General features: G+C 65.9%; 45 protein-coding genes and 2 pseudogenes (1 of these 47 only partly in view). 22 read left to right on the forward strand and 25 right to left on the reverse strand.

Annotated features, from left to right (window positions below):
* Positions 1-561: 561 nt before the first annotated feature.
* Together NRG74_RS24725 and NRG74_RS24730 are read left to right on the forward strand one after the other, a co-directional pair.
* A pseudogene (locus NRG74_RS24725) lies at positions 562-1,284 on the forward strand (MCP four helix bundle domain-containing protein); the annotation flags it as partial.
* A gap of 306 nt (positions 1,285-1,590) precedes the next feature.
* Positions 1,591-2,187: pseudogene (locus NRG74_RS24730) on the forward strand (methyl-accepting chemotaxis protein); the annotation flags it as partial.
* A gap of 42 nt (positions 2,188-2,229) precedes the next feature.
* Here NRG74_RS24730 and NRG74_RS18305 read toward each other — a convergent pair.
* From NRG74_RS18305 to gloA, 3 genes are all read right to left on the reverse strand, one after another.
* Positions 2,230-2,352, reverse strand: coding sequence for a hypothetical protein (locus NRG74_RS18305; RefSeq protein ID WP_256562921.1), 123 nt, complete (start codon positions 2,350-2,352; stop codon positions 2,230-2,232).
* 158 nt (positions 2,353-2,510) lie between these two features.
* Complete coding sequence (locus NRG74_RS18310; RefSeq protein ID WP_017639314.1) at positions 2,511-4,109, reverse strand: methyl-accepting chemotaxis protein; 1,599 nt, start codon at positions 4,107-4,109, stop codon at positions 2,511-2,513.
* A gap of 225 nt (positions 4,110-4,334) precedes the next feature.
* The gene (gene gloA, locus NRG74_RS18315; protein ID WP_017639315.1) at positions 4,335-4,859 is read right to left on the reverse strand and encodes a lactoylglutathione lyase; all 525 of its coding nucleotides are present in this window, start codon (positions 4,857-4,859) and stop codon (positions 4,335-4,337) included.
* Positions 4,860-5,106: 247 nt separating this feature from the next.
* Here gloA and NRG74_RS18320 point away from each other — a divergent pair, with 247 nt between their 5' ends.
* Complete coding sequence (locus tag NRG74_RS18320; RefSeq protein WP_026083651.1) at positions 5,107-5,298, forward strand: CsbD family protein; 192 nt, start codon at positions 5,107-5,109, stop codon at positions 5,296-5,298.
* A gap of 49 nt (positions 5,299-5,347) precedes the next feature.
* On the opposite strand, the gene NRG74_RS18325 is transcribed toward NRG74_RS18320, so the two are convergent.
* Positions 5,348-6,079, reverse strand: a complete 732-nt coding sequence (locus tag NRG74_RS18325; protein WP_257704998.1) for a glutathione S-transferase family protein — start codon at positions 6,077-6,079, stop codon at positions 5,348-5,350.
* A 187-nt stretch (positions 6,080-6,266) separates the two neighbouring features.
* Between NRG74_RS18325 and NRG74_RS18330 the strand changes: the two genes are divergently transcribed.
* From NRG74_RS18330 to NRG74_RS18345, 4 genes are all read left to right on the forward strand, one after another.
* Positions 6,267-7,343, forward strand: coding sequence for a glycosyltransferase (locus NRG74_RS18330; protein WP_257704999.1), 1,077 nt, complete (start codon positions 6,267-6,269; stop codon positions 7,341-7,343).
* A 7-nt stretch (positions 7,344-7,350) separates the two neighbouring features.
* The gene (locus NRG74_RS18335; protein ID WP_257705000.1) at positions 7,351-8,388 is read left to right on the forward strand and encodes a hypothetical protein; all 1,038 of its coding nucleotides are present in this window, start codon (positions 7,351-7,353) and stop codon (positions 8,386-8,388) included.
* Positions 8,385-9,227, forward strand: coding sequence for a galactosyltransferase-related protein (locus NRG74_RS18340; protein ID WP_257705001.1), 843 nt, complete (start codon positions 8,385-8,387; stop codon positions 9,225-9,227). The genes NRG74_RS18335 and NRG74_RS18340 overlap by 4 nt, the downstream gene beginning before the upstream one ends.
* A gap of 126 nt (positions 9,228-9,353) precedes the next feature.
* Positions 9,354-10,343: a YihY/virulence factor BrkB family protein gene (locus NRG74_RS18345; protein WP_068384591.1), complete on the forward strand. Its 990-nt coding sequence runs from the start codon at positions 9,354-9,356 to the stop codon at positions 10,341-10,343.
* A 359-nt stretch (positions 10,344-10,702) separates the two neighbouring features.
* Here the strand turns inward: NRG74_RS18345 and gpmA are convergent, their stop codons facing one another.
* The 6 genes from gpmA to NRG74_RS18375 all read right to left on the reverse strand — a co-directional run bounded on the left by gpmA (position 10,703) and on the right by NRG74_RS18375 (position 16,861).
* Positions 10,703-11,449, reverse strand: a complete 747-nt coding sequence (gene gpmA / locus NRG74_RS18350; RefSeq protein WP_257705002.1) for a 2,3-diphosphoglycerate-dependent phosphoglycerate mutase — start codon at positions 11,447-11,449, stop codon at positions 10,703-10,705.
* 128 nt (positions 11,450-11,577) lie between these two features.
* Complete coding sequence (locus NRG74_RS18355) at positions 11,578-11,805, reverse strand: hypothetical protein (RefSeq protein WP_017639323.1); 228 nt, start codon at positions 11,803-11,805, stop codon at positions 11,578-11,580.
* A 505-nt stretch (positions 11,806-12,310) separates the two neighbouring features.
* The gene (locus NRG74_RS18360; RefSeq protein ID WP_257705003.1) at positions 12,311-12,931 is read right to left on the reverse strand and encodes a DUF2268 domain-containing protein; all 621 of its coding nucleotides are present in this window, start codon (positions 12,929-12,931) and stop codon (positions 12,311-12,313) included.
* Between the two features lie 56 nt (positions 12,932-12,987).
* Entirely contained in the window at positions 12,988-14,331 is a 1,344-nt protein-coding gene (locus NRG74_RS18365; protein ID WP_257705004.1) for a c-type cytochrome, read from the reverse strand.
* Positions 14,332-14,342: 11 nt separating this feature from the next.
* The gene (locus NRG74_RS18370; RefSeq protein ID WP_257705005.1) at positions 14,343-16,130 is read right to left on the reverse strand and encodes a GMC family oxidoreductase; all 1,788 of its coding nucleotides are present in this window, start codon (positions 16,128-16,130) and stop codon (positions 14,343-14,345) included.
* Positions 16,130-16,861, reverse strand: a complete 732-nt coding sequence (locus NRG74_RS18375) for a gluconate 2-dehydrogenase subunit 3 family protein (protein WP_257705006.1) — start codon at positions 16,859-16,861, stop codon at positions 16,130-16,132. The genes NRG74_RS18370 and NRG74_RS18375 overlap by 1 nt, the downstream gene beginning before the upstream one ends.
* Before the next feature lie 574 nt (positions 16,862-17,435).
* On the opposite strand from NRG74_RS18375, the gene gabP reads away from it, so the two are divergent.
* Positions 17,436-18,824 (forward strand): GABA permease, encoded by a 1,389-nt coding sequence (gene gabP / locus NRG74_RS18380; RefSeq protein ID WP_017639328.1) that lies wholly within the window; start codon positions 17,436-17,438, stop codon positions 18,822-18,824.
* Positions 18,825-19,179: 355 nt separating this feature from the next.
* Positions 19,180-19,389 carry a DUF1127 domain-containing protein gene (locus tag NRG74_RS18385; protein WP_017639329.1) on the forward strand — a complete coding sequence of 70 codons (210 nt, stop codon included), beginning with the start codon at positions 19,180-19,182 and terminating at the stop codon, positions 19,387-19,389.
* Between the two features lie 124 nt (positions 19,390-19,513).
* Here NRG74_RS18385 and NRG74_RS18390 read toward each other — a convergent pair whose 3' ends face one another.
* Positions 19,514-19,741 carry a hypothetical protein gene (locus tag NRG74_RS18390; protein WP_143075250.1) on the reverse strand — a complete coding sequence of 76 codons (228 nt, stop codon included), beginning with the start codon at positions 19,739-19,741 and terminating at the stop codon, positions 19,514-19,516.
* A gap of 308 nt (positions 19,742-20,049) precedes the next feature.
* Here NRG74_RS18390 and NRG74_RS18395 point away from each other — a divergent pair, with 308 nt between their 5' ends.
* From NRG74_RS18395 to garD, 10 genes are all read left to right on the forward strand, one after another.
* A complete protein-coding gene (locus NRG74_RS18395; RefSeq protein WP_257705007.1) occupies positions 20,050-21,153 on the forward strand; it encodes an efflux RND transporter periplasmic adaptor subunit in 1,104 nt (367 codons plus the stop codon).
* On the forward strand, positions 21,150-22,220 hold the full coding sequence (locus tag NRG74_RS18400; RefSeq protein WP_257705008.1) for an efflux RND transporter periplasmic adaptor subunit: 1,071 nt from the start codon (positions 21,150-21,152) through the stop codon (positions 22,218-22,220). The genes NRG74_RS18395 and NRG74_RS18400 overlap by 4 nt, the downstream gene beginning before the upstream one ends.
* Complete coding sequence (locus NRG74_RS18405) at positions 22,217-25,267, forward strand: efflux RND transporter permease subunit (RefSeq protein WP_064307759.1); 3,051 nt, start codon at positions 22,217-22,219, stop codon at positions 25,265-25,267. The genes NRG74_RS18400 and NRG74_RS18405 overlap by 4 nt, the downstream gene beginning before the upstream one ends.
* Before the next feature lie 232 nt (positions 25,268-25,499).
* Positions 25,500-26,441 (forward strand): LysR family transcriptional regulator, encoded by a 942-nt coding sequence (locus NRG74_RS18410; protein ID WP_026083654.1) that lies wholly within the window; start codon positions 25,500-25,502, stop codon positions 26,439-26,441.
* Positions 26,442-26,560: 119 nt separating this feature from the next.
* On the forward strand, positions 26,561-26,731 hold the full coding sequence (locus NRG74_RS18415; RefSeq protein WP_017639335.1) for a hypothetical protein: 171 nt from the start codon (positions 26,561-26,563) through the stop codon (positions 26,729-26,731).
* Positions 26,732-26,851: 120 nt separating this feature from the next.
* The gene (locus NRG74_RS18420) at positions 26,852-28,663 is read left to right on the forward strand and encodes an aminopeptidase P family protein (protein ID WP_257705009.1); all 1,812 of its coding nucleotides are present in this window, start codon (positions 26,852-26,854) and stop codon (positions 28,661-28,663) included.
* On the forward strand, positions 28,660-29,700 hold the full coding sequence (locus NRG74_RS18425; protein WP_257705010.1) for a threonine aldolase family protein: 1,041 nt from the start codon (positions 28,660-28,662) through the stop codon (positions 29,698-29,700). The genes NRG74_RS18420 and NRG74_RS18425 overlap by 4 nt, the downstream gene beginning before the upstream one ends.
* 256 nt (positions 29,701-29,956) lie before the next feature.
* A complete protein-coding gene (locus NRG74_RS18430; protein ID WP_017639338.1) occupies positions 29,957-30,994 on the forward strand; it encodes a LacI family DNA-binding transcriptional regulator in 1,038 nt (345 codons plus the stop codon).
* 166 nt (positions 30,995-31,160) lie between these two features.
* The gene (locus NRG74_RS18435; RefSeq protein ID WP_017639339.1) at positions 31,161-32,519 is read left to right on the forward strand and encodes an MFS transporter; all 1,359 of its coding nucleotides are present in this window, start codon (positions 31,161-31,163) and stop codon (positions 32,517-32,519) included.
* Positions 32,520-32,540: 21 nt separating this feature from the next.
* On the forward strand, positions 32,541-34,097 hold the full coding sequence (gene garD / locus NRG74_RS18440; protein WP_257705011.1) for a galactarate dehydratase: 1,557 nt from the start codon (positions 32,541-32,543) through the stop codon (positions 34,095-34,097).
* A gap of 64 nt (positions 34,098-34,161) precedes the next feature.
* Here the strand turns inward: garD and NRG74_RS18445 are convergent, their stop codons facing one another.
* The 4 genes from NRG74_RS18445 to rph form a co-directional block, all read right to left on the reverse strand.
* The gene (locus NRG74_RS18445; protein WP_257705012.1) at positions 34,162-36,066 is read right to left on the reverse strand and encodes an acyltransferase family protein; all 1,905 of its coding nucleotides are present in this window, start codon (positions 36,064-36,066) and stop codon (positions 34,162-34,164) included.
* A 46-nt stretch (positions 36,067-36,112) separates the two neighbouring features.
* Positions 36,113-37,411 (reverse strand): membrane protein, encoded by a 1,299-nt coding sequence (locus NRG74_RS18450; protein WP_017639342.1) that lies wholly within the window; start codon positions 37,409-37,411, stop codon positions 36,113-36,115.
* Positions 37,412-37,718: 307 nt separating this feature from the next.
* A complete protein-coding gene (locus tag NRG74_RS18455) occupies positions 37,719-38,081 on the reverse strand; it encodes a DUF4870 domain-containing protein (protein WP_017639343.1) in 363 nt (120 codons plus the stop codon).
* A 16-nt stretch (positions 38,082-38,097) separates the two neighbouring features.
* Positions 38,098-38,820 carry a ribonuclease PH gene (gene rph, locus NRG74_RS18460; protein WP_017639344.1) on the reverse strand — a complete coding sequence of 241 codons (723 nt, stop codon included), beginning with the start codon at positions 38,818-38,820 and terminating at the stop codon, positions 38,098-38,100.
* Positions 38,821-38,992: 172 nt separating this feature from the next.
* On the opposite strand from rph, the gene NRG74_RS18465 reads away from it, so the two are divergent.
* The 3 genes from NRG74_RS18465 to NRG74_RS18475 all read left to right on the forward strand — a co-directional run bounded on the left by NRG74_RS18465 (position 38,993) and on the right by NRG74_RS18475 (position 42,189).
* Positions 38,993-39,853, forward strand: a complete 861-nt coding sequence (locus NRG74_RS18465; protein WP_257705013.1) for a YicC/YloC family endoribonuclease — start codon at positions 38,993-38,995, stop codon at positions 39,851-39,853.
* A gap of 10 nt (positions 39,854-39,863) precedes the next feature.
* Entirely contained in the window at positions 39,864-40,484 is a 621-nt protein-coding gene (gene gmk / locus NRG74_RS18470; protein WP_017639346.1) for a guanylate kinase, read from the forward strand.
* Positions 40,485-40,545: 61 nt separating this feature from the next.
* Positions 40,546-42,189: an ATP-binding protein gene (locus NRG74_RS18475; protein ID WP_257705014.1), complete on the forward strand. Its 1,644-nt coding sequence runs from the start codon at positions 40,546-40,548 to the stop codon at positions 42,187-42,189.
* A gap of 195 nt (positions 42,190-42,384) precedes the next feature.
* Here the strand turns inward: NRG74_RS18475 and NRG74_RS18480 are convergent, their stop codons facing one another.
* The 10 genes from NRG74_RS18480 to NRG74_RS18525 all read right to left on the reverse strand — a co-directional run.
* Positions 42,385-43,878: an aldehyde dehydrogenase gene (locus NRG74_RS18480; RefSeq protein WP_257705015.1), complete on the reverse strand. Its 1,494-nt coding sequence runs from the start codon at positions 43,876-43,878 to the stop codon at positions 42,385-42,387.
* Between the two features lie 103 nt (positions 43,879-43,981).
* The gene (locus NRG74_RS18485) at positions 43,982-44,593 is read right to left on the reverse strand and encodes a hypothetical protein (protein WP_017639350.1); all 612 of its coding nucleotides are present in this window, start codon (positions 44,591-44,593) and stop codon (positions 43,982-43,984) included.
* 81 nt (positions 44,594-44,674) lie between these two features.
* On the reverse strand, positions 44,675-46,045 hold the full coding sequence (pelG, locus tag NRG74_RS18490) for an exopolysaccharide Pel transporter PelG (RefSeq protein ID WP_017639351.1): 1,371 nt from the start codon (positions 46,043-46,045) through the stop codon (positions 44,675-44,677).
* A 1-nt stretch (position 46,046) separates the two neighbouring features.
* Positions 46,047-47,570: a GT4 family glycosyltransferase PelF gene (pelF, locus tag NRG74_RS18495; RefSeq protein ID WP_257705016.1), complete on the reverse strand. Its 1,524-nt coding sequence runs from the start codon at positions 47,568-47,570 to the stop codon at positions 46,047-46,049.
* Positions 47,567-48,556 (reverse strand): tetratricopeptide repeat protein, encoded by a 990-nt coding sequence (locus NRG74_RS18500; RefSeq protein WP_017639353.1) that lies wholly within the window; start codon positions 48,554-48,556, stop codon positions 47,567-47,569. The genes pelF and NRG74_RS18500 overlap by 4 nt, the downstream gene beginning before the upstream one ends.
* The gene (locus NRG74_RS18505; protein ID WP_257705017.1) at positions 48,534-49,907 is read right to left on the reverse strand and encodes a PelD GGDEF domain-containing protein; all 1,374 of its coding nucleotides are present in this window, start codon (positions 49,905-49,907) and stop codon (positions 48,534-48,536) included. Before NRG74_RS18505 ends, NRG74_RS18500 begins: the two co-directional genes overlap by 23 nt.
* Positions 49,907-50,422, reverse strand: coding sequence for a penicillin-binding protein activator LpoB (locus NRG74_RS18510; protein WP_257705018.1), 516 nt, complete (start codon positions 50,420-50,422; stop codon positions 49,907-49,909). Before NRG74_RS18510 ends, NRG74_RS18505 begins: the two co-directional genes overlap by 1 nt.
* A 22-nt stretch (positions 50,423-50,444) precedes the next feature.
* Positions 50,445-54,041, reverse strand: a complete 3,597-nt coding sequence (locus NRG74_RS18515; protein ID WP_257705019.1) for a tetratricopeptide repeat protein — start codon at positions 54,039-54,041, stop codon at positions 50,445-50,447.
* Positions 54,022-56,745, reverse strand: coding sequence for a bifunctional glycoside hydrolase 114/ polysaccharide deacetylase family protein (locus tag NRG74_RS18520; RefSeq protein ID WP_257706616.1), 2,724 nt, complete (start codon positions 56,743-56,745; stop codon positions 54,022-54,024). Before NRG74_RS18520 ends, NRG74_RS18515 begins: the two co-directional genes overlap by 20 nt.
* A 364-nt stretch (positions 56,746-57,109) precedes the next feature.
* Positions 57,110-57,671, reverse strand: the 3' portion of a protein-coding gene (locus NRG74_RS18525; RefSeq protein WP_017639358.1) for a polysaccharide biosynthesis/export family protein. 551 nt of this gene lie beyond the right edge of the window; the window shows 562 of its 1,113 coding nt (coding positions 552-1,113); its start codon lies off the right edge, out of view; it ends in the stop codon at positions 57,110-57,112.

Genomic DNA, 57,671 nt, shown 5'->3' on the forward strand with positions numbered 1-57,671 from the left:
GCTTCATTTTCCGGCAATCCATCGCGTAGTCGGGCGGTGTCCTGGCACCCGGTGTCGCATCTTGGTGAACACAACCTTAATCCACGCTGAAACAATAGCTCGTGACCGACAACGCAGAAGATATTTCAAACTAATACTGAGATCATCCCGCCATTATCGCGACATGATCAGTGCATTTAGCCCTTTTATCGACACGAACCCTGCATTTCGCCACCGGATCACGCTTTTCCCCGTGAAGAAAATGTAAATCGCGATAGCCGAACAGATTTCCTTGATGATCAGTGGCTTGCGAGAGATGTGCAAAAATGTGAACACAATGCCGCTGGTGGAGATTGCTCGCCTTTCGCCCGCTTTGCATCCAGCCTGTGATCTGCGGCACAGTGCCGCAGCCTAGACCTTTCGCCAGCCTTTCAATAGCTCCAATGCCCTATGAGACAAGGGTTTGGTGGCTTTGCTCGACGCATGCTCCTGCAAGCCGTCCGGATCCAGGTCGATAATTGGCCTCAGGATCTGCCGCCAGCGGTCGATAGGGGAACTTTCCAGGCTCAACGGAAACTCTCCATGTCCTTTCGCAACCTCTCCATCGCGCGGCGCGCCACGCTTGGTTTCGCCTTTATCGGTCTGCTCCTGCTGCTGCTCGGCGGCACCGCCCTGGTCAAGATGAACGATATCCGCGCCTCGGGCCTGGCCATCGAAGAACGCGCCATGCCGCGCGTGGCCGCCCTCGACGAGCTGACCGCCCTGACCCTGCGCCTGCGGGTGCTCTCCTATCGTCTGCTGCTCAATCGCGAGCCGGAGATCATCGCCAAGACCCAGGCCTTGTTCCAGCAGCGCAACGGCCAGATGCGCGCCGCCCAGCAGCGCTACGAGGCCTTGATCCAGTCCGCCGAAGAACGCACCGCCTACGGTCGCTACGGCCAGTTGATCGCCCAGTACGACGGTCTGCAGCAGCGCATGCTGGCGTTTTCCGCCGCCGATCAGCTGGAGCCCCTGCGCCGGCTGCTCAATGAAGACCTGCTGGCCAACTCCGATGCGGTCAACGGGGTGCTCAGGCAACTCACCGATCTGGTCGACCAGCAGACCGCCGCCGCCAACGCCCAGTCCGCCACCGACTACAGTCGCGCCATCCAGTGGCTGGTGGTGCTGCTGGCTGCCACCGCGGGGTTGACCGTGGTCTTCGCCTGGCTGCTGATCCGCAGCATCACCCAGCCCATCGCCCGGGCCGTGCGGGCGGCCGAGGTGATCGCCACCGGCGACCTCAGCGAAGAGATCCACAGCGAAGGCCGCGACGAGGCCGCGCGCCTGTTGCAGGCCATGAAGACCATGCAGGGCCAGCTGCGCCAGACCCTGCAGGGCATCCTTGGCTCGGCCACCCAGCTCGCCTCGGCAGCGGAAGAACTCAATGCGGTGACCGATGAATCCAGTCGCGGTCTGCAACGCCAGAACGCCGAGATCGAACAGGCCGCCACCGCGGTGAACCAGATGTCATCGGCGGTGGACGAGGTGGCGCGCAACGCCGTCAACACCTCCCAGGCGTCCCAGGAGTCGGCCGGTGTGGCCCGTGATGGCCGCGATCTGGTGCAGGAAACCGTGGGCGCCATCGCCACCATGAGCGAGGATGTCCAACACGGCGCCACCCTGGTGGGCGATCTGGCGGTCCAGGTCAACGACATCGGCAAGGTGCTGGATGTGATCCGCAGCGTGGCCGAACAGACCAACCTGCTGGCGCTCAACGCCGCCATCGAGGCGGCGCGCGCCGGCGAGGCCGGTCGTGGCTTCGCGGTGGTGGCCGACGAGGTGCGGGCGCTGGCCCATCGCACCCAGGAATCGACCCGCGAGATCGAGACCTCCATCGGCACCATCCAGCAGGGTACCGATCAAGCGGTGGCGGCGATGCGCAGCAGCACCGAGCGCGCCCAGTCCACTCTGGAAGTGGCGCGCGGTGCCGGCCATGCCCTGGAGCGCATCCATGGCGCCATCGGCGGCATCAACGAACGTAACCTGGTCATCGCCAGCGCGGCGGAAGAGCAGGCCCAGGTCGCCCGCGAGGTGGATCGCAACCTGGTGAACATTCGCGAGTTGTCGGTCCAGACCGCCGCGGGTGCCGAGCAGTCCAGCGCCGCCAGCGCCGAGCTGTCGCGCCTGGCCGTGGACCTCAATGGGCTGGTGACGCGCTTCCGCCTGTGACCCTGGCGCGTCCGGTCGCTGTGGTGACCGGACGCTGCGCCACTAGCCGGGACCGAGCAGCTGCAGCACGCCGGTCAACAGCACCAGCAGGCCCAGGGGCGAGGCGAGAACGGACAGCAGCAGGCACCTCAGGCGAGGGCCGCGCGGGGTAGGGCAGGTCGTCATGACGTCAGGCAGCTCCGTAGCGAAAACCGGCGCCACGCTGGGCGCCCGGGGCCAATTTTCGCCTGTACCGGCAGCGACGTCATGCCAAGAAAAGGTAAAGATGGGTAAAGCCACCGCTGCCCCGGGATGACTCTTCCCGGGAGCGACGGCGCGCCGGGCTAGACGCGGAAGCGCGCGGCCAGGCTGTGGATCTCGCGGGTCAGCTCGGCGAGCTGGCGACTGGAGGTCTCGATCTGGTCGGCGCCGCGCTTGGACACGCCTGCCAGTTCGCGGATGTTGATCAGGTTGCGATCCACCTCGCGGGCGACCTGGGCCTGCTCCTCGGCGGCGCTGGCGATGACCAGGTTGCGCTCGTTGATATCGCCGATAGCGACAAAGATGTGCTCCAGGCTCTGGCCGGTGCGCTCGGTGGTCTCGAGGGTGGTACCGGCCAGGGTGTTGCTGCGCTGGATGGCGGTTACCGCCTGGCCGGTGCCGGCCTGGATGTTGCCGATCATCTGCTCGATCTCCAGGGTCGACTGGCGGGTGCGCTGGGCCAGGCTGCGCACCTCGTCGGCCACCACGGCGAAGCCACGCCCGGCATCGCCGGCACGGGCGGCTTCGATGGCGGCGTTGAGCGCCAGCAGATTGGTCTGCTCGGAGACCGCGCGGATCACGTCCAGCACCTTGCCGATCTGGTTGGCCTGCTGCGCCAGACTGGCGATCACGGCTTCACTTTCGTTGACCGTGGTCTGCATGCTCTGCAATTCGCTGAGGACCTGGGCCACCTGGCCACGACTGCCGGTGGCGAGGCGATCGGATTCGCGGGCGGTATCCGAGGTGGAGGCGGCATTGCGTGCCACCTCTTCCACGGCGGTGGTCATCTCGGTCACCGCGGTCACGGCCTGTTCCAGTTCCTGTTGCTGCTGGTTCAGGGTGCGATTGCTCTGGGCGGTGACCTGGCCCAGTTCCTGGGCGGCGCCGTCGAGTTGCTCGGCGGTGCGATTGAGCTGGGCCAGGGTGTCGCGCTGGCGGCGTTGCAGGGTGGCGAGGCCGGCGAACAGCTGGCCGATCTCGTCATGGCTGCGCACCTCGATGCGGCGGGTCAGATCGCCTTCGCTCATGGCGGCGAAGTGCTCGCCGGCTTCGTTCAACGGGGCCAGCACCCGGCGGGCGATGAACCAGCCGGAGAGCACCGCCAGCAGCAGGGTCAGACCGACCAGTACCAGGGTGCCGATCTCGGCCTGCAGCACGCGGCTGTCGGAGGCGGCCAGGGTGGCGTCGATGCGCCCGGTGATCTCGTCGGTAAAGACCTTGCGGGTGTCGGCGAAGGCGGTGCTGGCGTCCTTGGCGCCATCGCTGATGCGGATGTAGCCCGGCAGATCACCGGCGCGGCAGGCCTTGATCTGATTTTCCACGATGACCTTGTAGGCATCGAAGGCCTTGAGCATGGCATCGATCTGGCCGCGCAACTTGGGCTCGGTGGTGCTGGCCAGCATCTCGGTGATCAGCGTGCGGGCGATGTTCAGGCGTTCCAGCGCCAGCACCGTGCCTTTTTCGGCCTTGGCCGCATCGCCATTGACCCTATCGAGCATGGCGGTATGGGAGTTGGCACTGGCGCGGCTGATCCAGGTGGCGGCGTTGTTGACCTTGTCCAGCTGCTCCATGGTCAGACTATCCAGGTCGCGGATCTGCTGGGCACTGGTCCGGGCGCTGAGCCACCCATACAGACAAGCCAGCAGCAGGCAGGCGACGAACAGGCTGAGGACGCTGTACATCCCCGTCCGAATTCTTGTTGTTTTTTTCATGATGGGCTCTCTGAAGACGTCGCTGGCTGGGGTCGCAATACGACTTTGGTAAGGCTATTCGCCAGCAGTACGCCAAAGGCATGAGCAGGCGTCGATGGCTTGGAGCCAGTCGGTATCAGTTAAGCGCCGAAAAGTCGTCGGATGTCTTCAGAAGGGCAGGCAGGGTGGGCCCGACGGACGCCGGGCCCGGAGGGATCAGGACAGCGGGGTGAACTGGATGACTTCGACCCAGTAGCCGTCGGGGTCCTTGATGAAGGCGATTTCCTTCATGCTGCCGTCGGTCAGGCGCTTCTGGAAAGCCACGCCCAACTGCTCGAAACGCTCGCAGGCGGCGCGGATGTCCGGGACCGCCACGCAGGTATGGCCGAAGCCACGCGGATCGCTGTTGCCGTTGTGGTAGCTGAAGGCGGCATCGTTCTCGGTGCCATGGTTGTGGGTCAGCTCGAGAATGCCCGGCGTGGATTTGCGCCAGCGCTGGCGGGCTTCCGGGTCTGTGGGCACCTGGTTGCGATCGACCAGGGCGAGGAAGGTCAGGCTGAACTTGGCGTCCGGAAAGTCCTTGTGATCGACCACGGTGAAACCCAGTACGCGGGTATAGAAGTCCAGCGAGGTCTCCAGGTTCTTGACCCGCAGCATGGTGTGGTTAAAGACGAACTCGCGGGTGGCGGCGTCGGGCTGGGCGGTCACGCCCGGCAGGTTGTCGAATTGGCTCAGCGACATCAGAAGTCTCCATTGAAGGGGTGTGGAATTTGGAGAGGCGGCCTTGCGCAACGTTCCCGCCAAGGGGCGGCGGCTGGGCAATCGCTCACGAAAAAGGGCGGGAAGTCTAAAGGCTTCCAGGGCCGCTGCCCAAAGCTTCCTGAGGCTCCTGGCCGCTACGCTGGGCGACGAGTGGTCGAAACCACCCGGTTAGAGCCGTAGTCGGATTTTACAAGCGCACTGCCTGTGCGATCCCAAGGAGACTGATATGAGCAGCACCAGCGACAAGATCAAGGGTACCGCCAAAGAAGTGGCCGGCAAGGTCAAGCAAGGCGTCGGCGATGCCACCGACAACTCGCGTATGAAAGGCGAGGGTCGTGCCCAGGAAGCCGAAGGCAAACTGCAAAAGAACGTGGGCAAGGGTAAGGAAGCGGTCAAGAACACCATCGACCGCGCCTGAATCCAGCCACAGTGAAAAGGCCGCCCCCGGGCGGCCTTTTCTTTGCCCGTCAGGTCGGATCCAGCTCCGGATAGTGACGGAAGATGCCGTTCTCGCTGAACGGCAGGCGGCGCGACGAGGCCAGGTAGGCGGCGATGTTGGGCAGGGCCGCCACCCGTTCGGCCACGGCCAGGACCCGCGGGATCTCCGGGGCGAGACGATGCATGGCGTTGGGGAAGGCATAGGTCAGGCCGGCCACCACCTGGAACAGCGATAGGTCGACATAGGAGCGCCGCTCGCCCACCAGCCAGGTATCACCCGCCGGGTTGTAACCCAGCACTCGTTCGAAATAGCTCAGATAGGTACGGATTCGCTCGCCGGCAAAGGCCTTGGCCCGGCGCCGGGCTTCGTCCTGCTGCTCTTCATAGGTCAGGGAGATGGCCACCGGATGATGGACATCGTGGGCCTCGGCGGTGAGGTCGGTGATGGTCAGTTGCAGGCCATGTATCCAGAAGCGCGACTCCTCGTCCGGCGGCACCAGGTCCAGCTGCGGCCCCAGGTACTGGAGGATGTTGGCGACATGGGAAACGACCTCGTCGCCGGCCTTGAGAAAGGGCGGGGCGAAGGGTGGGCGTTGGGTCTGCTTGCCTTGCAGGTAGTCCTCCATGGCGGGCACGCCCAGGCCTTCGTCCTCCGGGGCGTTGCCCACATCCAGGTAGTCCGCGCCGGCTTCTTCGAGCGCCAGGCGGACGAATTCGCCGCGGCCCTGGATGCTGGGCCAGTAGTGCAGTTCATAACGCATGGAAACCTCCGTCGTCTGCTGGGAATACGGGTCCAGGAAGGCTGACTCCCTGCGGGGTTCGGAGGTTTTCCCGCCGCGCGGCTTTCACGACGAAGCGCACAACCAATTCCCATCGCTGAGACTCCTATCAACCAGCGGCTAGCAATGAGGACGGTGGGATGACGGTTAACAGCAAGCGGACGGCTCCATGCGCATAGGCATTCTCACCCACGTGAAACACCCGGTACGCCAGCCGTTCGCCGGCGGTCTCGAGGCCTTCACCTACGACATCACCCTGCAACTGCGCGAGCGTGGCCATGGGGTGACTCTGTTCGCCAGTTCGGCTTCGGCGCCGGAGCTGGAGGTGGTACCCATCCTCGACGACGGCAACTACGGGACGGATGGTTGCCGGCGCAAGCGCAACGTACTCAGCTCCGAGTACCTCGACGAGCACCACGGCTATCTCGACTGCATGCAGCGCATCGACAGCCATGGCTTCGACGTCATTTTCAACAATGCCCTGCACTATGTGCCGGTGACCATGTCCGGGCTGATCCGCACGCCCATGCTCACGGTGCTGCATACCCCGCCGTTCTTCGAGTTGATCAACGCCATCGGCGAATTGCACAAGCGCGGTGGCGGTCATTACTGCACCGTGTCCCAGGCCAATGCCGACAACTGGGCGCACCTGGCGCCGGCCTGCCACGTGATTCCCAACGGCATCGATCTCGACGCCTGGCGGCCACGCGGTACCCCAATCGGCGACCATGCGCTCTGGTTCGGTCGCCTGGTGCCCGACAAGGGGCCGCACCTGGCGCTGGACGCCGCACGGGCGGCCGGTGTGCCCCTGCGCCTGGCTGGCCAGGCCACCGACGAGCGTTACTTTCGCCAGGAGATCGCGCCGCGTCTGGGTGACCAGGCCGTTTACCTCGGTCACCTGGACCGCACCGCCCTGGCCGCTGAAGTCGCCCAGGCACGCGCCTGCCTGGTGACCCCTTGCTGGGACGAACCCTTCGGCCTGATCGTCGCCGAGGCGCTGGCCTGTGGTACGCCGGTGTCGGCCTTCGCCCGCGGTGCCCTGCCGGAACTCCTCACCGCCGAGACCGGCGCCCTGGCCCCGCCGGGTGATGTCCCGGCCCTGGCCGCAGCCCTGCGCGAGGCCCTGTCGTTGTCCCGCGAGGCCTGCCGAGCGCGGGCCGAGGCCCAGTGGAGCCATCGCCTGATGATCGATCGCTACGAGCGCCTGCTCGCCGATGTCGCCGCCGGTCGGGTGGCCCGTGGCTAGACCGCCCGTGGCTGAGCTGAACATCGGCTACTACGCCCACCATCACGGCGCCGGCCATGTGACCCGAGCCCTGGCCATCGCCGCCGCCTTCGATGGCCCCCTGACCCTGTTCGGCAGTCGCCTGCCCGAACAGGTGGAGCTGCCCAACGTCCAGCTCTGCCCGCTGCCGCCCGACGTGGCCCCGGGTGTCGAGGGCGAAGCCTTCGCCTGCCTGCACTATGCGCCGCTGGGAGTGGCAGGGCTGCGCGAGCGCATGGGCCTGCTGGTGGACTGGTTTCGCCGCGCCTGGCCCTGTCTGCTGGTGGTCGACGTCTCGGTGGAGGTGGCACTGCTGGCCAGGCTGTGTGGCGTGCCGACGATCTATCTGCGTCAGCGCGGCAGCCGCTTCGATGCCGCCCACGAACTGGCCTATGCCAGTGCCAGCCGGTTGTTGGCACCCTATCCGGAACATCTGGAAGAACCCGCCACTCCAGCCATCTGGCGAGCCAAGACCTGCTATACCGGCAGCCTGTCGCGCTATGCCGGGCAACGACGCGACAGCCTGCGCGAGCCCGGCACGGTCACCGTCATCGCCGGCCATGGCGGCACCGCCTTCAGCCGCGCGCGACTGGTCGCCGCGGCGCGCGCCTGTCCCGCCTGGCGCTGGACGGTGCTGGGTCCGGTGGCGGAGGACGCCACCGTGGCGCCGGCCAATCTGAGTTTCCTCGGCAGCGTCGCCAATCCCGCGCCCTGGCTGACCCGCGCCGAGCTGGTGGTCGGCTCGGCGGGTGACAGCCTGGTGGCGGAGCTGGCCGATCTGCGCTGTCGCTTCATCTGCCTGCCGGATGCCCGGCCCTTCGACGAGCAACTGTCCACCGGGCGCCTGCTGGCCATGCAGGGCCTGGCGCTCACCGGCGAAACCTGGCCCGCTGACGATGACTGGCCAGAGCTGCTGGCCAGGGCACGCGGGCTCGATCCCGAGCGCTGGGCGGCGGTAGGCGATGGCGAGGGCGCCCGGCGCGCCGCGGCCTGTATTCGGCAGGTCGCCCAGGAGGTGCTGACATGATCGTCCTGACCCTGGTCCATGGCCGCGAGCGGCAACTGGCCAACCTGATCCGCGGCCTGGAGCTGGCGCCGACCCCGCCCGCCGCCCTGGTGGTGGTGCAGATGAACGAGGCACCACGCGCACTGCACAGCTCGCGCTTTCCGATCCAGGTACAGGCGGTCGAAGGCGACGGCATCCTGCCCCTGGCCGCCGCGCGCAATGCCGCCGTGGCCGCTGCACCCGGCGAGGCGCTGGTGTTTCTCGATGTGGACTGCATCCCCGCACCAGACCTGCTCGATGCCTATCGCCGGGCGCTGGCCGCGCGCCCCGACGCCCTGCACCAGGGCTTCGTCCACTATCTGCCGGCCGGCGTCGCGGAAGGTGACTGGACCCCGGAGGCGCTGCTCGCCTCGGGCGTCGTCCATCCCCTGCACCGGGATCGACCGAGCGGGGAGATGATTCCTCATCCGCTGTTCTGGTCGCTGAATTTCGCCTGCATGCGCGCCACCTTCAGCCGCATCGGCGGTTTCGACGAGGGCTATCGTGGCTATGGCGGCGAGGACACCGATTTCGCCTTTCGTGCCCGTGACGCGGGGGTGCCCGTCTATCAGGCCGAGGCGCGCGCCTTCCACCAGTACCACCCGACCTATCACCCGCCGCTCAACCACTTCGCCAGTATCCTGGAGAATGCCCGGCGCTTTCAGGCGCGCTGGGGGCTCTGGCCCATGGAGGGCTGGTTGCGCGAATTCGCCGCCGCCGGCTTCATCCACTTCGATGAACGTCGCGGGATAGAGGCGCTCCGGGTGCCCACGGCCGCCGAGATCGCCGCCTGCCGGGATGCCTCCGGTTCCGGCTTCTGACGACGGCGCGCAACCAACCCGGCTGCCGCCACTCTGAAGGTAGGGCGGTCTGCAAAAGCCGCCGGGCGCAGGCCGTGCAGGCCCGCTCCAGGAATCCTTCGTGAGGAATGTTCGTCAGGAGCCGTTATGTCCTTGTTTGCCTTCAGCCTGCGCGGCATTTCGCCGTTCACCCTCGTCAAGCGTGCCGTCCAGGAATTCGTGGCCGACGACATGCCCACCTATGCGGCAGCGCTGGCCTACCAGATGCTGTTCTCGCTGTTTCCCTTCCTGCTGTTCCTGATCGCCCTGATCGGTTTCCTGCACCTGCCGGACTTCTTCACCTTCCTGCGCGAACAGGCCGCCTACCTGCTGCCGGTCACCGCGCTGGACACGGTCAATCCCATCATCGACCAGCTGCAGACGCAGAAGGGCGGCCTGCTGTCCTTCAGTATCATCGTCGCCCTCTGGTCCGCCTCGGGTGGCTTCCGCTCGCTGATGACCGCCATGAACAGCGCCTACGACGTGGTGGAAAGCCGCCCGGCCTGGAAGCGCATTCCCCTGTCGGTGCTGCACACCATTGGCCTTGCCGGGCTGCTGCTCAGCGCTGCCGCCCTCATGGTGCTGGGCCCCCAGGTGATGAACTGGCTGGCCGCCTATGTCGGGCTGGAAGACTACATGGTCACCCTCTGGGCGCTGATCCGCTGGCCGCTGGCCGTAGCCCTGCTGATGATCGCCGTGGCAGCGCTCTACTACGTCACCCCGGACGTGAAGCAGAGCTTTCGCTTCATCACCCCGGGCTCGGTGCTGGCAGTGGTGGTCTGGATCCTGGCGTCCCTGGGCTTTGGCTACTACGTGCAGAACTTCGCCAACTACAACGCCACCTACGGCAGCATCGGCGCCATCATCGTCTTGCTGCTGTACTTCTATCTGTCTTCGGCGGTGCTGCTGTTCGGCGCGGAGATCAATGCGGTGATCGAACACCACAGCGACGAAGGCAAGGAAAAGGGCGAGAAGAGCCCGGGCGACGGTGGGGTAGAAGCCGACGAAGAGATTCAGGCGGGTCAGGACGAGGGCGCCCAGCGAGAAGGCGTCCTGGGTGAGGCGCGGGTGGTAAAGCGCCCGAATGACCGAACCTGAGTGGTAGGGTGGATGACGGCGCCGCCTTATCCACCGTTCCCCTGCGGCCCTGGTTGTGGAAAACGCCAGGCGGTTTTCCCTTCCGCGGGTCTTGGCGTACTGGCGTAGTGGCCATGGGCCGCGCCAGTATCGTAGGTTGGGCTGAGACGGCTTCCCCGTCGAAGCCCAACATGGCCAGCACCTTGAGGCGAGACCTATCGGGCTTCGCTGTGCTCAACCCAACCTACGGCGACCCGTGACCACGATAGGTCAGCCGTCGGCAGGGTGGATAATGGCTTCAGCCTTATCCACCGCTCACACCTCGTCGACCCTGTGGAAAACCGTGCAAGGTCTCCACCAGAGAACGGACGAAAGAGGCCTTACTTCGCCTTGCCCTGATTGGCCACCGCGGCCATCTTGGCAGCGACCTCATCCGGGTCGGCCAGGTAGTAGTGCTTGGTGGGCTTGAGGTCTTCGTCGAACTCGTACACCAGCGGCACGCCGTTGGGGATGTTGAGGCTGACGATGTCGTTGTCGGAAATGTTGTCCAGGTACTTGATCAGGGCGCGCATGGAGTTGCCATGGGCGACTACCAGCACACGTTGGCCACTGCGAATGGCCGGGGCCAGGACTTCGTTCCAGTAGGGCAGGACGCGTTCGACGCAATCCTTGAGGCACTCGGTGCGCGGCACCTGATCCAGCGACAGACCGGCATAGCGCGGATCGGCGGCCAGGGCCTGCTGCTCCTCGACGCTCTGCTCGGGCGGCGGTACGTCGTAGCTGCGGCGCCAGACCAGGACCTGCTCTTCACCGAACTTGGCAGCGGTCTCGGACTTGTTCAGACCGGTCAGGCCACCATAGTGACGTTCGTTGAGGCGCCAGTCGCTCACCACTGGCAGCCACATCTGGTCCATGCCTTCCTGCACGTGCCACAGGGTGCGCACGGCGCGCTTGAGCACCGAGACGTGGGCCACGTCGAAAAGGAAGCCGGCGTCCTTGAGTGCCTTGCCGCCCTCGTGGGCCTCGCGGATCCCCTGTTCGGTCAGATCCACATCCGCCCAGCCACTGAAGCGGTTTTCCAGGTTCCACGCCGACTGGCCATGGCGGATGAATACGACTTGCGACATGCGACCTCCATCTTGGGATTCATTGTTTGGCTCACGCCTACGCGAAGCTGTGCCAAACATACCGCAGATGGAGGCTGCCGGCATGGGCATCACGGAAACCGTGATGCGTCCGGCACTCGCAGGGAGCCTTAGGCCACCAGGGCGCGACGGGTACGGGCGATGACCCGCTCCAGGCCGTCGGCAGCGTTGTACTGCTCGGGGTAGAGGCGCTCGCTACGACAGGCGACACCGCGCTCGTCGATCACGGTGAAACTGAAGCCGCCCTTGCGCGAAGCCGGGGTGGTGATGCATTGAAACGGCGCGAAGGCCGCTTGGAGGTGTTGCATGGCCGCAATGGCCTGATTTTGAATGTTCATCTAACTATCCTTGGGATCCACGCTCAGTCGGCGCGGTGAAATAACTCCAGCAACCTCGTACCCATAACGGCCGACGGCTGAATCTCTGGCTGGAGGAAGGCAGCGTGTGGGCGAGACGCCCAGGCATGCAGGTAAGTACTTGGGAAGGCAGGCAACCGGCCGGGCACGAGATTCAGAGGCCAGGGCGGCAGATCCTGAGCAATCGAGGGATCGATTCGATCCGGATGACGCTTATTTCGCGCTGCTACAACGAGCGGAAAGGCGTCCAGCGATTGGGGTCAGCTTGGTACTAACCCGATCAAGCTAGCAGGATCGATGCCAGCCGCGCAAGCCCGCTGGTCGGCGATGGGCTTGATGGTCTTCAGGTCTGTACGAAAGGTCGCTGGGCGAAATCAGATGGCGTAACGACCACTAAGAGTGGAGACCCCGCAGGGGTGCGCGCCTGGGTCGAATGGCTGGACGAGGTGTTCGCCGCCGTCGCGCCGGCTTGGCTAAGGCGGTGAGATCATTCCGCGAGAAAGGCTGTAGCCGGGTACTGTCCGCAGGCAGCGGCCGTCAGGCCATGACGTTGCAGATAACGATCGACTCGCCAGCGACCCAGCGCATAGCCGAGATGGCGGGGCAGGTCGCCACTGCCGAAGAACCAGCGGGCATGGTCGTATGGTTGGTGCAGTTCGGCACTCAGGTCGTCCCAGTATCTGGCCATTTCCTGGGGGGCGGCCTGGGCATAGAAGGGCAGCTGGCCGGTCAATTCACCTTCGAACTGGCAGGCGAGGCCTTCACTGACCAAGACCTCGCCCAGTGTGGACCCGTAACCCGGACCGGCATGCCGCAGGCAGTGGTGCAATTCGTGGCCGAGCAGGGCGGTGAAGCGATCAGGGAAGGCTTGCTGCAGGTGCGGGCTGTCGGGGTCCAGGGTCAGAAAGACTCGCTCGGCGTCCGGGCTGTAGCCATTCAGACCCAACTCCGGGATCACCCAGGCGCCCACCTGCACCACCACGTCTACCCGTTGTTCGGGCAGGTGCGCAGCGATACGGGTCAGGGCATCGGTGAAGGTCTCCTGCAGGATGGCGCGCCAGGGGTCCAGGCGACCGCTGGCGTTGAGCAGGTGTAGTACGCAGGTCATCCAGGCATCTCCGGGGGCAGCCTGTCTTTATAGACGAGGTCGCGCCCCTTCGTTCGCTACTTGCCCGCTTCGCGCAGCTCTGGCTGACCGTGACCAAAGGCCTGGCCCAGGTCATCGCCCGAGGTGGTGCGGGTGTCATCGGTGCGCCACTTGGCGACATCGGCGGCGCTGACCGGGGCGGCGTCGTTGCCCCAGCTGGCGCGGATGAAGCTGACCACGTCGGCCACCTGGGCGTCGTTCAGCCGCCAGCCGAAGGGCGGCATGACGATCATCGAGGGCGCCGTGTGCAGGCCGGGAAGGGTGCCGCCCTTGAGCACGATGTTGATCAGCGAACTGGCGTCGGCCGTGCGCAGCACCGGATTACCGGCCAGTGCCGGGAACACCCGGTCGTAGCCCTGGCCATCGGTGCGGTGGCAGGCGGCGCAGTTGTCCACATAGACCTGGGCCCCGCGGGCGCTGTCGTCACCCTTCCAGAGCGCTGCGGCGGCACGGCCATCGGGCTGGAAGGGCGCATCGTGCGGATCCTTGGGCGGCAAGGCCTTGAGATAGCGGGCGATGGCACGCAGGTCGGCGTCGCTCAGGTATTGCAGACTGTGCTGCACCACCTCGGTCATGCCACCGAACACGGCGCTGTCGGCGGAGCGACCGGTCTTGAGGAACTGCACCAGCTGGTCTTCGCTCCAGTTGCCCAGGCCATCGCGATGATCGCCCCGCAGATTCTTGGCGATCCAGCCTTCCAGGGGTGCGCTGCCGGCCAGGAAGTCCTTGCCATCGGCAGGCGAGAGGGCCTTTTCCTGCATGGTGAAGGCGCGTGGTGTGTGGCAGGCGCCACAGTGGCCGAGGCCTTCCACCAGATAGGCGCCGCGCGCCACCACCGGGTCCTGGTCCGGCGCGGGCTGGAATTGCACAACCTCGGGAGCGAACAACTGGCGCCAGATCGCCAGGGGCCAGCGCATGGACAGCGGCCAGGGGATGTCGCTGTCACGATTGACCTGGGTGACCGGGGTGACCCCGTGCATGAAGTAGGCATAGAGGGCGCGCATGTCCGCCTCGGTGACCCGGGCATAGGCGGGGTAGGGCATGGCCGGGTAGAGGGTATGGCCCTCCTTGGCGATGCCCTGGCGGATGGCGGCGTCGAAGTCGGCGAAGCGGTAGTCGCCGATGCCGGTCTGCCGATCCGGGGTGATGTTGGTCGAGTAGAGGGTACCGATGGGCGTCTGCATGGGCAGGCCGCCGGCGAAGGGCTGGCCGCCCGGCGCCGTGTGGCAGGCCACGCAGTCGCCGGCGCGGGCCAGGTATTCGCCTTGCTTGACCAGCGCCGGATCGGCGTCTTCGGCGGCCTGGGCCGTCATGGCCAGGCCGGCGCCCAGCAGCAGGGTCGCGAGGGTACGGAAGATCATGGGCGCGCCTCTCATGCCTGCACCAGGGGGCCGGGGTTCTTCAGGTACTGCTCGCGGATGGCCCGCGCCGACCAATAGGTCAGGGCCGCCACCAGGCCGGTGGGGTTGTAGCCCAGGCCCTGGGGAAAGGCCGAGGCGCCCGGCACGAAGACGTTGTGCACGTCCCAGCTCTGCAGGTAGCGATTGACCGCGCTGGTCTTGGGGTCGGTACCCATGATGGCGCCACCGTTGAGGTGGGTGGTCTGGTAGCTGGCGGTGTTGAAGTGCCCGCCGAACTCCTTGACCGAGACGCTGATGTGCTCGGGATTCATGGCCTCGGCAATCTTCTTCATCTTGTCGGCCATGAAGCGGGTCATGCGGATGTCGTTGTCCTTCCAGTCGAAGGTCATGCGCAGCAGCGGCTGGCCATAGGCGTCCCGGTAGGTGGGGTCCAGATCCAGGTAGTTGTCACGATAGGACTGGTGCGCGCCATGGGCGTCCATCGACAGCTGGTGGTTGTAGTAGCCGGCCTGGGCCTTTTTCCAGGCACTGCCCCACTGCGGGGTGCCGGGTGGATTGGCCGCCCCGGCGATGGGCCGGGTGCCGGCCTGGTTGACCCACATGGGCGAGCCGCCGACGAAGCCGTGGGGGCCATGGTCGAAGTTGTCGGCGTTGAAGTCGTCCACTGCCACGCCGTTGCCACCGGCGCCGATGAAGGGATTGGTGTGGTGCTGATCCTGGCGGAAGAAGGCCTTGATGGTGGCCATGTTCTGATAGGCGAAGTTGCGCCCGACCACGCCCTCGCCGGTCTTGGGATCATAGGGCTGACCGATGCCCGACAGCAGCATGAGGCGCACGTTGTTGAACTGGAAGGCGGCGAGGATGACGATGTCGGCCGGCTGTTCCAGCTCCTGGCCCTGGGCGTCCAGGTAGGTCACCCCGGTGGCCTTCTTGCCGGTGCTGTCCAGGTTCACCCGCAGCACATGGGCCTGGCTGCGCAGCTCGAAGCGCGGCTCCTGCTTGAGCGCCGGCAGGATATTGAGATTCGGCGAGGCCTTGGAATACATGTAGCAGACGTAGCCGCTGCAGTAGCCGCAGAAGTTGCAGGGGCCCATCTGGCACCCATAGGGATTGGTGTAGGGGCCCGAGGTGTTGGCCGACGGCAGGTTGTAGGGGTGATAGCCCACCTCGCGCGCGGCCTTCTCGAACAGCTGTGCCGAGACGGTGTTCTTTTGCGCCGGCAGCGGGAAGTCGCTGGAGCGATCCGGGGCATAGGGGTTGCCACCCTTGCCATCGCCCACCACCTGGCCCTTGACGCTCCAGGCGGTGCCCGAGGTGCCGAACACCTTTTCGGCGAAGTCGAAGTAGGGCTCCAGCTCGGCGTAGCTGACGCCGAAGTCCTGGATGGTCATGCCGTCGGGGATGAATTTCTTGCCGTAGCGTTCTTCATAGTGGCTGCGCAGGCGCAGCTCCACCGGATCGACCCGGAAGTGCACGCCCGACCAGTGCAGGCCCGCGCCACCCACGCCATCGCCGGGCAGGAAGACGCCCAGCTGGCGGTTGGGCAGGGCGACGTCGTTGACGCTGTGGCGGATGGTGACGGTTTCCTTGGACACATCGACGAACAGCTTCTTGCGGATGCTGTAGGTGAGTTCGTCGATCACCTGGGGATAGGAGCCGTCGGGATAGGTGTCACGGTAGCTGCCGCGCTCCAGGGCCACCACGTCCAGGCCGGCCTCGGTCAGTTCCTTGGCCATGATGGCCCCCGTCCAGCCGAAGCCGACGATCACCACGTTCTTGCTGGGCAGTACCTTGGCCATCAACCGCGCTCCCCGCGAATGGAGACCGGGGGCAGCGGATAGCGCTCATCGCGTTCCACCCAGTCCATGAAGTCGGCGCGGGCGCCGGGAAAATTCACCAGTTTCCAGCCGACCAGCTGCTTGTTGCCGCCATGCAGCGGATCGCAATAGAAGCCTTCCTTGGTGTTCTGCAGCAGCTGGGCGAAGAACAGCTTGGCTGGTACGCCCTCGAGCGCGGCGTCACCGCTTTCCAGGGCCTTGAGGGCCACGTCCTGGTCGGCGGGTGCCAGCTCGGCGAAGACCTTGCCGTACTGCTGACGGGTCCAGCGGTCCACTGCAGCGATCCCCAGGCGATAGAGATCCTGGGGTACCAGGCGACTTTGGTAGCCCATCTCCGGTGCGGCATCGATGGCGAAGGGACCCTGCATGTACCAGAGGCCGCCGCGGGCATAGGCGGTCTGCATCTGCCGGTCGATGAATTCCGGCGCCCCGGCTTCCAGCGCGCCCGGGCCGAGTTCGTCCGCCGGAATCAGCCGGGCCACCGCAGCCTGTACGAAGGCCCACTCCTCGGCGGTGAAGAACACTGGCTGGTAGTGGTCGGCGCGCGGACTGCTGCCGGGCTTGTTTTCCGGCGTGGGCGCTGCGAGTGCCAGACCTGAGGTTGCACCGCCCGCCAGGGCGACCACGGGAATCAGGCTCAGGGACTTGCGCAGGAAGTCGCGACGGGCCGGGACGGAATCGTCTGCGGACATGATCAGGGTCTCATCAGGTGCCCGACGTGATCCGCAGGGCTTATGGTTAGCTAGCTAATATGTTGGAATATTACCAACATCTGTCCGCCACGGTTACATTTTGTCGCAGCGGTGCAGAGGCTTGGCAGCCATTCAAGTTCCCTTCACCCGTGTGGCGATGCGCAAAAGCCTCTTTGTTGGCCTTTGAAGTCCTGATTTCGTCAGTCCGAGCAGCTGCGATGGACCTTTACCGTGGAAAGGATGTTTCTTGAGGAGATCGAGGCCTTCGTGCTGCCTCGCCGGGTGGAGGCAGTAGCATCCTCGTCACAGGCGGTTACCTGAGGTTTCACCTTTGTCGGCACCATGATGGTGCAAGTTGCACAAAGTGATACCTAACGAAGCAAGGTGGAAGCGCAGCGGCACACGAAAGAAATCGTTTTGCACATCAAATAGTTAGTGCAATAGCTAGGCAAAGTGCCGCTTTTTCGCGACTTTGCGCGAAGCGTTGCACCCTTTGAGTTCATTTTGTGCCGATTTCAGCGGGGGTGGCGCGCAAGTTGCACTTGGGAGGCTTTCCGTTGTCAGGTAACACCTTATGTCCAACGTAGAATGCAACCTCTCTCCGGCGCTCAAACCGCGCCATGTGACCATGTTGTCCATCGCTGGAGTGATCGGTGCCGGTCTGTTCGTCGGCTCCGGTCATGCCATCGCCGCTGCCGGTCCGGCCGTGCTGCTGGCCTACGCCCTGGCCGGCACCCTGGTGGTGCTGGTCATGCGCATGCTGGGTGAAATGGCGGTCGCCTCGCCCGATACCGGCTCCTTCTCGTCCTATGCCCAACAGGGCATCGGCCGCTGGGCCGGCTTCACCATCGGCTGGCTGTACTGGTGGTTCTGGGTGCTGGTCATTCCGCTGGAGGCCGTGGCTGCCGCCGCCATCCTCAATGCCTGGTTCCCGGCCATCGCCACCTGGCAGTTCGCGCTGATCATCACCGGCATCCTGACCGTGACCAACCTGTTCAGCGTCGCCAAGTACGGCGAGTTCGAATTCTGGTTCGCTCTGCTCAAGGTCATCGCCATCGTCGCCTTCATCGCCCTGGGCGCGGCGGCGCTGGTCGGTGCTCTGCCCGGTCGCGAGGTCAGTGGCCTGAGCAATCTGATGGCCCATACCGGCGGCTTCATGCCCAATGGCTTTGGCGCGGTGCTGGGCGCCCTGCTGACCACCATGTTCAGCTTCATGGGCACCGAGATCGTCACCATCGCCGCGGCTGAATCCAAGGATCCGTCCCGGCAGATCAGCAAGGCCACCAACTCGGTGATCTGGCGGATCGCGCTGTTCTATCTGGTCTCCATCTTCCTGGTGGTGTCCATGGTGCCCTGGAACGATGCCCAGCTGCCGATCGTGGGGTCCTACCAGCGCGCCCTGGAAGTGCTGTCGATTCCCAATGCCAAGCTGATCGTCGACTGTGTGGTCCTGGTCGCCGTGGCCAGCTGCCTGAACTCGGCGCTCTACACCGCGTCGCGCATGCTCTACTCCCTGGCCCGCCGTGGCGATGCCCCGGCCAAGATGGGTCGTGCGTCCAGCGCTGGCGTGCCCCGTACCGCGGTGCTGGCCAGCACCGCCGTGGGTTTCCTGACCACCATCGCCAACTACACCATGCCCGAGGCGGTGTTCAGCTTCCTGCTGTCCACCTCCGGTGCCGTGGCACTGCTGGTCTACCTGGTGATCGCCGTGACCCAGCTGCGCCTGAGACGCAAGCTGATGGCCCGTGGCGAGCGGCTGGAATTCCGTATGTGGCTGTTCCCCTGGCTGACCTGGGCGGTGATCGTCTTCATTGTTGGCGCCCTGACCGTGATGCTGTTCAGCGACGCCCACCGCTTCGAGATCCTGGCGACCGGTCTGCTGGCACTGGTGGTCGTGGCCATCGGTACCTGGGTGGGTCGGCGTCAGCCTGCCGCCCCGAGCCTGGCCGCTGCCGCGCGTTGACGGTGAGAGGCTTCCGGCGCCCACTGGGCGTCGGAAGCGCTCCTTTCTGGAGCATGACGGCGTTTCCAGGCTGGACAGTGGGTGCGGTAACAGGTAGAACAGCAGTCCTGTTTCGTTGGCCTCGGGCCAACTGTATAGCTCGAATTTCCGCGATGTTCCTTCTGGTAACCAATTTTTGCACTGCAATGGTGCAAAGCGTTACAGAATGACCCAAATTGCAGCAGTACAGTTGCAATTGTGTGCTGAGTGATCCGCGAACCTTTCCTTGTACTGTTACTGGTGGTAGCACTCGCCTGGCGAGACAATGGCGCCATTCGATGACCAGTACCCGTCACAAGCGGGAAGGAAAGCCACCATGGAACGCACCTTCAGTTCCTCGCTGTACAACGCCAAGCCCAGCAACCGTGTGCCCGTTGCCCTGCGCGTTATCTCCACCCTGTCCACCTGGCAGCGTCGCATCGCCAGCCGTAACGAACTGGCTCGCCTGGACACCCGTATGCTGGCTGACGCCGGTATCACCGAGGCCCAGCGCTACCAGGAAATGCACAAGCCGTTCTGGCGCTAAGCCCGGCTGCTGCACAGTTTCCACAGACCCCGCTTCGGCGGGGTTTGTTTTGTCTGCGTCTCGAACGTCAGGCAGCAAAAAGCCCCGGCATGCCGGGGCTTTTGTTACCGCCAGAAAGCTGGGCTTACTGCATGTTGTTCTGGTTGCGCGCGTCAACCTTGTTGGGCTTCTCGCTCTTGAAGGGGACTTCGGCACCACCATCAGCACCGCCCTTGACGGTGGTCTTGCCCGGTACGGCTTCGGTAGCCGAACCATTGACGGCCGTGGCGCTCTTGGAGGTTTCGGCCGCGAAGACACCCGTGGCCATCGACAGCATCACAGCAGCGGTAGAGGTGATCAGCAGCTTTTTCATGAGTTCGGCCTCGTCGAAGTAAACCTGGGAATCTGGTTGGGCCCGTTCCAGTGGAGAGACGGGCATCAGCTGCGAACGGGCAGGTCCACAGCGCTCGTTGTAGTTGACTGCGCCCTGGAATGCCGGGTTCCAGGGCATTTGTGAACATTTGTGGGCAAGTTGCCGCTCTGGTACCGACCATTTGCGCAGGCGGCCCCGCCGTAGCGCTTCCCAAGCAGCGCCCAGCGCCGGACAATTCGTCGGACGAACCCCCCGCGCCGCCTGTGGTCAGTTCGCAGATCGTGCCTCTTCCACCGATAAGGATAATCATGAGGGCTCTCCGCCTTGCTCACCTCTGCCAGGTAACGGTCGCTCTGGCCCTGGTAATGCTGTTGCCGGGCTGTTCCCAGGAGCGACCGCCCACCGAGGAACCGGCGCGGGTGGTGGTGACGCAGCTGAGCCCGATAAAGGATGCCCAGCGCATTCCCTTCACCGGTGATATCCAGGCGCGGGTGCAGGCACCGCTCGGCTTCCGTGTGAGCGGCAAGATCAGCGAGCGGCTGGCGGACGTCGGGGATCGGGTACGCGAGGGCCAGATCCTCGCGCGGCTGGATCCCCAGGATCTGCGCAACAACCTGGCCGCCGCCCAGGCCCAGGTGGAGGCCCAGGAAGCCCGCGCCCGGCTGGCGCGGGTCGATTTCGAGCGCCAGGCCGCGCTCTTGCCCAAGGGCTATACCAGTCGCAGCCAGTACGATCAGGCCCAGGCCACCCTCGATGGCGCCCGCAGTGCGCTGCAAACCGCCGTGGCCCAGCGCGACGATGCGCGCAAGCAGCTGGGCTATACCGAGTTGCGCGCCAGCGCCGCTGGGGTGCTGACCGCCCGCCATGCCGAAGCCGGTCAGGTGGTGCAGGCCGGCGCGGCGATCTTCGACCTGGCGGTGAGCGGCGAACTCGATGCCGTCTTCGATCTCTACGAATCCCTGGCCCGCGAACTCCAGGTCGGCCAGCGGCTGCCCGTCGCCCTGCAGGCGCAACCGGCGATCGCGACCCAGGGCACCCTGCGCGAGATCGCCCCGACGGTGGCGAGCAGCGGCACGGTACGCATCAAGGTACAGCTGGACCGGCCACCCGCCGCCATGACCCTTGGCGCGGTGGTGAATGCGCAGCTGGAGGGCGTGGCCGATCAGGGCTTCGCCCTGCCCTGGACGGCGCTGAACGGCACCACCGATCAGCCCGCCGCCTGGCGCCTGAACGAAGACGGCCGGGTCAGCCTGCAGCCGCTGCGCATCGAGCGCTACACCCGCGACAGCATCATCGTCAGCGACGGCCTCAAGGCCGGCGACCGCATCGTGGTCGCCGGCGGCCAGGCCCTGAGTCCCGGCCAGAAGGTCGAGGTCGCCGAGCGCTCCGCCTTCAACGAGGTGCGCCCATGAAGCCCCTCCTGCCGCTCTGCCTGCTGCTGGTTCTCGCCGGCTGTTCCGACGACGAGGCGCCACCGCCGCCGATCCGGCCGGTAGCGACCCTGACCCTCAGCGCGCCGCAGCCCCAGCGTGAGGTGTTCGCCGGCAGCATCCAGGCGCGCTACGAGAGCGTGCTGGGCTTTCGCGTCGGTGGCCGCATGACCCGCCGCCTGCTGGACGTGGGTCAGCCGGTCCGCCGCGGCCAGTTGCTGGCCGCGCTGGACCCCACCGATCAGGACAATGCCCTGCGCAGTCGTCAGGGCCAGAGCGCCGATGCCGACGCCCAGTGGCGCGATGCCCGCAACGATGCCCGGCGTCAGCAGCAGCTGTTCGACCAGGGCGTCGGCTCGCGCTCCCAGCTGGACCAGGTGCTGACCCGCCTGCATACCCTGGAGGCTGCCCGCGAACAGGCCCAGAGCGCCGAGCGGCAAGCCCGCGATCAGCGCAACTATGCCGAGCTCTACAGCGATTTCGACGGCGTGATCACCGCCTGGGAGGCCGAGGTCGGCCAGGTGGTGTCCGCCGGTCAGCCGGTGGTGCGGGTCGCCCGCCCGGACATCCGCGAGGCGGTGCTGGACCTGCCGGCCCAGGCCATCGGTCAGTTGACCCCAGGTCGTGTCCTGACCGTGCGCATGGCGCTGGATCCGAGCGTGGCGGTGCAGGGCCAGGTGCGCGAGATCGAGCCCCAGGCCGATGCCACCACCCGTACCCGGCGGGTGCGCCTGACCCTGGACGAGCCACCGGCCGCATTGCGCATCGGCAGTCTGGTGCAGGGCGAACTGGCGTCGCCACCAGCCGCGGGCCTGTCTCTGCCAATCCAGGCGCTGCGGCGCCAGAACGGCCAGACTTCGGTCTGGGTGGTGGCGGGCCAGGGCGAGCAGGCGCAGGTGCGCCAGCGGCCGGTCGAGGTGCTGCGCGAGGCGGACGGCCTGGCATGGATCGGCAACGGTCTGAGCGCCGGTGAGCGGGTGGTGATAGCCGGGGTCAACAGTCTCGAGGAGGGACAGCGGGTGAAGGATCAGGAGGGCGCGCGGCCATGAAAGGCTTCAACCTGTCGGACTGGGCGCTGCGCCACCAATCCTTCGTCTGGTACCTGATGTTCGTCGCCCTGCTGATGGGCGTCTTCTCCTACATGAAGCTGGGCCGCGAGGAAGACCCGTCCTTCGCCATCAAGACCATGGTCATCCAGACCCGCTGGCCGGGGGCGACCACCGAGGAGACCCTGCGCCAGGTCACCGAGCGGGTGGAAAAGAAGCTCGAAGAACTGGATTCGCTGGACTACACCAAGAGCTTTACCCGGCCGGGCCAGTCCACGGTGTTCGTCTATCTGCGTGACACCACGCCGGCCAAGGCGATTCCCGACATCTGGTACCAGGTGCGCAAGAAGGTCTCCGACATCCAGGGCGACTTCCCCCAGGGCATCCAGGGACCGGCCTTCAACGACGAGTTCGGCGACGTCTTCGGCAGCATCTATGCCTTCACCGGCGACGGCTTCAGCATGCGCCAGCTGCGCGACCAGGTGGAGCAGGTGCGCCGCGAGATCCGCAGCGTGCCGGGCATCGGCAAGGTGCAACTGATCGGTGCGGAGAACGAGGTCATCTACCTGGACTTCTCCACCCGCAAGCTGGCCGCCCTGGGGCTGGATCAGCGCCAGGTGATGCAGAGTCTGCAGCAGCAGAACGCGGTGACGCCCTCGGGGACCATCGAATCCGGCGCCGAGCGCATCAGCGTGCGTACCAGTGGCGAATTCCGCTCCACCGCCGATCTGGCCGCGGTCAATCTGCGCATCGACGATCGTTTCTATCGCCTCACCGATCTGGCCGACATCCGCAGCGGGTATGCCGATCCGCCCAGTTCGCTGTTCCGCTACAAGGGCCAGCCGGCCATTGGCCTGGCCATCGCCATGAGCAGCGGTGGCAACATCCAGACCTTTGGCGCGGCCCTGACCGAAAAGATGCAGGAACTGACTGGCGCCTTGCCGGTGGGCATCGGCGTGCACGTGGTCTCCAACCAGGCGCAGGTGGTGGAAAAGGCCGTCGGCGGCTTTACCCGGGCGCTGTTCGAGGCGGTCATCATCGTGCTGGTGGTGAGCTTCATCAGCCTTGGCGTGCGCGCCGGCCTGGTGGTGGCGTTGTCGATCCCCCTGACCCTGGCGCTGGTGTTCGTCTTCATGGAATACAGCGGCATCACCATGCAGCGGATTTCCCTCGGCGCCCTGATCATCGCCCTGGGCCTCTTGGTGGACGACGCCATGATCACCGTGGAGATGATGGTGACCAAGCGGGAGGAGGGCGAGTCGCTGCACCGCTCGGCGACCTTCGCCTACGAATCCACCGCCTTTCCCATGCTCACCGGCACCCTGGTGACCGTGGCCGGTTTCGTGCCCATCGGCCTCAACTCCAGCAGCGCCGGCCAGTACACCTTCACCCTGTTCGCGGTGATCGCCGTGGCGCTGCTCTTGTCCTGGATCGTCGCGGTGTTCTTTTCGCCGGTGATCGGCGTGCACATCCTGCCGAAGAAGGTGAAGCAGAAGGATCATGACCAGCCCGGTCGCCTGGCGCGCTGGTCCGACGGCCTGCTGCTGGGCGCCATGCGCCATCGCTGGCTGACCATCATCCTCACGGTGCTGCTGTTCGCCGCGGCGCTGTTCGCCATGAAGTTCGTGCAGAACCAGTTCTTCCCGTCTTCGGATCGGCCCGAGCTGCTGATCGACTTCAACCTGCCGCAGAACGCCTCCCTCGATGCCACCCGCGCGCAGATGGACAGGTTCGAAAAGACCCTGGCCGACGATCCGGACGTGGCCCACTGGAGTTCCTATGTCGGCCAGGGCGCGGTGCGCTTCTACCTGCCGCTGGACCAGCAGCTGGAGAATCCCTTCTATGGCCAGGTGATCCTGGTGGCCAAGGATCTGGAAGCCCGCAATCGGCTGCTGCCCAAGCTCAAACAGCGCCTGCGCCAGGACTTCGTCGGGCTGTCCGGCTACGTTCAGCCCCTGGAAATGGGCCCGCCGGTGGGGCGGCCGATTCAGTACCGCATCAGCGGCCCGGACGTCGCCGAGGTGCGTCGCCAGGCCCTGGCCCTGGCCAGCGTGCTGGGCAAGAGTCCGCAGCTGGGCGACTTCCTCTACGACTGGAACGAGCCGGCGCGGATGCTCAAGGTCGAGGTCAACCAGGACAAGGCGCGGCAGCTGGGTTTCTCTTCCCAGGACGTGGCGCAGATCCTCAATGGCGTGGTGACCGGCACCCCGGTGACCCAGGTGCGCGACGACATCTACCTGGTCAACGTGGTGGCCCGCGCCAGCGAGGCCGAGCGGCGCTCGGTGGAGACCCTGGAGAATCTGCAGATCATGACGCCCCAGGGCGTCGCGGTGCCGCTCAAGGCCTTCGCCCGTATCGACTACGCCCTGGAGCAGCCGCTGGTGTGGCGCCGCGACCGCCTGCCCACCATCACCCTCAAGGCGTCCATTCTCAGCGAGATCCAGGCACCGGACCTGGTCAAGCAGCTGCAGCCGGAGGTGGATGCCTTCATCGCCAAGCTGCCGCCGCGCTATCAGGTGGCGGTGGGCGGCACGGTGGAGGAGAGTAGCAAGGCCCAGGGCCCCATCGCCGAGGTGGTGCCGCTGATGCTGTTTCTCATGGCTACCTTCCTGATGATCCAGCTGCACAGCATCCGCAAGCTGTTCCTGGTGGCGAGCGTGGCGCCCCTGGGCTTGATCGGGGTGGTGCTGGGGCTGATCCCCTTCGGCCAGCCGCTGGGCTTCGTCGCCATCCTCGGGGTACTGGCGCTGATCGGCATCATCATCCGCAACTCGGTGATCCTGGTGACCCAGATCGACGCCTTCGAGCGTGACGGTCGCTCGCCCTGGGACGCCGTGGTGGAAGCCACCCGCCACCGTCGCCGACCGATCCTGCTGACCGCCGCCGCGGCCAGCCTGGGCATGATTCCCATCGCCCGCGAGGTGTTCTGGGGACCCATGGCCTACGCCATGATCGGCGGGATCGTCGCGGCGACGCTGCTGACCCTGCTGTTCCTGCCGGCGCTCTATATCGCCAGCTACCGCATTCGCGAGCCGGAGCGGAAGGGCTGAGGCAGCGGGCCTGGCCCAAAAGCCGGGCAAAAAAAACGGCCTTCCGACCGAGGTCTCCAGAGGAGACGTCTGCCGGAAGGCCGCAAGGAGCTATCCAAGGAGCCACTGCCGGAGGGAAGGATTCGCGCGGTCAAAATGTCGAATCCACAGCAGCTCACCGCACCACTATCGGGCGTGTGACTTTTTCAATAAAGTGACAGCTTGACGAAACTCCATTGCGAAAAAGGCAATAATGGATATTTTCCAAGGCATGCGCATCTTCGTCCGGGTGGTGGATCTGGGCAGTCTCACGGCTGCCGCCCACACCCTCGCCCTGTCCACCGCCCAGGTGTCGCGCCTGCTGGCGGAACTGGAAAGCCACCTGCAGACCCGTCTGTTGCACCGCACTACCCGGCGGCTCGCACTGACCGAGGCGGGCGAGCGCTATCTCGAACGCTGCCGGCGCATCCTGCAGGATGTCGGCGAGGCCGAAGCCGAAGCCAGCGGTGCCCATCTCAAGCCCCATGGCCATCTGCGCCTGCATTCCATGACCGGCCTGGGCACCCAGCTGCTGGCACCACTGGTGTCGCGCTTCTGCGCCCGCTATCCCCACGTCGAGATCGTCATGACGCTCTCGCAGAACCATCCGGCACTGCTGGAGGATGGGCATGACATCGCCATCACCCTGGACACCGAGCTGGCCGATTCGGATTTCGTCGCCCAGCGTCTCGGTGGCGTCTATAGCGTGGTCTGCGCGGCGCCCAGCTACCTGGCGCAGCGTCCGGCGCCCAAGGTACCGGCCGATCTCGCCGAGCACGACTGCCTGCGACTGCTGGATCCCAACTTCTCCGAGCGTTGGGTCTTCGCTGGTCCCGAAGGCGAGCTGCAGGTGGCGCCGCGCTACGTCTTCCAGGTCAACGTCGCCGAGGCCCTGGCCAGCGTGGCGCGGCAGGGCATGGGCATCTGTCTGCTGCCCAGCTACATCGCGGTCAACTACCTGCGCGATGGCAGTCTGGTACGGCTACTGCCCAACTTCCGCCTACGCGAGCGCACCATCCATGCGCTCTATCCCTCGCGGCGCTTTCTCGACGCCAAGATCAAGACCTGGATCGACTTCCTCAAGGAAGAACTTCCCGAGCGCCTGCAGGTAGAAAATCTAGTGTTGGAAGACCAACGCTACTGGGCCAAGGACTAAGCCATGGCTTGTTGCAGGTTTTGTAATAGTGAATTAGTTAGCATACTATTTATTAGGCTGCATTCATTACCTAGAATGGTCCCGTACCCCGATGAACACGACCTTTTTAGGAGTTCGCCATGAAACGTTCTCTGTCCGCTCTGTTGCTGACCCTTGCCACCCTGACTGCCGCCCAATTCGCTGCTGCCGACGACAATCCCAGCCTGAGATACAAGCTGGTCGATCAGAATCATGCCGCCATGCAGCACTACGGGGATCAGGCTGCTCCCGCCGCCAACCTGCGTCGCTGAGCCACTCAGTTTTCGAAAGACCACCCCTCTTTGCTCCTTTGGTCTTTCTCCGCCGCACCCTTTGGGTGCGGCTTTTTTATATCTGCGGCACACTGAGCTTCTGACCTTGTCGAGGTGCTCATGACCGCCACCCCCGCTCAACGACTCGCCCACCTGCGCGCCTTCCTGGCCGAGCAGGGCGCCGATGCCTGCCTGATCCCCAGCGCCGATCCCCACCTGTCCGAGTACCTGCCCGAACACTGGCAGGGGCGGGCCTGGCTATCTGGTTTCACCGGCTCCGCTGGGCTGCTGCTGGTGACCCGCCAGGCCGCCGGCGTCTGGACCGACAGTCGCTACTGGGAGCAGGCCACCCAGGAGCTGGCGGGCAGCGGCATCGACCTGATGAAGCAGGTCGCCAGCCAGCCCCAGGCCCACCTGCAGTGGCTGGCCGACCAGGTGCCCGAAGGTGGCACGGTGCTGGTGGACGGCCAGGTGCTGTCCCTGGGCTCCGCCGCCGCTCTGCGCCGGGCGCTGGAGCCCAAGGGCATCCAGTTGCGTACCGACCTCGATCCCCTGGCGGCGATCTGGAGCGATCGCCCCGCGTTACCGGCCGCGCCGCTCTATGCCCATGCCGAGCCCCATGCGCCCCAGCCGCGCAGCGCCAAGCTCGCCCAGGTGCGCCAGGCGCTGGCGAAGGCAAAGGCCGACTGGCATTTCATCTCCTCGCTGGACGACATCGCCTGGCTGCTCAACCTGCGTGGCGCCGACGTGCCCTACAACCCGGTGTTCCTCGCCCACCTGCTGCTGGGCAGGGACAGCTGCCAGCTGTTCATCGATCCGGCCAAGGTGCCGGCGGAGATCCGCGCGGCCCTGGCAGCGGATGGCGTGGCGCTGGCCGACTACGCCCAGGCCGCCACCGAGCTGGGCCTGCTGCCAGCGGACAGCACCCTGCTAGTGGACCCGGCGCGGGTCACCCTGGGCCTCGCCGAGGCCGCACCGACGAGCGTCAAGCGCCTGGAGCAGATCAATCCCTCGACCCTGCTCAAGGCCTGCAAGACCGCTGAGGAAGTGGCCCAGGTACGCACCGCCATGGAGGAGGACGGTGCGGCCCTGTGCGTCTTCTTCGCCCGTTTCGAGGCCGCCCTGGCCCGCGGCGAGCGCCTCACCGAGCTGACCGTGGACGACTGGCTGAGCGAAGCCCGCGCTGCCCGGCCCCACTTCGTCTCCCTGAGCTTCGCCACCATCGCCGGTTTCAATGCCGGTGGCGCCTTGCCGCATTACCGGGCGACCGAAGAAGCCCATGCCGAACTCCAGGGGGACGGCCTGCTGCTGATCGACAGCGGCGGCCAGTACCTGGGCGGCACCACCGACATCACCCGGGTGGTGCCCATCGGCACCCCCAGCGCCGCCCAGAAGCGCGACTTCACCCTGGTGCTCAAGGGCATGCTGGCGCTGTCGCGGGCGCGCTTTCCGGCCGGGGTCGCCGCGCCCATGCTCGACGCCCTGGCGCGCGAGCCGATCTGGGCTGCCGGCATCGATTACGGTCATGGCACCGGCCATGGCGTGGGCTACTTCCTCAATGTGCACGAGGGGCCGCAATCGATTTCCTTCTATGCCACGGTCACCCCGCACCATGTCCTGCGCGAGGGCATGATCACCTCCAACGAACCGGGCATCTATCGTCCCGGCCAGTGGGGCGTGCGGCTGGAGAACCTGCTCCTGTGCACCCGCGCCGAGACCACCGAATTCGGCGACTTCCTGGCCTTCGAGACCCTGACCCTCTGTCCGCTGGATACCCGCTGCCTGGATCTCGCCTTGTTGCGCGCCGACGAGCTGGACTGGCTGGATGGCTATCACGCCGAGGTCCGCCGCCGCGTGCTGCCGCTAGTGGAAGGCGCCGCCCGTGACTGGCTGCTGGCCCGTACCGAACCCGTCGCGAGGACTGCCGCATGAGCAGCAACGCCCAGCAATTCGCCAGTGACAACTATTCCGGCATCTGCCCGGAGGCCTGGGCGGCCATGGCGGCGGCCAACGTCGGTCACGAGACCGCCTATGGCAACGACACCTGGACGGCGCGCGCCGCCGATCGCTTCCGCCAGCTGTTCGAGACCGATTGCGAGGTGTTCTTCGCCTTCAACGGCACCGCGGCCAACTCCCTGGCCCTGGCGGCGCTGTGCCAGAGCTACCACAGCGTGATCTGCTCCGACACCGCCCACGTCGAGACCGACGAATGCGGGGCGCCGGAATTCTTTTCCAACGGCTCCAAGCTGCTGCTGGCGCCGGCCCACCAGGGCAAGCTGACCCCGGGTGCCATCCAGCAGATCGCCACCAAGCGCGCCGACATCCACTTTCCCAAGCCGCGCGCGGTGACCGTCACCCAGGCCACCGAGGTGGGCACCCTCTATGGCCTCAACGAACTGCAGGCCATCAGCGCCACCTGCCGCGACCTCGGCCTGCACCTGCACATGGACGGCTCGCGCTTTTCCAACGCCGTGGCCGGCCTGGGCTGCACCCCGGCCGAGGTGACCTGGAAGGCTGGCGTCGACGTGCTCTGCTTTGGCGGCACCAAGAGCGGCATGGCGGTGGGGGAGGCCATCCTCTTCTTCAACCGCGAGCTGGCCGAGGACTTCGAGTACCGCTGCAAGCAGGCCGGCCAGTTGGCCTCGAAGATGAGATTCCTCTCCGCGCCCTGGCTGGGCGTGCTGGAAAACGACACCTGGCTGCGCCACGCCCGCCACGCCAACGCCATGGCCCAGTTGCTGGCCGAGCGGGTGCGCGGGGTGCCCGGGGTGGACTTCATGTTCCCGGTGGAAGCCAACTCGGTGTTCCTGCAGCTGTCCGAGCCGGCGCTGGAATTCCTGCGCGGTCGTGGCTGGCGCTTCTACACCTTCATCGGCAGCGGGGGTGCGCGTTTCATGTGCTCCTGGGACACCGAAGAGGCTCGCGTGCTGGAGCTGGCCGCGGATATTCGCCTGGCGATGGGGGGTTAGGTTGTACCGCCATGGCGAGGCGGCCGCTGCTAACGCGTACTCGATTCTGTAGGAGCGGCCCATAGCCGCGATCAAACCTGGCATAGGGTGTATCGCGGCCATGGGCCGCTCCTACGGGATTCGCTGCTTTCTCATCCATCGGTACCCATTCCCATACGGAAAACGCTGCGTGGTTTTCCACGCTACGGTGTTCACCAGGGACGCCGCCCGCCCCAACCGTTACCATGGCCGATCTCTTTCCCGTCTCCAGCGATCCATGGCCAAGAAGTCCAGCAAAGCCCTCACTGCCGCGGTCAATCCTGGCGCCCCCACGCTCATCGACGTGGCCCGGGTCGCCGGGGTGTCGCCGATCACCGTCTCGCGGGCGCTGAATCGACCGGAGATCGTCAGCGAGGCGGCGCGGGAGAAGGTGCTGGCAGCCGTGCGGGTCACCGGCTACGTACCCAATCTGCTGGCCGGTGGCCTGGCCTCCAATCGCAGTCGCCTGGTGGCGCTGTTCGTGCCGACCATCGTCCACTCCATCTTCGCCGAGACCGTTCAGGCGTTGATGGCGCGGTTGTCCCAGGCGGGCTACCAGACCCTGCTGGGCCTGACCGGCTACAGCGCCGAACAGGAGGAGCAACTCTTGGCCGCGGTGCTGGGGCGCAAACCCGATGGCATCGTGCTCACCGGTACCCTGCACACCGCGGCCAGTCGCCAGCGCCTGGCCCAGGCCGGCATCCCGGTGGTGGAGTCCTGGGACCTGGGCGAAGACCCGCTGGACATGCAGGTGGGCTTCTCCCATGAAGCGGTTGGCCGGGCCCAGGCCGAGCACCTGCACGCCCGCGGTTATCGGCGCTTCGCCGTGGTCTCGGTGGACGACCCCCGCGCCTTGCGCCGCTGCCGCAGTCTGGTCGCCCGGCTGGCCGAGTTGGGCTTGGCGGAACCGCCGCTGGAAATCCTGCCGGCGCCAGCCCTGGTGGAATCCGGGCGGGCGGGGTTGCGCCAGTTGCTGGCCCGCGACGAGGGCTTCGACGTGGTGGTCTGCAGCTCCGACACCGTCGCCCAGGGGGTGATGGCGGAAGCCGCGAGTCGCGGGCTGCGCCTGCCCGAGGATCTGGCGGTGCTGGGCTTCGGCAATCTCTCGAGCGCCGCCCAGATGCACCCGGCACTGTCGTCGGTGAGCGTCGAAGGCGATCGCATGGGCACCCTGGCAGCAGAGGCGCTGCTGCAACGGTTCAACCAGGGCGAGCGGGCCCGGGACGCGGTGCGCATCGACACCGGCTTCCACATCATCGACCGTGCCACGACCTGACCACCGGCGTCGAAGTCGTTAGACGTCATACTTGTATGGTTGCGCAATCATGGCTTAGTCTTGGACAAACGCCGGGGCTGAGTCAGGTTGTCGCATCAAGGTATGATTGCGCAATCATCCAGCAGTCCGCGCCTTCAATAAAAACAATCACGCAAGAGGGATCCCCATGGATGCCACAAGACCCACCCGGGTGCGTTACCTGATCCTGTTGATGCTGTTCGTGGTGACCACCATCAACTATGCCGATCGCGCCACCATCGCCATCGCCGGCTCCAGCCTGCAGAAAGACCTCGGCATCAGCGCCGTCACCCTCGGCTATATCTTCTCCGCCTTCGGCTGGGCCTATGTGGCCGGGCAGATTCCCGGCGGCTGGCTGCTGGATCGCTTCGGTTCGAAGAAGGTCTATGCCGGCAGCATCTTCTTCTGGTCGTTGTTCACCCTGCTGCAGGGCCTGGTCGGCGGCCTGCCGGTGGCCTGGGCGGTGACCACCCTGTTCATGCTGAGATTCCTGGTCGGCCTGGCCGAGGCGCCGTCCTTTCCGGGCAATGCACGCATCGTCGCCGCCTGGTTCCCTACCGCCGAACGCGGCACCGCCTCGGCGATCTTCAACTCGGCGCAGTATTTCGCCACTGCGCTGTTCGCGCCGATCATGGGCGGCATCGTCTTCCACTTCGGCTGGGAGCACGTCTTCGTCATCATGGGCGCCCTGGGCATCCTCTTCTCCGGGGTCTGGCTGAAGTACATCCACAACCCCAAGGAGCATCCGCGCATCAATGCCGCGGAGCTGGCGCACATCCGCGACAACGGCGGCCTGGTGGACATGGACAACGGCGCCCGCCAGCAGGGCGGCGGTCCCAAGTGGCACTACATCACCCAACTGCTGACCAACCGCATGATGCTGGGCGTCTACCTCGGCCAGTACTGCATCAATGCCATCACCTATTTCTTCCTGACCTGGTTCCCGGTGTACCTGGTGCAGGAGCGCGGCATGACCATCCTCAAGGCCGGCTTCATCGCCTCGCTGCCGGCGATCTGCGGCTTCATCGGCGGGGTGCTCGGCGGGGTGATCTCCGACTACCTGCTGCGCCGCGGTCACTCCCTGACCTTCGCTCGCAAGCTGCCCATCGTCTGCGGCCTGCTGCTCTCCACCAGCATGATCTTCTGCAACTACGTCGATGCCGACTGGATGGTGGTGGGCTTCATGACCCTGGCCTTCTTCGGCAAGGGCATCGGTGCCCTGGGTTGGGCGGTGGTGGCCGACACCTCGCCCAAGCAGATCGCCGGGCTGTCCGGCGGCCTGTTCAACACCTTCGGCAACCTGGCCTCCATCACCACCCCCATCGTCATCGGCTACATCATCGCCGCCACCGGTTCCTTCAAGTGGGCGCTGGTCTACGTCGGCGCCAATGCCCTGGTGGCGGTGTTCAGCTACCTGTTCATCGTCGGTCGCATCCAGCGCGTCGAGCTGCGTACCGCCGACGGCGAGATCCTGGGCGCGACCCAGCCTGACCCGGTCCGGGCCTGAGCCCCGGCGGAGGATAAGAAAATGCACCTGATCGATCACCGTGATTCGCCGCGTTACATCAAGCTCCACCCCCAGGACAACGTCGGGGTGGTGGTCAACGAACCCGGCGTGGCCGCCGGCACCGCCTTCGCCGACGGCCTGACCACCGTCGAGGCCATTCCCCAGAGCCACAAGGTCTCCCTGGTGGACCTCAGGCAAGGCGCCGAGGTGGTGCGCTATGGCGAGGTCATCGGCTACGCCCTGCAGGACATCCCGGCCGGCAGCTGGATCACCGAAGCCCTGCTGCGCATGCCGGAGCCGCCCGCCTTGGACAACCTGCCCAAGGCCACGGTGCCTGGCCAGATCGGCGAACCCCTGGAGGGCTACACCTTCGAGGGTTTCCGCAATCCGGACGGCAGCGTCGGCACCCGCAACATCTTGGCGGTGACCACCACCGTGCAGTGCGTGGTGGGGGTGCTGGATCACTGCGTGGAGCGAGTACGCAAAGAGATCCTGCCGCGCTATCCCCATGTCGACGACGTGGTGCCGCTGTCCCACAGCTATGGCTGCGGCGTGGCCATCAATGCCCCGGATGCGGTGATCCCGATCCGCACCCTGCACAACATCAGCCGCAATCCCAACTTCGGCGGCCAGGCGCTGGTCATCGGCCTGGGTTGCGAGAAGCTGCAGGCCAGCCAGCTGATGCCGGGCGACGACCTCACCGCCGGGCAGAACGAAGAGGACTGGCTGTTTCGCCTGCAGGATTCGGCCAACGGCTTCGCCGGCATGGTCGAGCAGATCATGGGCCTGATCGAGGCGCGTCTGGAGGTGCTCGATCAGCGCCGCCGCGAGACGGTGCCGGCCGCCGAACTGGTGGTGGGCATGCAGTGCGGCGGCAGCGATGCCTTCTCCGGCATCACCGCCAATCCGGCCCTGGGCGTGGCTGCCGATCTGCTGGTGCGGGCCGGCGCCACGGTGATGTTCTCCGAGAACACCGAGGTGCGCGACGGCATCCACCTGCTGACCCCGCGCGCCGCCACCCCCGAGGTGGCCGATGCGCTGATCCGCGAGATGGACTGGTACGACCGCTACCTGGAGCGGGGCATGGCTGATCGCAGCGCCAATACCACCCCTGGCAACAAGAAGGGCGGCCTGAACAACATCGTCGAAAAGGCCATGGGGTCGATCGCCAAGTCGGGTACCAGCCCCATCGCCGGGGTCATCGCTCCGGGCGAGAAGATCAGAGGCAAGGGCCTGTATTTCGCCGCCACCCCGGCCAGCGACTTCATCTGTGGCACCCTACAACTGGCCGCGGGCATGAACCTGCACATCTTCACCACCGGCCGCGGCACCCCCTATGGGCTGTCCATGGTGCCGGTGATCAAGGTCTCGACCCGCACCCAACTGGCCGAGCGCTGGCCCGACTTGATCGACATCGATGCCGGGCGGGTGGTGAGCGGGCGGTTGTCGCTGGAGGAGATGGGCTGGGAGATCTTCCAGTGCTACCTGGACGTGGCCAGCGGTCGCCGCCAGACCTGGGCGGAGCGCCATCGCCTGCACAACGACCTGGCGCTGTTCAATCCTGCCCCGGTGACCTGAGCCACAGGGCAATAAAAAAGGGCCGATCCCCCTGGGATCGGCCCTTTTTCGTGGCGCCGGGAAACTAGCGCTGGGCGGTGGCCGGCGTCAGTTGCAGGTTCGGCAGCAGATAGTGACCGACGATGAACAGTGAGCCCTTGTCGCTCAGGTGGCCATCGTCGATCTGCAGCAGGGTACGGCCATCCGCGGCCCTTACCCGGCAGGCATCCTCGACGCAGAGGTGTTGCACCAGGGAGATGTACTCCAGCCCCGCCGGGAGCTTGGCCTGGCGCATGGCCTGGTCGGTGGCGAGGACATGGCGATCCAGGGCGGAGTCGGCGATGTGGTCATCGGTGGAGCCCCAATGGCGGATGGCGATGACGCTGGGCAGTGACGGACTCCACTGGGGAACGGGGCCGAGCAGTACGATGCGCTTGACGCCATAGCTGTGCAGGCGCTCGGTGATGGCGTTCCAGTCGGTCTTTTCATGATCGGCCTTCTGCGCCATGACCACCACGTCCGGGCGCGAGCGCTGGATGGCTTCCAGGGCGGTGCGATTGGAGTAGTTGCAGGTCACCCGTGTCTCGGTCTGCCGACCCAGGTCGTCGGTGAGGCGTGGTTTGCAGCTCGCCGAGGCCACCTGGTAGTAGGGCAGGCCGGCCGGCAGCAGGCTGCGCAAGCCAAAGGACAGCGCCTGGGCATGGGAGTCGCCCCAGACGAAGAGGCCGCCCTTGCCCTGGGCATGGGTGCAGCTGGGATCGATGGCGTCCTGATGACGCTGGGTAAAGGCCGAATAGGCGTCGCACTTGAGCCAGTAGAGATCGTGGAGATTCTTCTGGCGATCCAGGTACTCCTGCACGAATTGCGCGCGATCCGACTGACTGATGCTGCGCAACGGCGTGATGGCGCCGTCGGTGGCGTTCACCGCGCCCGCACTGAGGAACAGGGTGGCGAGCAGGCCGGTGCCGGCGGCCAGGGCTGCACCGCTCTGGCCCTTCCGGCGCGAGGCCCGGGTTTCCACCAGGGTATAGGAGGCCCAGCCCAGGGCGAAGGAGGCGGCGATGCCCAGCAGCAGGTGCGGCGTCTGGTCGAGCAGGCCGGCATAGCTCATGAACACCACCACCGGCCAGTGCCAGAGGTAGAGCGAATAGGAGAGGGTGCCGGTCCATTGAGAGAAGCGGTTGCCGGTGACCAGCGAATCCTGGCGTGCGGCCAGGATGATGGCGGCGGTGCCGAGCACCGGGATCAGCGCCAAGTAGCCTGGCCAGACATCGCCTTCGGCGAGCGTCAGGAAACCCACCGCCAGGGCGATCAGCCCCGCGCCTTCCAGCAGCCGGCGCGAGCGAGCGGCGAGCTGCAGCGGGAAGAGATAGGCGGCGCCACCTACCATCAGCTCCCAGGCGCGGGTCGGCAGCAGATAGAAAGCCGCTTCCGGCCAAAGCAGCGAGGCGGTGACGGCGAAGGCGAAGCCGACCGCCGTGGCGAGCAGGATCAGCACCCGCAGGGTCTTGAGCGATACCACCTTGGACAGCAGCACCAGCACCAGCGGATAGATCAGGTAGAACTGCCATTCCACCGACAGCGACCAGGTGTGCAGCAGCCATTTTTCATGGGCGGCTGCGGTGAAGTAGCCGGCTTCCTTCCAGTAGACCAGGTTGGAGACGAAGCCCAGGCTGCTCGCCACGTGCTTGCCCAGTTCGCCATAGGCGTTGGGCAGCAGGAAGAACCAGCCGGCGATCAGCAGTACGGCGCAGAGCACCGCCAGCGCCGGCACGATGCGGCGGACGCGGGACAGATAGAAGGCGGACAGGCGGAAGCGCTGTTGTTCGAGGGCGCGAAAGATGATCCCGGTGATCAGGAAGCCGGAGATGACGAAGAAGACGTCGACCCCGGCGAAACCGCCCGGTAGCCAGTCGGCATTGAAATGGAAGAGGACGACGGCGATCACGGCGATCGCGCGCAGCCCATTGATGTCTTTCCTGAAGTCCATGAGCGGCATCCGGGCGGCAAGGGGAAGGCGGGAGAGGGGCGTCGGGCTAGGCGTGGGGGGCCAGGGTTTCCGGTGCCGGGCGGACCAGGTGCAGGCCGGGATCGGTCTTGGGCTTGAGCAGCAGATAGCCCAGGGTGATACCGATGAAGAGGTTGGCCACGCCGATCTCGAAGAGGTCGGTGGTCCAGCCGATCAGGCAGAGGCAGAAGGCGATGGCCAGCAGGGTGTGGCTTTCGCGATCGCGGCTCAGGTGCAGGCGGATGAACAGCGGCAGTTGCAGGCAGTAGAGGGCGATGCCGACCACGCCGAACACGCACCAGAGATAGACCACGCTGCTGTCGCAGTTGACCATCAGGTCCATGCCCGGCACGGGAAAGGCGGCCATGGTGCTGCCGAACATGCCGAAGCCGGCGCCGGTCAGGGTCCAGCCGGGCTCGCTCATGACCTCCACGACGTTGGGCCAGGTGTTGACCAGACGGTCGTAGAAGGAGGCCAGGCCGCTGTCGCTGGTGACCACGTGGGGATCGAAGTCGCGGATCAGGCTGAGGATCGGCAGCAGCAGGCCACCGACCACGCCGAGCAGCAGCAGCAGGTAGGTGGACCACTGGAAGCGACGGCCCAGCATCAGCACCAGGGTGAAGGCGAAGGCGGCGGCGGGGGCCTTGCTGGTGGTCAGCAGGATGCCGAAGAGACCGGTCAGGGCCATCAGCAGCCAGAGCGTGTAGGAGCGCGCGAAGTAGGAGAGATAGAGGCAGTAGACGGCGATCAGGGCGGCCAGCACGTTGGACACGCGGGCGAAGCCGGCGATGCGGTCGGCCTCGCCCGCCATCCAGTTGGTGTTGCCGGCGATGTCGTTGCCACCCAGGGTGTAGCTGTAGCCCTTCCAGGGGACCGAGGTGTACTTGTCCAGCAGGATGCCGATGAGCGAGGCGATCAGCAGGCCCAGGACCACCCGGCCGAGCAGGCGCCGCTGTTCCAGCAACTCACGGCCGCAGAGCAGGCCGAACAGCAGCGGGCTGTAGACGAACAGCGAGAAGAAGACGTTGTTGATACTGGCGCCGTGCAGCAGGGCCAGGGCCGCATAGGCCGGGATGCTGAGCAGGGCCACCCAGAGGATGCGCGGCAGCTTGGCGGTGGCCAGTTGCAGGGCGAAGAGCGCCAGGCAGGCGATCTTGGGGAGGTAGATCAGCGCCGAGGCGCCGGCCATGTCGAGGTAATAGCGCAGGGCGCCGGAAAAGGTCTCGACGAACAGCAGCGAGATGGCGGTCCAGACCGCGAGGGTCGAGTAGCGCCAGGACAAAGCCTGCTGGAACGCCGATTGCGGGGGGGCGACTACGGCCGACATGATCATCATCCCTGTGTTGATGCCGAAACAGCCGGCCGTGGGTGGCCCGCTGCGCTGACGTGAAAAGCGCGAAAGGGGTAACCAGCACGAGGGTTCGCCACCTTGGCGTGGTCCCTGGGCTGGATGAGGTCTGCCAGTGAAAGGCAGGCACGCTACCGCCCATGGCGGTCAGAAACGGCCACGGACGACAGGTAAAGAAAGCAAGACGCGGGGGATGATAGCGGAGGGCTTCCGGCGCCTGTCAAACGACGACAGACCGACCGGAAATCCTCAACGCGGATATCAGAAGCAGGCCACAAAAAGCCCGTTAATTAACCATCCGCCAGGTCAGGGGATAGCGGTAGTCACGGCCCTGGTTGGCCTTGATGCCGGCGATCACCGTCAGTACGAAGGCCACGCAGGCCACCAGCAGCATCAGCGGAAATCCGATCAGCACCCACACCAGCAGCCAGCAGATCATGTGCAGCAGGGTGACGGTGAGCTGGAAGTTCAGCGCCTCCTTGCCCTGGCGGTCGATAAAGGGGTCGTCCTCGCGCTTGAACTGCCAGACCACCAGCGGACCTATGACGTTACCGATGAAGGGCACCACGAAGCCCAGGAAGGCGGCGTAGTGGCAGAGCATGGCCCAGCGCCGGGCTTCGGCGCTGGGGGCGGGGACGAGATCGTGCATGGCTTGACCCTTTTCGTTACTCGCCGCGCAGGGCGGCTTGCTGGAGCTCGAACAGGTCGCGCAGACCGCCCTGGGCCAGTTCGAGCATGGCGTTGAGTTCGGCCGGCTGGAAGGGCGCGCCCTCGGCGGTGCCCTGGACTTCGATGAAACCGCCGGCATCGGTCATGATCACGTTGAGATCGGTCTCGGCAGCGGAGTCTTCCAGGTAGTCCAGGTCGAGCACCGGGGTGCCCTGGTAGATGCCCACGGAGATGGCGGCCACCATCTGCTTGAGCGGATTGCCCTTGAGGTTGCCGCGGCGCTTGAGCGCGCCCAGGGCATCGACCAGGGCGACGCAGGCACCGGTCACCGAGGCGGTGCGAGTGCCGCCATCGGCCTGGATCACGTCGCAGTCGATGTAGATGGTGTTCTCGCCCAGCTTGGACAAGTCCACGGCGGCGCGCAGCGAACGACCGATCAGCCGCTGGATTTCCAGGGTGCGACCACCCTGCTTGCCCTTGGCGGCTTCACGCTGATTCCGCTCGCCGGTGGCGCGGGGCAGCATGCCGTATTCGGCGGTGAGCCAGCCCTGGCCCTTACCCTTGAGAAAGCGCGGCACCCCGGCCTCGACGCTGGCGGTGCAGATCACCTTGGTATCGCCGAATTCCACCAGAACCGAACCCTCGGCGTGCTTGGTGTACTGACGGGTGATGCGGATGGGGCGCAGCTGATCGGCGGCGCGGCCACTGGGACGCTTCATTGCGGGCTTCCTGTAAGGCATGGGTATCAGGTCCATAGTATAGAGAGCGTCCGGCTCATGCGACACGGATGCATTGGGTCGCTCCGATCAGGTGCGCTAGAATCGTGCGTTTTACATGCGTGGGCGCTCTGGATCGCCCCAGATCCACGCATCGTCAGACGAGGATCCTGCCATGGTGCACAGCATGACGGCGTTCGCCCGGGTCGAGCGGCCGGGGCCCCAGGGCACCCTGAGCTGGGAGCTGCGCTCGGTCAATCACCGCTACCTGGAGCCGCACCTGCGGCTGCCGGAGACCTTTCGCGATCTCGAATCCGGTGTGCGCGAGGCGCTGCGCCGGCGGTTGTCGCGGGGCAAGGTGGAGTGCGTGTTGCGCGAGGCGCGCGACGAAGACGCGGTCCTGCGCGTAGACGCCCGCCGGGCCGCGCAACTGGTGGCGGCCGCTGAAGATGTCGCGGCGCTGATCGCCCGGCCGGCCAAGCTCGATCCCCTGGCCGTGCTGGCCTGGCCGGGGGTGCTGGCAGGCGCCGAGGTGGATGACGCCGAACTCGGGGCCCAGACCCTGGCGCTGTTCGAGGCGGCCCTGGATGAGTTGCTCGAAGGCCGGCAGCGCGAGGGACGCGAACTGGCGCGCCTGATCGAGGAGCGGCTGGTCCAGGTGCTGGCGGAGGTGACGACGCTCAGGACGCTACTGCCCGAGCTGCTGGCCCTGCAGCGCCGGCGTATCCTCGAGCGCTGCGCCGAGGCGGGCGTCGAATTCGAACCGGCGCGACTGGAGCAGGAACTGGTGCTGCTGGCGCAAAAGAGCGACGTGGCCGAGGAGCTGGATCGCCTGGAGACCCATGTGGCCGAGGTACGGCGGGTCCTGGCGGGCAGTGGCGCGGCTGGTCGGCGGCTGGATTTCCTCATGCAGGAACTCAATCGCGAGGCCAACACCCTGGGCTCCAAGGCCATCGACGCCCGCGCCTCCCAGGCGGCCATCAATCTCAAGGTGCTCATCGAACAGATGCGTGAGCAAGTGCAGAACATCGAATAGGCGAACCTCCATGACAGCCCTTCCCGGCACCCTCTATATCGTTTCCGCGCCCTCCGGCGCCGGCAAGACCAGCCTGGTCAAGGCCTTGCTGGATGCCCTGCCCGACATCCGCGTGTCGGTCTCCCATACCACCCGCGCCATGCGCCCGGGTGAAACCGACGGCGTGAACTACCACTTCGTCGATTGCGCGACCTTTACCAACCTGCTCGAGCACGGCGATTTTCTCGAACACGCCGAGGTGTTCGGCAACTATTACGGCACCTCCCAGGCCGCCCTGGAGCGTGACCTCGCCGAGGGTCACGACCTGATCCTGGAAATCGACTGGCAGGGCGCCCAGCAGGTCCGTCGCAAGCTGCCCCACGCCCAGTCGATCTTCATCCTGCCGCCCAGCCAGGCGGCGCTGCGCCAACGCCTGGACAATCGCGGCCAGGACAGCGCCGAGATCATCGAGCGGCGCATGCGCGAGGCGGTCAGCGAGATGAGCCACTATGTCGAGTACGACTACCTGATCATCAACGATGACTTCGCCAGTGCCCTGGAAGACCTCAAGTCGATCTTCCGCACCCGCCAGCTGCGCCTGGATCGCCAGCAGCGTCGGCATGACGACCTGCTGGTGGATCTGCTGGGTTGAGTGCGAGGATGAAGTTGTGAGATACCGAACCCGACCAGGCGCCTGACCGAGTACTCATCAGATGGTCGTCGAGAATGAAGAGTTTGATCGAAAGTCCCTGCGTAAGGTTCAGGGTAAACAAGCTGCTTGGACCGAAGTCGCGGTCGATTGCGTTGCCTTTGCCAATAGCGCAGGTGGTCGTCTCCTCATTGGGATAGAGGACTCTTGTGATCTGCCGCCAGCCGAGCAACGCATAGCTCCGGTCTTACTCGATCAAATTAGAAAACGCATCCAAGAGCTGACGGTGAACGTAGCTGTGGTTCCGCGGCTGGTTGTGGCAGAAAACCAGGGTGAGTACATCGAACTCAATATCGCCAGATCCTTTGGTATCGCGTCGACGACCGATGGGCGCTATTTCATGCGGGTGGGTGATTCCTGTGTTCCCATTGTGGGAGACCAGGTACTGCAACTGCTCAATGATAGGCCTACGCTGCCTTGGGAAACCCTGACGCATTTGAGGGTTTCTAGAAGAGAGATTGATCCACTGCAGGTCGCTTTCATAGTCGGTGGTCTACGCCGTTCTGATCGAGTGAAGTCAGGGCTTAAGGAAAAATCCGACAGTGAACTGTTGGAACACTACGGACTGGTCGATGGGGACTACCTGACCAACTTGGGTGTGTTGTTTTTAGGGCATGCACGAGATCGAGCAAAATTGGGTAGCGCGCCTCTCGTGCAAGTGCTCAAGTACGACGAGCTGGGAAATAAGATTAATAAATGGCACTGGTCCGATTATCACTCTAATCCAATAGAGCTGGTAGAAGCTATTTGGCGAGAAGTGCCTGATTTCCGAGAGAGCTATGAGCTGCCCGATGGTCTCTATCGTCAGCATGTGCCTGCCTTCGATGAGCGAGTCGTTCGCGAACTGCTCGTTAATGCCTTGGTCCATAGACCTTATACACAGCGTGGCGATCTATATTTGAATCTCTATCCTGACAGGCTGGAGGTGGTTAATCCAGGGCGTCTACCTCTAGGTGTTACACCTGCTAACATCCTTCATGCCAGCAGGCGTCGTAATGATCGGATGGCAGTGCTTTTCCATGACTTGCAATTGATGGAAAAAGAGGGTACGGGGTTTGATCTTATTTACGATGTGCAGTTGTCCAATGGTCGTCCAGCACCTGAGCTGTATGAAAGGGTAGATGCTGTTTGTGTAATCATACGACGCCGTATTGTTCGTCCGGAAATGATAGGTTTGCTAAAAACGCTTGACGAGCGCTTTATGCTGACGAGACGCGAGCGCATCACTCTCGGACTATTGGCGCAACATGAAGGGCTTACCTCTACCGAATTAGCGGCTTCTCTCGAATTGTCAGCGACAGATGAACTAAAGCCTTGGATAGGCCGTCTGCGAGACTTGGGACTTGTTGAGGAGACGGGGCGGACAAAAGCGAAACGCTATTATGTGTCGCCTACCTGGCTGCGCGGTAGCGGTCTAGAGGGTGTTACTACTCTGACTCGTATAGAACCCCATCGATTGAGAGCGCTCATCATTGAGGATCTCGGACGATATCCGGGCTCTTCGTCCTCTGAAATCAATCAGCGTATTGGCGTTGAAATCTCTGATCGGACAGTCAAGCGAGCGCTTGATGAGCTTATCCAGCAGTCACAGGTGCGTTTCGAAGGCGAGCGTCGCTGGCGTCGATACTGGCTAGGTGAGTCGTCCTAAAGGACAAATGTCTGGGAATGGAGCGTTGGATTTGGCAGCTGTCTCTTAGGATCTTGTACCACACCCCGATTTACCTGGTTTTGATAAAGGACAGCGAGTCACTTGCATCGCGGCCTGTCCGATAGTCGGCCCAGGCCCTGCTCGTAGCCAGACCTGGGCCTGACTACGAGCCTTGGTTTGCCCAGTGCTCTGTTCCTACAGCTTGATCCAGGTCGCCTTGAGCTCGGTGTACTTGTCGAAGGCGTGCAGGGACTTGTCGCGACCGTTGCCGGACTGCTTGAAGCCACCGAAGGGGGCGGTCATGTCGCCACCGTCGTACTGGTTGACCCAGACACTGCCGGCGCGCAGGGCGCGGGCGGTCTTGTGGGCTTTGGAGATGTCGCGGGTCCAGACCGCCGCGGCCAGACCGTATTGGGTATCGTTGGCGATCTGTACGGCTTCCTCGGCGGTGTCGAAGGTGATCACCGAGAGCACCGGGCCGAAGATCTCTTCTCGGGCGATCTTCATGGCGTTGCTCACGCCGTCGAAGATGGTCGGCTCGACATAGACGCCGCCGGTCTCTTCCAGGGTGCGCTTGCCACCGGCCACCAGGGTGGCGCCTTCGGCATGGCCGGCCTCGATGTAGCGCAGCACGGTCTCCAGCTGGGTGGTGTCCACCAGGGCCCCGACATTGGTCTCCGGATCCAGCGCATGGCCGGGCTTCCAGCCCTTGAGGGCCTCGATCACCAGCGGCAGGAATTCTTCCTTGATGGAACGCTCCACCAGCAGGCGCGAACCGGCGGTGCAGACCTCGCCCTGGTTGAAGGCGATGCCGCTGGCGGCGGCCGCGGCGGCGTCCTTGAGGTCGGGGGCATCGGCGAAGACGATGTTGGGGCTCTTGCCGCCGGCTTCCAGCCAGACGCGCTTCATGTTCGATTCGCCGGAATAGGCCAGCAGCTGCTTGGCGACCCGGGTGGAGCCGGTGAAGACGATGGTGTCGACGTCCGGGTGCAGGCCCAGGGCCTTGCCGACCTCATGGCCGTAGCCCGGCAGCACGTTGAACACGCCGGCGGGGATGCCCGCCTGCTGGGCCAGTTGGGCGACGCGGATGGCGGTCAGCGGCGACTTCTCCGAGGGCTTGAGCACCACCGAGTTACCGGTGGCCAGCGCCGGGCCGAGTTTCCAGCAGGCCATCATCAGCGGGAAGTTCCAGGGCACCACGGCGGCGACCACGCCGACCGGCTCGCGGGTGACCAGGCCGAGCTGGTCATGGGGCGTCGGGGCGACCTCGTCGTAGAGCTTGTCGATGGCCTCGGCGCTCCAGCGGATGGCATTGGCCGAGGCGGGCACGTCGATAGTGAAGGCGTCGGCGATGGGCTTGCCCATGTCCAGGGTTTCCAGCAGCGCCAGCTCTTCGGCATTGGCCAGCAGCAGGTCGGCGAAGCGGATCAGCACGCGCTTGCGCTGGGCGGGCGCCAGGTGCGCCCAGGTGCCCTTCTGGAAGGCGGCGCGGGCGGCGGCCACGGCCAGGTCGGCATCGGCGGCGTCACAGCGGGCGACCTTGGCGAGGAAGCGTCCGTCCACCGGACTCAGGCAATCGAAGGTGGCGCCGGCGGCGGCATCGACATAGGCGCCGTCGATGAAGGCGCGACCTTCCAGGGTGAGACCTTGGAAGCGCTGCTCCCACTCGGCGCGGCTGGGCAAGCTCATGGGTGACTCCTCGCTGTTGGCGGTGAGCAGCCACCCTAAACCGGCCCGGGAGGGTTATCAATATATTTGACAGTCGGCCGCCAAAGGCGCCGAAACGTGCGTTTTATCGAACGCTGCGCTGACGTTGCCGACTCAAGGTCAGGGCCGGACGCGCCGTGGCCAGGGCGCCGCGCCGTTGCCGTGGCTGAAAGCACTGCTGGGTGAGCGGCGCCGCGACGCTGGCGTCCAGGTCGTCGAGCCAGCCGTCCACGGCGTCTTCCAGGGCGGCGACGGTGAGCTGCCCCAGCACCTGGTGGGCGATGAGATTGCCCAGGCTGGGCGCGGCCGGTTCGCGGGCGGCACCCCACCAGGCGGCGAGGCGCTCCTGGAGGCCTTCGAGCAGGCGATGAAGGCGATAGGCTGCGGCCAGCAGCGCCAGGCTGGCGGACGGCGCCTGGGCCAGGGCCGCCGGGGCGAAACCGGCCAGGGCGCGTTCCAGCACTCCGGCCAGGGGCGCCTCGAAGGCCACCGCCCGCGCCTGCAACAGCAGGGCTTCCAGGGCGTCGGGCACCTTGTCGACATAGGCGCTGGCGAAGCGCTCCAGGGCCGGACCGCGGGTGGCATCGGCGCTGGCGGTGCGCGCCGCCTGGTCGGCGAAGGTACGGCTGGCCTCGCCACTGTCCCGAGCGCGCACCTGGGTGGTCTGGATCACGAGGCGCAAGGCGGCGGTATTCATGGCAGGGTCCTGCAGGGGTGAGCTGTGTTGGACGTCTGCAGCAGGAGCGGGTCACACCGTTCGTCCGGTGCCAGCGGCACCTCAGTGCCGGAGCATGAAGGTGTCGTATTCCAGGTCGTCCAGCACCCGGTCCAGGCGGTGCAGGCCGAGCAGCACGCAGCAAGCCAGGGAGACGGTGAAGCCGTAACCGAAGAAGCTCGGGCCCAGCTCGATGCTGAGCAGGGTCAGCGCCAGGTTGAGGCCGAGAAACAGGGTGCAGAGCATCAGCACGGTGTCGCGCCGGTCCAGGTAGAAGAAGACGTTGAGCAGCGCCATGAACACCACCTGGATGCTCACCCCCACCACGTCGATGTAGAACAGCGGCAGGTAGTAGTGCGACATGCCGAGCCAGGCCAGCAACTGCGGCGCCAGCAGGAACACCAGCACCAGGGTCAGACCCTGGACCTTGCAGATCTCCAGCAGGCCCTGGCGGATGGCCAGGATCATCTGCTCCTTGAGCTGGCTGATGTGCTGCAGGGTCTCGCCGCCGCGCACGGCGTTGAACACCCGCTCGTACCACTCGGCGAAGTCGGTCTCGATGCGCACCAGGAACACCGCCATGCCGGGGATGATGGCGAGGTAGGCGAGAAAGATCGGCAGGTCGTAGAGGATGGAGGCGCGCAGGGGGCCGATGACGGCATCGGAGGTCAGCGGATTGAACCAGAAGACGAATTTGTCGACCCAGATGCCCAGGTTGTAGAACAGCCCGGTGACCAGCAGGCTGACGAAGATCTGCTTGCGGTCGAGGAAGTCGAAGGCCACCAGGCGATCGGCCGGGTACTCGCGGATGATGTCGTAGAGAAACATGAACAGCAGGGCGGCGTGACCCAGCAGCAGGGCCATCAGCAGGCCGTCCATGCCCAGGAAGCGCAGCACGAAGGCGGCGGCGATCATGATGGCGTAGCCCAGGGTCATCACCACCAGGATGCGGTTGTAGGCCTTCATCCCGGACAGGAAGATGATCACCAGCCAGAGGTCGCAGAGGGTGACGAAGTTGGCCAGCACCAGCAGCCGGTAGGCGAAGGGCTGGTCGAACAGGGTGGCCAGCAGCAGGAAGCCCAGGCCGCCGGCCACCAGGGTCACCAGCAGCAGGATGCCCACCAGGTTGGGCAGGATGCTGGTCTGCTTCTCTTCGAACAGCCGATCCGAGACGAAGCGGGTGAAATACAGCTGCAGGCCGCCGGTGAGGATCAGCGAACTGGCCATGAGGTAGGTCACCGTGACCAGGAACTGGCGGATCAGCACGCTGGGGGTGACGATGCCGGTGGCCAGCACGCCGATCAGCATGACGCTGATGATCGACAGCACCCAGGGTCCGGAGCTGATCAGGCCGGCATAGACATAGGCGCGCAGGGTGGCGGTGTAGGAGTCGCGCGCGAGAATCTTGCGCAGTTCGAAGCCGATGCCGGCCATGTCAGACGACCCTCCCGATGGCGTCCTGGTAGAGCTCGCGATAGCGTTCCAGCATCAGCGGCTCGGTGTAGTAGCGATTGACCCGGGCCAGCCCGGTGCGCTGCGCGGCCTGCCAGCGACCGGGATTGCGCAGCAGGGCGAGGATGGCGCGGGCGGTGGCCTGGGGATCGGCGATGGCGACCACGCTGCCGCCGGTGCCCAGGGCGCGGTCCTCGGGTAGCGAACCCTCGATCAGCTCGCGGCAGGAACCCACGTCGCTGCTCACCACCGGCACGCCGGCGGCCCAGCCTTCGAGGATCACCAGTGGCTGGGCCTCGCTGATGGAGGTCAGCACCATGAGGCCGAGCTTGGGCAGGATGTCACCGATCTTCTGGAAACCGAGGAATTTCACCTTGCCCTCCAGGCCCAGGCTGGTGACCAGGCTGTGGCATTCGGCGGCGTATTCCTCGTCTTCGTCCTCGGGACCGACCACCCAGGCCTCGGCCTCGGGCATGGCGCTGATCACCCCGCGCATGGCACGGATGAAGGTCTTGACGTCCTTGATCGGCACCACCCGACCCAGCAGCCCCACCACCGGCGGCACGCCTTCGGGGCGACGCTCCAGGGCGTCCTGCCACTGGGTGAGGCTGATGCCATTGGGGATCACCCGGCAGCGCGCGGGATCGGCACCGTCCTGGATCTGCCGGCGGCGGTTGCCATCGTAGAGCGAGATGATCGGATCGGCGGCCTTGTAGGTGAGCAGGCCGATACGCTCGAAGAAGCGGATCCACAGCCGGCGGATATAACTGACATCCACGTCCAGCCCGGTGCGCAGGGCTTCGTCCGGCCCTTCGGCGATCCACTTGGCCTGGGCCAGGTCGATCTTGCGTTCCTTGGTGTAGATGCCGTGCTCGCTGAGCAGGAAGTTGCAGCCCCAGCGGCGCTGCAGGATGGCGCCGAGCATGCCGGCATAGCCGGTGGAGATGGAGTGGATCATCCGCGGTCGCGGCAGGCGCCGCGCGGCCTCGGCCAGCATCAGCAGCGGCGCCTGCATGGCGCGCAGGGTCCAGAGGTAGTCGACGAAGGAGGGATCGGTGCAATAGCGCTCGTAGCCCTCGGTGATGGCTTCCCAGCTGGCGCGGCTGTACATGAAGTCGTCCAGGGTCACCTTGCCTTCGGCGAAGGCGTCCACCAGGGCATCGCCCTGGGCGGCGCTGGGTTCGTCGGGGTGGTGCAGGAAGGCGTGCAGGTCGCGCAGCAGCTGCACCGGCGCCTGGCGCCGCGGGCTGATGGGCGCTGCCTTGGGCACCCAGGAGCCGGCGAGGAAGTGCTCCTCGATGTGCACCACGTTGGGCGGGATGGCGTAGTGGCGCTTCTCGTAGTTCTCGCGCTGGCCACCGATGAAGAACACCGAGAAGGTCAGCTCCGGCAGGCCGAGGATCAGCTGGTTGACCCAGCTCGACACCCCGCCGCGCACATAGGGCCAGGTGCCCTCCAGCAGCAGGCAGACATCGGGCGTCACGGTCGCGGCGGGGGCGTCTTTCATAACCAGTACTTCACCAGGGCGGCGAACGGCGGCCGCTTCTTCAGATCCGCCGGCAGGCTGTCGAGCAGTGCCGGGATGACCGCGTAATCGCGGCGCAGAAAGGCGATTTCGGCGCGGAAGGGCGCCAGTTGGGCCAGGGGTACGCCCGCCGCTTCGGCGGCCTGGAAGAATTCCAGGGCCCGTTCCGGCTCGCCCTGTTCCAAGGCGATGCGCCCGGCGAGGATGCGCAATTCTTCGTTTTCCTCACCGGCCAGGGCCAGTTCGATGTGTTCCCGCGCCTGACCCAGCACGTGACGCAGGACGCTGCCCTGGGCCAGGCCCAGGTAGGCCAGCTCCCAGTAGCCACGGGCCAGGGTGCCGTGCAGCGCCGGCTGGCGCTCCGCAGGCGTGCTGGCCAGTTCGCCGAGCTGGGTCTCGATGCGCTGGTTGATCTGGCTTTCCTGCTGGTCGAGCATCGAATAGGCGAGCAGGCGGACGTCGTCGGCCGGATCGCGCAGGGCCAGCTTGAGGATGGGGATGGCGTCGCGTCCGGGCATGCGCCGGGTGGCGAAGAGCGCGGTCAGGCGCTTGTCGGTGCTGGGCGCATGGCGCAATACGTCCTGCAGGCCGCCATCGCTGAACAGCATCTCCTCGCGCCGCTCCAGTGGGCGGAACGGCAGATTGGGCACGCTACGTGCCTCCCAGGCGATCTCGCGGTGCTTGCGCGGCAGATAGAGCGCCGGAAACACCGCGGCGATCACCCCGACTGCGCCCAGCAGCGGAATGAAGAAGGCCAGGGCAAACAGAAACAGCGGACTCCAGGGCAGTGGCCGCTGGTAGCGTCGCGGCAGCAACAGCCAGGCACCGCCCGCCAGCAGGGCGCTGCCGGCGGCATGGGCGGTGGCGAAGGCCAGGGCCGCCGCCGCTACCGGCAGGTTGGCGAACAGCAGCGCCCAGCTGCTGGCCTCGAAGGCGAAGGCGCCGCTAAACAGCCACTTGCTGTTCATGCAGACCACACTCGTTGAACAGGAAGACGCGCAACTCCTGGGCGCGGGTCTTGGGTAGCAGCTCGTGCTCGTGGCTGCGCACGCCCAGGCTTTCCAGGGTGCTGTCCTGGCCATGGCGCTCGGCCAGCAGCTGACGCAGCCGGCGGTGATAGCCTTCCAGGCCGTCGGAGGAGGTCAGCGGCAAGAGCACCAGCAGGCAGGGGTGGCCAGCCTGATTGGTCAGGCGCAGTTGCAGGTCGAGGCCGCGGCGGCTGCCTTCCAGCAGCGCCAGGGCGCGCTCGCCACCATCGGCCTCGGTCATCTCGAAGCAGAACAGGCAGGCGGGCAGGGCGTGCTGCTGGGCATCGCGCAGCGAGCGCTTGAGGTGCTGGGAGAATTGCTGGGCGTCATCGTCGGCCAGGGCCAGCGCCTGGTGATCGCTGCCGAGTAGGTCGGCGATGTGGCCGGCGAGGATGGTCAGCAGATTGAGGGTGCGCTCGTTGAAGGAAAAGAACGGCATCTGCTCGATAGCCAGCACCGCCAGCAGGCGCTCCTCGGTATCCAGCAGCGGCACGCAGGCCTGCAGCGCCGAATGCTGGGTCTCGCCGCGCTCCAGCAGCGCCTGGCGGATGCTCAGGGTCTCACCGCGCTCCAGGGTCAGGCGCACCAGCAGGTCATCAGGATCGATGCCAGGCATCTCGCCCTGGCTGGCGAGGGCGCGACGATCCACCCGGCCATTGGCGTCGACCCGGTAGAGGCCCGCCACGCGCAGCGAACCGTACTGGGTCAACAGGCCGACGATGGGCTCGGCGAGGGCCTGCAGGGCATCCTGCTCGCGGGGCACCTCGCGCAGCTGGCGCCGCAGGTCCAGCAGCGAGCTGCGCAGGCTGAGGTCGTTGCCGGCGACGCGCTGTTCCAGGCGATCGTGGGAGATGCGCAGGAGGTGGTGGGCGCGGGTGAATTCGTCCAGACGCAGCTGGCGATAGTCGTTGGCCAGGTCCAGGCGTTCCAGGCGGCGATCCCAGAGATCGCGGAATTCGCCCACCAGCATGGCGCTGAGCAGCACGCCGACGATAAAGGACGGCGGGATCTCTTCGTAGGCCGGATAGCCCTGGCGATGCAGATAGAGCAGCGCCACCACTAGCAAGCCGGCACTTACCAGGCCGCGCATGAAGCCATAGCGCACCCCCATGAGGATGGGCGCGAACACCACCCAGGGAAAGGCCAGGCCAACCATAAGGGGGTCTTCCGGCACCAGCCAGAAGCCCAGGCCCAGGGCGGCCGCCGTGACCAGCAGGGTCTCCAGCCAGGACAGGCGGCCACTGGCGCGCGGCGCCAGGGTGTAGTCCTTGTGGACGGATTGCAGGGCCATCAGCGCAACTGCAGCTCTTGCGCGGTGCCGCGCAGGACCTTTTGTGCGGTGGCCGCCAGGCTCTCGCGCGACCAGCCGGAGCGGGCGCCGCTGTTGCTCCAGACCACCCGGCCGCTGGCCGGCTCGATCACCTGCAGGGTCACGCCCACCGCCGGTTCGCCGTCCAGACCGTTCTTGTACTGCCACTCGTCCACGCTGCCGGTGAGCACGTATTGCAGATTCTGCTGGCGCGCCCAGTCCAGGGCCGCGCGCTGGCGGGCCTTCTCGTCGTCGGTGGGGTTGCCGCCCTGACTGTCGTCGTAGACCTGCGGGCGGATGCCGCGCTCGCCGAGCACGCTGACCAGGATCTGCGCCGCCCGGTCGCCGGCCATGGGCGCCTGGGCATAGTTGGCCAGGGGCACCAGGCCCCAGCGGGCATCCTTGGGCAGGGCCTCGCCGCTGGGACGGGTAAAGTTCGAGCAGCCGGCCAGGAGCACGGTGGCGACACTGGCGATGAGCAGACGCGTGATGTTCATGAGGTCTCTCCCTTGAAGCGGTCTAGCGACCGATTCGATTGCTGTATTGAATGCCCAGGGTGCTGCCGGCCTGACCGCCGCTGCCCTGGGGCGCGGACTGGTAGCCGGCGGTGAACGCCAGTTCGTCGTCGCCGAGCACTGCCATGCCCAGGCCGACATTTAAACCGTAGTTGAATTCGCGCTCGGTCCACTGCCAGCCGACCAGGGTATCCACCAACCAGCTGTACTGGGGATGGGTGCGGTTGAGCGAACCGGGAATGCCACGCCGCCAGCTGCTGCCGACATAGAGCTGGCCATAGCGATCCTGCAAGAGCTGGGTACCGCCCAGGGCCTCCAGGTCGGCCACGGTGACCTCGCCGTTCTCGCCACTGCCGGCCAGGGGCTGCAGATAACGGGTGACGCTGGCGGGCAGGGTGCTGCGCGCCTTGTTCTGCTGGTAGGTGATGCCACTGCGCACCTGCCAGGTAGGGCCTTCGAAGAAGATCATATGGCTCAGCTCCAGGTTGAAGGCGAAGCCGCTGCCCAGGGCATCGCCGTCGCGACTGGAATAGCGATTGTGCGCCGCCCGCCAGCTCAGCTGGTCGCGTGGCGTGAGGTTGTGGCGACCGGCCAGGCTGACGCTGTCGCGCCGGCCCAGGGCGCGCAGATAGCCGCTTTCGTCGGGTTGCCGGTGCCAGTCCAGGGCCGCTTCGATCTCGGTGTTGCCATCGATACGCCAGGTGCGGGCGACGCCCAGGCCCAGGCGATTGCTGTCCGACCGCTGACTGGCGTCCACGGTGGTTTCCAGACCGCCGTCGGCCAGATTCTTCAGCACTTTGAGCAGCATCTGGTGCTCGTTGCCCAGGGCATCGGACTTGAGGCCGTCGCTTTCCACGCGATTCTGCTTGAACTGGACATCGGCGTAGACGTCATCGCTGAGTCGCCGGGCGGCGCGTACCTCGGTGCCCTGCTCGACCAGGCCGCCATAGTCGCGGCGTTCCCAGCCGGCCTGGACGCCGTTGGGGGTGCGTTCGGCCTGCTCGGTGGCCTGGCGCAGCAACTGTCGCTGGATGACCTCCGGCGGCTCGTCGCCGGCCGCCGTCAGGGCTGCGGCCTGGGCATCACCGGCATGGCCGAGGCGCTGCAGCACCTCGACGCGCTGCGCCGGATCCAGATCGCCGGCCGCCAGCAACTTCTCCAGCTCGCCGCGATTCTGCCGGCGCAGGACCTCCTGCAACTGCTCGTACTGGCGCACCTTCAGGCCACGGCTCTTGGCCCAGGCCAGCCATTCGCTCTTGAGGCCGTCGTCGTTGTTCTGACTGAGAGCGTCGAGCCACTGGTCGAACCAGAGCTGCAGCATGCTCGGCGAGCCATCCTGCCAGGCGCGCGCCTGGGCCAGGGCTGCCTGGGGACCGCGCAGGCTGGAGAGCAGTCGCAGATAGGTGGCATAGCGCTCGGGAGTGGCCGGCACCTCGTCGTCGGCCAGGTGCGGCGTGACCGCCTTGCGTAGCCGCAACGCCGCGTCCTGGTGGCCGGCGGCGTCCAGGGCATCGGCATAGGCGGCCTGGACCAGCCAGTCCTGGGCATGGGCGTCCAGATAGCGGCGATACCAGCCCAGCGCCTCTTCCGCCTGGCCCAGCAGCACCAGGCCACTGCCGAAGGGCAGCCAGAGCACGTCGCTGTCGCGGGCCCGGCCCTTCCAGTCGCGCAACAGGGTGGCCAGTTCGGTCTGGCGATTCTGGTCGATGAGCAGCCACAGCAGGCGCTCGCGGAAGCGGTCGTCGTCCGGGAAGCGCTGCAGGGCCCGGCGATAGCCTTCTTCGGCCTGGGCGATGCGCCCGCGTTGGAAGTCGAGACCCGACCGCGCCAGCCAGACGGCGGGATTGTCGGCCGATGCCGGTTCGCGGGCGGCGCTGGCCAGCAGCCGCTCCAGCGCGGTGGCATCCTTGAGTTGCTCGGCCCATTGCAGGGCTTCGGTCAGGCGCCGCTGGTCCTTGCGCTTCTCCCAGCTCTGTTCCAGCAGCGCCAGCGCCTTGCGCGGCGCCGTGCGCCGGTACAACTCCAGCAGCCGATCCTCGTCGTTGGCCATCAGCCCCTTGCTGCTGGTGGCCAGGCGTTCGAAGGCCACCTGGGCGTCCGCGTCGCGCTCCAGTTCCCAGGCCAGTTCCGCGCGCTGCCGCCAGTAGTCGTCGCGCTGGCGCTGCTTGGCCGGGACCCGTTCGAGTACCGCCCAGGCCTCTTCGGGCTTGAACAGGGTCCACAGGGTGTCGGCCCAGGCCAGGTACTCCTCGGTGGTCAGCGGGAAGCGCTTGCCGAAGGCAGCCCAGCCTTCGGCTTCGGCCTCGCCCTGTTCGGTGCGGGCCAGCAACTGTTGCAACCGCTCCCACACCAGGCGCTGCTTCGGTTGGCGCTTGATGTAGCCGCGCAGCCAGCGTTCTTCCGCCTCGGGATCACCCAGGGACTCGTAGGCGAAGATCAAGGCATCCAGTTCGGTCTTGTCCAGCTGGCGCTCGTGGGACACCCGACCGAGCAATTCGACCACGGCATCGAAGCGAAAGGCCCGGGCAGCCAGCTTCCAGGCATGATCGCGACGGGCGGGGTCATCGTGGCGGGCGAGCAGGCGCAGCCAGAGGTCGAGTGCCTCGTCCACCCGTCCGGTCCATTCACCCAGCTGGGCGAGCTCCGCGAGCAGTGGCTCATCGTCAGGACGCAGCGCCAGCAGTTGATGACCTTCCTCCCAGGCGCGTTCGGTGTCACCGCGCGCCAGGGCCAGCCGGTAGGCGGCCTCCAGGGCGGCCGGATCGTCCGGTTGCCACTCGCGCCAGCGTTCGATCAGGCGCTGGGCCAGATCCAGGCGTCCGCTGCCCTGGGCCGCGGCAACCCCGGCCTGCAGCCAGGCCAGGCCACGGGCATCGTGCTGCAGCCGGGGCAGTTCCTGTTCCAGCAGGGCGGCGGCTTCGGCGCCCTGGCCGGCGGCCAGCCAGGCATCGAAGGCCTGGTGCCGGTAGCCCTGGCGCTGCTCGGCCGAGTCGGCGAGATCGGCCAGGCGCAGATAGAGGCGGGCGGCTTCCTGCTGACGACCGCTCGCCAGATTCCAGCGCGCCGCCTGTTCCAGCCATTGCTGGCGTCGGGGTGGATCGCGGCGCGCCAGTTCGACGAAACGCTCTGCCGCGGTGGCCGGATCGGCCAGTTGCAGGGCGCGCTCGGCCACCCGTTGCAGCTGAGGCATGCTCAGGGTCGCTACGTCGAGGGCGCTCAGCCGTTGCGCCAGGCGTTCGCGGTCGGCATCGGCCAGGCCCTGCGGCTGGGCTTCCGCCTGCAGGATGTCCAGTTCCAGGGCATAGAAGGGCGTCGACGCCAAGGGCTCCGGCAGCAGTTGCAGCTGACGCCGCGCCTCGTCGATGCGCCCCAGGGCGATCAGCTGGTCGATCAGCTTCATGCGCAGCCCGGTATCGTCCGGGGTCGCCTTGAGCAGCACCTGGGCGTAGCTGATGGACACCTGGTCGGCCGGCTCCTCGCCCGGCAGGAACACCTGCTTGCCGTGAAAGGTCAGCACCAGCACCAGGGCGGTGAGGAGCGCGACCCCCAGCAGCGTCCAACCACTCAGGAGCCGGGTTTTCTTAGCCGCAGACGATCTCACCGTCACTCACTCGTGTTAGCGGAAGTTTGAACGTCCAGAGTCCGGCCTGTCCCGGCTGGCCCTTGTAGCGCTCGCGCCCGACCCGCACCTCGCAGGCGGAAGCCGCTCTCAAGGTCAGCTCCAGCGGAAACTGCCCGGCGAAGGCGAAGCGGATACGGGTCGGCGACAGGTACTCCCATTGCTGCAGCGGAATGTTGGCTTCTTCCAGGGCGGGGGTGGGATCGCGACTGTCGCGCAGCACCAGCTGGGCGCTCTCGCCGGCCAGGTGGACATAACGCCCCTGCGGCAGGTCACGCACCCCGGCGATGCCCTTGGAGCGCTGCAAATCCGGCCAGCCCAGGCGCGGATCCAGGCGCAGGGTGCGCAGACCGTCGAGGGCCTTGATCGACCAGCTGCCGTCGGCCTCCCGGGCCAGGCTGGCGGTGTAGAAGCCATGCAGCCGACGCAGGTAGTCGCTCATCCACAGGGACAGCGGCCGCTCGGCGGCCATGCCCTGGTAGATCTCCTCCATGACCTTGAGCGAGGCCTGCTTGGTGCCCGAGTAGAAGTGATAGTAGAGATGCAGCCCACGCAGACGGCGGGGGTGCTCGGTTCGCTCGAAGGTATAGAGCAGGTCGCGAAAGCCGTAGTAAGGGCCGCGCCAGAGATTGGTGTAGACGTTCTCGTTGATGATGGGCGCGTAGAACTGCAGGCCGCCGGGAGTGGGGCGGATGAAGGGATAGAGGCCACTCACCGAGGGTTGTGAACGGGTGATATGGGAGTTGCCACCATTCACGTTGAGCAGGCCGTTGTCGTAGGCGAGCTTGAGGGTGGCCGCATCGGGCTGGGCGTCACCGGACCAGAACACCATCTTCACCGGCTTTTGCGGGGTGGTCAGGCGCTCATTGATATAGCGGGTCGAACCCACGATCTCCCGGGTGAAATCCACCTTGTCGTAGCCGGGAATCTGCATCATGTAGCCGTACTGGGCTTCGAAGTTCTCGCTCTGCTCGGCCACCGCTGGTTGCCAGAAGAATGGATGGCTGAAGGTATGGGTGGCCACCTCCACCTTGGGATCGGCGAACAGCCGGCGGGCGATGGGCTCCAGCTGCGCGGTCAGCTCCGGATAGCGGCCCTTGGGCCCGACCTCGCCCTCGATGATCGACGCCGAGGTCAGAAAGGGATGCGGCTGGATGAACTGTTCCAGGACCACCTGGCCGGCATAGGGTGCGCCGGGTACTTCGGCCTTGGACACGAAGGCGTCGCCGTCGATATGCACGGTGGCGATGCGCCGACCGTTTTCCGTGGTCGGATCGGGCACCGGCAGGGGCGGCAGCTGCAGGGCCTTCGCCGTGAAGGCGAAGGGGTCGATGATCCAGCGACTGGCCTCGGGGCCGTCCTCCATGACGTAGGGGCTGAAGACGAAGCCGCCCCAGGGGGCCACACCCATGGGCACGAAGCTGCCATCCTGGCCCGTGAGGCTGACCACCGGCGTCGGCCCGCCTGGCAACGTCTGCACGGCCGGCAGGCCACGGGTGCGCAACTTGACCGGCGCCTCGAAGTTGCCGGCGAGGGCGGGGTCCGCCACCTTGAGGGTCAGGTTGTCGGGCAGTGGCTTGCGACTGACGCCAAGGCCCAGTCGCTTGAGCAGGGCCTCGTTGTCCAGCGGCAGGCCGCCGAGGATCAGTAGGGGGGTCTTTTCGTCCAGGCGCTGACCGATCCAGTCGTTGAACGCCCGGGCATTGGGCGGCGGACCACTGGTCATCCACATCACGACCCCGGCATAGAGGGCACTGGGCCAGGCCGCGGGCAGCGGTTTGGAGGCATCGACATAGTCCAGGCGATAGCCCTGGTATTCGAGGGCGCTGCCCAGGAAGCGGTGCACGGCCGACTGGCGCAGGGCGCCTTCGCGGCCATCGTAGAGCAGCGCCAGCCGTCGTGGTTGCAGGGCTACCGAGCTGATACCCAGGGTATTGAGATCCGGCGTGGTGATATAGGGCACATAGCCTTCGTCGCGCAGCCGCTTGGCCAGGCGCCGGGCTTCGTCACGCTGTTCTGGCGGCAGGTATTCGATGGCGATGACCGGGATGCCGGCACTGCGCGCCGCCTCGATCCGCGGCTTCAGCCATTCGCGATCTCCGGCGCTGACCGGTCGATAGGTTTTCTTGCCGGCATCCCAGCCCGCATAGATGGACTCCACCGCCATGGCGGCAGCCACGCCGGGCAGCTCGGGTTGCACCTCGAAGCCGCGATTGAAAAACAGTTTGAGCGATGGCTGGCGACGGTACAGTTCGGCCAGCAGGCTCTTCAGCGCCAGGCGCTGGGTTTCGCGCTGGTCTTCGGCCACCAGCTGGAAGCTGTCGAGGGTATCGAGGAACAGTCCGGTGTAACCGGCCTTGGCCAGCTGTGCGGCGCGTTCGAGCAGATGGGCCCGCCAGACCGGCGTGGCCAGATTCATCACCTGGCTGCCCCAGGCCTTGTTGGCCACCGGGCTGGCCCCCGCGCTGAGGCCGGCCTTCTCCAGCGCCGCCGCGTCGCCGGCGAATTCGCCGATGGACAGATAGGCGAAGGGCTGGGCACCGCCGTCGCGCAGGGCGCGGACATCGGCAGCACTGGCATGGCCGGGTTCGAGCACCACCCAGTCGAACTGGGCGAGTTCGGCCACTGGCGGTTTTTCCGCGTACCAGAAGGCCACGCTGGCGGGCGCGGCCAGGGCCGTGCCCATGAAGGACAGATAGCCCAGCAGCCAGACCGTCAGCTTGCGCCACCCACCGAAGCGGGACCCTGCCCTTGTTGCCTTGCCTGACGCCACACCCAGTCCTTAAACGTACCCAACTTCGGTATCAGGTTAGCTACATTACGCAAAAGCGTGACGAAAAACTGCCCGTGCCAAGCCGAGCGGCAGCAATTACCAGGTTAATAGGTATCGAAATAATTGATGGCCGCCAGGCAAGCGCGTCTAGGCAGCGGCTTTCAAGTGTGGCGATGGGGAGAGGTGTAGCGCAGGAAGGCAGGAGGGGGTGTAGCCGAATGTCAGGAGAATTGCCGTCATGCGCGGCGGTAACCGGCATGACGGCAAGCGAGCGCTATTACTTGAAGCTGCTGTTCAGGCTGGCGCTGGAGGAGAGGACGTTGGTGGAGCCCAGCAGTTGGCTGACGAAGCGGTTCCAACGGGTGATACCGGCCGGGCCGACGAAGACCACGTCCTGCGGCTGCAGATGGAAATTCTGCGCCAGCACGTAGGCGGTGGGGTTCTTGGCCGCCAGGTGGAAGACCTGGGCGGTGGCACCCGGAGCCTTCAGGTCTTCCGGGCCACGGATGACGTAGACGGCATCGGCGTTGGCGGTTTCCTGCTGGATGCCACCGGCCTGGCTCAGGGCTTCCATCAGGTTCAGGTTGGTGATCTTGTAGCTGACCGCGGACGGCGTGCGGACTTCACCGACCACGTAGACCTTGCGGGCGTCGTTGTAGGGCAGGTGGATGCTGTCACCGTCCTTGAGGTAGATGCCGTACAGCTTGGAATCCTTGCGGTTCAGGCTGTCGGTATCCAGGCGGTATTCCTTGCCGTCGCGCACCAGGGTCACGCCGGTCAGGTCGGCACCACCGGTGTTGGCCACGCCAACCTGGCCCAGGGCTTCCACCAGGGTGATG

This window comes from Pseudomonas oryzihabitans, from assembly GCF_024652905.1.
Taxonomy (GTDB): domain Bacteria; phylum Pseudomonadota; class Gammaproteobacteria; order Pseudomonadales; family Pseudomonadaceae; genus Chryseomonas; species Chryseomonas benzopyrenica.

Bases quoted from the DNA above. Each gene is read 5' to 3' on its own strand.
- NRG74_RS18445 (WP_257705012.1), bottom strand. From the start codon at position 36,066: ATGGACTTCAGGAAAGACATCAATGGGCTGCGCGCGATCGCCGTGATC.
- NRG74_RS18365 (WP_257705004.1), bottom strand. From the start codon at position 14,331: ATGATCTTCCGTACCCTCGCGACCCTGCTGCTGGGCGCCGGCCTGGCC.
- NRG74_RS18410 (WP_026083654.1), top strand. From the start codon at position 25,500: ATGGATATTTTCCAAGGCATGCGCATCTTCGTCCGGGTGGTGGATCTG.
- NRG74_RS18450 (WP_017639342.1), bottom strand. From the start codon at position 37,411: ATGTCGGCCGTAGTCGCCCCCCCGCAATCGGCGTTCCAGCAGGCTTTG.
- NRG74_RS18320 (WP_026083651.1), top strand. From the start codon at position 5,107: ATGAGCAGCACCAGCGACAAGATCAAGGGTACCGCCAAAGAAGTGGCC.
- rph (WP_017639344.1), bottom strand. From the start codon at position 38,820: ATGAAGCGTCCCAGTGGCCGCGCCGCCGATCAGCTGCGCCCCATCCGC.
- NRG74_RS18340 (WP_257705001.1), top strand. From the start codon at position 8,385: ATGATCGTCCTGACCCTGGTCCATGGCCGCGAGCGGCAACTGGCCAAC.
- gpmA (WP_257705002.1), bottom strand. From the start codon at position 11,449: ATGTCGCAAGTCGTATTCATCCGCCATGGCCAGTCGGCGTGGAACCTG.
- NRG74_RS18480 (WP_257705015.1), bottom strand. From the start codon at position 43,878: ATGAGCTTGCCCAGCCGCGCCGAGTGGGAGCAGCGCTTCCAAGGTCTC.
- NRG74_RS18385 (WP_017639329.1), top strand. From the start codon at position 19,180: ATGGAACGCACCTTCAGTTCCTCGCTGTACAACGCCAAGCCCAGCAAC.
- NRG74_RS18325 (WP_257704998.1), bottom strand. From the start codon at position 6,079: ATGCGTTATGAACTGCACTACTGGCCCAGCATCCAGGGCCGCGGCGAA.
- NRG74_RS18310 (WP_017639314.1), bottom strand. From the start codon at position 4,109: ATGTACAGCGTCCTCAGCCTGTTCGTCGCCTGCCTGCTGCTGGCTTGT.
- NRG74_RS18510 (WP_257705018.1), bottom strand. From the start codon at position 50,422: ATGAACATCACGCGTCTGCTCATCGCCAGTGTCGCCACCGTGCTCCTG.
- NRG74_RS18415 (WP_017639335.1), top strand. From the start codon at position 26,561: ATGAAACGTTCTCTGTCCGCTCTGTTGCTGACCCTTGCCACCCTGACT.
- NRG74_RS18425 (WP_257705010.1), top strand. From the start codon at position 28,660: ATGAGCAGCAACGCCCAGCAATTCGCCAGTGACAACTATTCCGGCATC.
- NRG74_RS18355 (WP_017639323.1), bottom strand. From the start codon at position 11,805: ATGAACATTCAAAATCAGGCCATTGCGGCCATGCAACACCTCCAAGCG.
- NRG74_RS18370 (WP_257705005.1), bottom strand. From the start codon at position 16,130: ATGGCCAAGGTACTGCCCAGCAAGAACGTGGTGATCGTCGGCTTCGGC.
- NRG74_RS18435 (WP_017639339.1), top strand. From the start codon at position 31,161: ATGGATGCCACAAGACCCACCCGGGTGCGTTACCTGATCCTGTTGATG.
- NRG74_RS18465 (WP_257705013.1), top strand. From the start codon at position 38,993: ATGGTGCACAGCATGACGGCGTTCGCCCGGGTCGAGCGGCCGGGGCCC.
- NRG74_RS18305 (WP_256562921.1), bottom strand. From the start codon at position 2,352: ATGACGACCTGCCCTACCCCGCGCGGCCCTCGCCTGAGGTGCCTGCTG.
- NRG74_RS18390 (WP_143075250.1), bottom strand. From the start codon at position 19,741: ATGAAAAAGCTGCTGATCACCTCTACCGCTGCTGTGATGCTGTCGATG.
- NRG74_RS18430 (WP_017639338.1), top strand. From the start codon at position 29,957: ATGGCCAAGAAGTCCAGCAAAGCCCTCACTGCCGCGGTCAATCCTGGC.
- pelG (WP_017639351.1), bottom strand. From the start codon at position 46,045: ATGGCCGGCATCGGCTTCGAACTGCGCAAGATTCTCGCGCGCGACTCC.
- NRG74_RS18405 (WP_064307759.1), top strand. From the start codon at position 22,217: ATGAAAGGCTTCAACCTGTCGGACTGGGCGCTGCGCCACCAATCCTTC.
- NRG74_RS18395 (WP_257705007.1), top strand. From the start codon at position 20,050: ATGAGGGCTCTCCGCCTTGCTCACCTCTGCCAGGTAACGGTCGCTCTG.
- gabP (WP_017639328.1), top strand. From the start codon at position 17,436: ATGTCCAACGTAGAATGCAACCTCTCTCCGGCGCTCAAACCGCGCCAT.
- NRG74_RS18500 (WP_017639353.1), bottom strand. From the start codon at position 48,556: ATGAACAGCAAGTGGCTGTTTAGCGGCGCCTTCGCCTTCGAGGCCAGC.
- gloA (WP_017639315.1), bottom strand. From the start codon at position 4,859: ATGTCGCTGAGCCAATTCGACAACCTGCCGGGCGTGACCGCCCAGCCC.
- NRG74_RS18455 (WP_017639343.1), bottom strand. From the start codon at position 38,081: ATGCACGATCTCGTCCCCGCCCCCAGCGCCGAAGCCCGGCGCTGGGCC.
- NRG74_RS18420 (WP_257705009.1), top strand. From the start codon at position 26,852: ATGACCGCCACCCCCGCTCAACGACTCGCCCACCTGCGCGCCTTCCTG.
- garD (WP_257705011.1), top strand. From the start codon at position 32,541: ATGCACCTGATCGATCACCGTGATTCGCCGCGTTACATCAAGCTCCAC.
- pelF (WP_257705016.1), bottom strand. From the start codon at position 47,570: ATGAAAGACGCCCCCGCCGCGACCGTGACGCCCGATGTCTGCCTGCTG.
- NRG74_RS18360 (WP_257705003.1), bottom strand. From the start codon at position 12,931: ATGACCTGCGTACTACACCTGCTCAACGCCAGCGGTCGCCTGGACCCC.
- NRG74_RS18400 (WP_257705008.1), top strand. From the start codon at position 21,150: ATGAAGCCCCTCCTGCCGCTCTGCCTGCTGCTGGTTCTCGCCGGCTGT.
- NRG74_RS18375 (WP_257705006.1), bottom strand. From the start codon at position 16,861: ATGTCCGCAGACGATTCCGTCCCGGCCCGTCGCGACTTCCTGCGCAAG.
- gmk (WP_017639346.1), top strand. From the start codon at position 39,864: ATGACAGCCCTTCCCGGCACCCTCTATATCGTTTCCGCGCCCTCCGGC.
- NRG74_RS18505 (WP_257705017.1), bottom strand. From the start codon at position 49,907: ATGGCCCTGCAATCCGTCCACAAGGACTACACCCTGGCGCCGCGCGCC.
- NRG74_RS18345 (WP_068384591.1), top strand. From the start codon at position 9,354: ATGTCCTTGTTTGCCTTCAGCCTGCGCGGCATTTCGCCGTTCACCCTC.
- NRG74_RS18330 (WP_257704999.1), top strand. From the start codon at position 6,267: ATGCGCATAGGCATTCTCACCCACGTGAAACACCCGGTACGCCAGCCG.
- NRG74_RS18475 (WP_257705014.1), top strand. From the start codon at position 40,546: ATGGTCGTCGAGAATGAAGAGTTTGATCGAAAGTCCCTGCGTAAGGTT.
- NRG74_RS18485 (WP_017639350.1), bottom strand. From the start codon at position 44,593: ATGAATACCGCCGCCTTGCGCCTCGTGATCCAGACCACCCAGGTGCGC.
- NRG74_RS18520 (WP_257706616.1), bottom strand. From the start codon at position 56,745: ATGGGCACGGCCCTGGCCGCGCCCGCCAGCGTGGCCTTCTGGTACGCG.